Genomic DNA, 56,780 nt, shown 5'->3' on the forward strand with positions numbered 1-56,780 from the left:
CCACACAATCCACCCCCACCCGACCCTGTCGGAAACCGTCAACTTCGCGGCCGAAATGTTCGAGGGAACAATCACAGACCTCATCCCCCCGAAGAAAAAGAAGTAAACAAAACAATACCCCCGGGCCGGAAAATGGCCCGGGGGAAGACCGGGACCACGACCCCCGCCCAAGCCATGGCCCCAAGGCCAAACCAGGAGACCACCATGCAGCACCGCAGCACGCCCCCCCGTGTCGGGTTTTTCGTGACATGCATCGTCGATGCGATGCGCCCCAATATCGGCTTTGCCAGTCTCAAGCTGCTAGAGGCCGCCGGCTGCGACGTAGAGGTGCCGCAGGCGCAGACCTGCTGCGGCCAGCCCGCGTTCAACAGCGGCGATGACGCCACCACCCGCGATCTGGCCCGGCAGGTGATCGAGGTGTTCGAGGGCTATGATTACGTGGTCGCGCCGTCGGGGTCGTGCGCCAGCATGATCCGCAGCCATTACGGCGAACTGTTCGCGGATGATCCGGCCTGGGCCGAGCGTCAGCGCGCCCTGTCGGCCAAGACCTGGGAGATCCTCAGCTTTCTGCGCGACGTGATGGATTATCACCCGCAGGGGGCAAGCTATGACGGCGTCGCCACCTATCATGACAGCTGTTCGGGGCTGCGCGATCTGGGGGTGCATGATCAGCCGCGCGCGCTGTTGGGCGATGTCGCGGGGCTGCGGATGGTGCCGTTGCAGGGCAATGACGAATGCTGTGGCTTTGGCGGCACGTTCTGCGTGAAATACCCGTCGGTGTCGAATGCGATCGTCGAGGACAAGGCCGCCAAGATCGAGGCCACCGGCGCCGACACCTTGCTGGGTGGCGACATGGGTTGCCTGATGAACATGGCCGGCAAGCTCAGCCGGCGCGGGTCTGACGTCAAGGTCTATCACACTGTCGAGGTTCTGGCCGGGATGGCTGATGGCCCGGCGATCTGCAAGCCGGAGAAGATGCGATGAAACAGACCTCAGAGCATTTCAAGGCGCATGTAACGGCGGCGTTGGCCGACCCGACGCTAAAGATCGCGCTGAACCGCACCACGACTTTGTTGCGCGAACGCCGGGCGCAGGTGATTGCCGATTTCGGCGAATACGCGGCGGCGCGCGAGGCGGCGCAAAAGATCAAGGATCACACGCTGGACAACCTCGCCCATTACCTGGCGATGTTCGAGGCCAATGCCGTGGCCTCGGGCGCGCAGGTGCATTGGGCGCGCACCCCCAAAGAGGCCACCGATATCGTCACCGCCATCTGCAAGGCCGAGGGCGCGCGCAGCGCGACGCGGGTCAAGTCGATGCTGGGCGAGGAGATCGGTATCGGAGAGGCGCTGGCCGCCGCCGGGGTCGAACGGATCGAGACCGATCTGGCTGAACACATCATCCAGCTGGCCGGCGATCCGCCCAGCCACATCGTGATGCCGGCGATGCACAAGACCCATGAACAGGTGGCCGAGCTGTTTCGCGAGAAACACGCGCAGCCCTCGAACAGCGACGAGATCGCGGCGCTGGTCGAAAGCGCGCGGCGCGAGCTCAGGCCCAAGTTTCTGAATGCGGATATCGGCATTTCGGGGGCGAATTTCCTGATCGCCGATACCGGGTCAATCGTCACCGTCACCAACGAAGGCAACGCCGAGCTGACCACAACCCCGCCCAAGACGCATATCGTCACCGTGGGCATCGAAAAGATCGTGCCCAGCATGGCCCATGCCACGGTGTTTTTGCGGCTGCTGTCGCGCGCGGCGATCGGGGCCGAGATCACGCAATACACCACCTTTTATAACGGCCCTAAACGGGCGGGTGATGCCGATGGCCCCGAGACCATGCATATCGTGCTGGTCGACAATCACCGCACGGAAATGCTGGGTCAGTTTCTGCGGCCGATGCTGCGCTGCATTCGCTGCGGGGCCTGCATGAACCACTGCCCGGTCTATGCGGCGGTGGGCGGGCATGCCTATGGCGCGGTCTATCCGGGGCCGATGGGGTCGGTCCTGACGCCGGCGATGTCCGATCTCAAAAGCACCAAGGATCTGCCCAATGCCTGCACGCTGAACGGGCGCTGCAACGAGGTCTGCCCGGTCAACATTCCGCTGCCCGACATGCTGCGCAGCCTGCGGGCGCGCCAGCATCAGGCGGGGCTGACGTCCGGCATGACGCGGGGCGGGCTGGCGGTTTGGGGCTGGCTGGCGCGGCGGCCGGGGCTTTATCGCCGCGCGACCGGGCTGGCGATGTTCGCGATGCGGGTCTGGTCGATGAACCGTGGCCGCATCCGGCGTTTTCCGATGGCCGGAAACTGGACCCGCCACCGCGACCTGCCGCAGCCCGAGCTGGGCACCTTCATGCAGCAATACAACCGCAGGAGCCGCAAATGAGCACCGCCCGCGACGCTATTTTCCAGGCCATTTCCACCGCCAACGGCGCGCCTCGCGATGCGGATACCATCGCCGCCGAGGCCATGGCCTTGATCGCCACGCCCGACGTGCTGCGCCCCGGTTTCACGGGGCAGGACAATCTTGACCGGTTCATCGAAAAGGCCACGTCCGAGCGCGTGACCGCGACGGTGTCGCACGCCGCGACATTGGCCGAGGTGCCGGGGCAGGTGGCCGATTATCTGACCCGGGTGGGGCTGGGGGCGCAGATCGCCTTGCAACCACGCGCGGCCTTGCGCGATCTCGATTGGGGTTCGGTGTCGGTGCATCACACGGTCGACGCGAATGAGCCTGTCGCCGTGTCGATCGCCGATCTGGCCGTGGCCGAAACCGGATCGGTGGTGTTTTTGTCCGGGCCGGATGCGCCGGTTCTGCTGACCTTTTTACCGCTGCATCACGTCGTCGTGGTGGGGCAGGGTCAGATCCGCCGGCATCTGGAAGACGTGTTCGAATTCGTGGGTGCCGGGCAGGCCAGCCAGCCCCGCAACCTGAACATCGTCACCGGCACCAGCGGCACTGCCGATATCGAGGCCAAGAACATTCGCGGCGCGCATGGGCCGCGGTTCATGCATATCATCTGCGTGGCCGACCTTTAGGCGCGGGCCGAGGTTACCACGCGCGGTGTCACGTTCTGGGCGTCGCGCAGGGCCAGATACCACGGGTCCATCTCCAGCGCCTGGGCGACCAGGGCCTCGACGGTTTCGCGGGGCTCGGGGCTGTCGACGGCGATGGTGACGCGGGTTTGCAACGGCGCGGCGGCACCGCATCCCAGTCCGAACAGGGCCAGGTCGTCGAAATCGGTTTCGACTGTGACCTCGACGCTGTCAAAGACGTGACCGGTGCGCGCGGCCAGCATCTTGACCGCGATCGCGACGCAGCCAGCAATCGCGGTGCGGGCGTAGAAGCCGGGCGAAGGCCCGGCCGCGTCGCCGCCCATGCCCCGGCCCAGATCGGTGGTGGCGGTGAATTTGCCCTGTTGCACGTGGCAGGTCAGGCCCTCGGTCACGCGGCCGACGGTGGTGATGGTGCTGTTGGCATCCGCCGGGGTGGATTGCATCCGGGCGATGGCCTTGATCTGGGCGGCCTGAATGGCGCGGTCGCGATCCGAGGTCTGGGGGGCGAGGGTATCCATCGGGTGTCCTTTCCTATGCGGCGTGACGGTGGCGGCTGGCCACCAAGTGATCGGCCAGCGCCTGTGCATCGCGTCCGACCCCGTCGATCAGGGCCGAGTTGCGGTGCCGCAGGAACGGCAGGCCAAGAACATAAAGCCCGGGCGCGACATGGCCGTTGTCATGGGCCAGCCGCCCCTTGCGATCAAAGACCGGCATATGCAGCCACGAGAAATCGGGGCGGAAACCAGTGGCCCAGATGATGCTGCGGATGCGGCCCTCACTTAGCGGCAGGCCAAGGCGGGGCAGGGTGGCGTGGCGCGTCGGCGCAAAGCGTTCGGGCGCGGGCAGGCCGGTCATGTCGGCGGCATCGGCCCAGTCGTCGATCTCGGCCAGCAGGCGGTTCATCTTGAGGTCGGACAGGGCGCAGTGATTGGCCAGCGCGCCGGAAAACACCGCCTTGCCATCGCGGATCGTGGCCAGGCGGCCGGTGATCTCGACGCCCGCGTCCTGCAGGGCGTTCAGATCCACAAAGCGTTGCGCCGCCGATCCGATCAGTTGCAGCGAGGGCAGGTTGCGGGCGCGGGTGATGTCATCGACCTGGGCGGTGGTCATGTCCAGGATACCGGCGCGATCCATCCACCACTGGATGTCACGGCCCCGGTAATGGCGCGGCATGCGGATGTGCTGCCCGGCGGCAAGGGTGACCTCGTGCCCGGCGGCGCGGATCTCGGAGGCCAGTTGCACGCCCGTGGCCGAGGCACCGACGACCAGCACCCCGCCCTTGGGCAGCTGCCCCGGCGCGCGGTATTTCTGTGGCGTCAGTTGCACGATGTCGTCAGGCACACCGGCGGCGCAGTCAGGCACATGGGCGATGTTGCAGGCACCGGTGGCCAGCACCAGGTTGCGGCAGGTCCATTCGCCCTTGTCCGTCTGCACGCGGTAGCCGACAGCGTCAGCGGTGACCGATTGCACGCAGGTCCATTCCTGCACCGGCACGCGGCTGAGCCCGGCGTAATCCTCAAAGTAACGTATGGTTTGCGGCATGGTCATGAACCCGTCGGGGTCGGGGCCGCGATAGGCAAAGCCGGGCAGGCGGCTTTGCCAGTTGGGGGTTAGCAGGCGCAGGCCCTCCCAGCGCTCGGTGCGCCAGGAATGGGCGACCTGGCCCCGCTCGATGACGACATGCGGCACCGAGCGGTCCGAAAGGCAGCGGCTCATGGCCAGGCCGGCCTGGCCGGCGCCGATGATGATTGTGTCAATCGAAGGCATTGGGCTGCTCCTTTCGGGGGCTGGTGGGTCAGGCGACCGAAACGGTCACGTTGGTGGGGTTGGTCAGCATGTCGAACACGGCCGAACGTTTCTGCGACTGGGCAACCAGGGCGCGGATGTCGTCCTCGCTGGCATCGGCGTCGACCTCAAAGCTGACGCGGATGGCCGAGAACCCGTTGCGGATATCGGCGTCCATCCCAAGGATGCCGCGCACATCGACATCGCCTTCGACCACGGCGCGGGCCGAACGCAGCTGGATGCCGCGATGCTGGGCGACGGCGGCCAGACCGCCGGTCAGACAGCTGGCCAGCGCGGCCAGAACGATCTCGGGCGGGGTGGGGGCGGTGTCGGCGGCGTGGAACACCTCGGGGTGGTCAGCGGCGATGGTAAAGGTCTCTTTGCGGGTATGTTCCTGGCCGAGGCCGAAATAGCCGTTCAGAGTGTTGCGGTTTTGGGTGCCGGTGACCCAGTCGCAGGTGCTGCGAAAGGTGAACTGCGCGGCCTCGGGCATCTGCTCGAAGGCGGTGCGGGCGCCAATCAGGGATTCGGTGTCGACACCGTTGTCGACGGCGGCGGTGATGGTGGTATCAGAGTAGGTCATGGTCTTTGTCCTTTGTTGGGTTTGACAGGTGTCAGGCGGTTTCGGGCGCCCGTGCGGTGATCAGCCACGAAGAGCTGTCCATCCACAGGCCCTCGGGGTTGGTTTCGACCCCGGCAAAGAGATCCGCGAGTGCGGCCTCGATCTGGGGGCGGCGTTCTTCGGCAAGGGGTCCGGCCTCGCGGAAGGTTTCTCCAGCCGGGCCAAGGGCCAGCTGAAAGGCGATGGCGTCTGCGACGGTGCGGCCCACCAGGACCTTGGCGTCGATCCGCCGAAAGGCGATGTCGGTGAACCCGGCCGCGGTCATCTTGGCGCGGGTGGCGGCCTCGTCGGCCATCGAGAACGGGCCGGGGCCGCAGGTGCGGGCGTCTTCGCCCGGGGCGGGCAGGAATTGCAGCACGGTTTCGCGCGCGGCGGCCAGCCACGGATTGTCTTCGCGGTTGCGCCAGACGATATGGGCCATCTGGCCACCGGGTCTCAGCGCCCGGCACATCGCGCGCAGCCCGGCGACCGGGTTGACGAAGAACATCGTGCCAAAGCGCGAGAACACGAAATCATAGGCATGTTCGCCCAGGTCGCGTTCGGCGTCGCCATTGGCAAAGCGCACATTCGGGTTGAACATCCGTTCGGGGCAGCGCCAAGCCAGATCAAGGAAGGCCTGGCAGCAGTCGACGCCCAGGACGGTGCCTTCGGGGCCGGTGCGTTGGGCCAGCGCATAGGCGGTGTCACCAAAGCCACAGCCCACATCCAGCACGTCATCGCCGGGGGCGACGGGCAGTTGGGGCATGACCATCTGGCTGTGCAGCGACAGGCCGTCGACCATGATGTGGCGAAAGCGGATGACCTTGGGGGCCAGGATGTCGTTCCAGAATTCGACGATCGGCGATTGATCGGCGGTTAGCGGGTTGGGGGTCTGGATGGTCATTGTCGTAACTCCTTTGGGGCCGATTGCCCGGTGTTAAGGAAAGTTACGTCCGCTAAGCCCTGCTTGCTTGAGCAGGTGCTGAGTTTTGCTTGTCGGAAATATGAGTTTTTGCTTAGGCTTTGTGGGTGAAATATATTTTCGACTCTTTCGTGCTTGATCTGGACCGGGGCGAGCTGCGCGATGGCGCCGCCGCCGTGGCCGTCGAGCCGCGCGCATTCGGCACGCTGTGCTATCTTGTGTCGAACGGTGAACGGCTGGTGTCCAAGGACGAGTTGGTCGAAAAGATCTGGGATGGCCGCGCGGTGACGGATGCGGCGATCTCGACCGTGATCAAGGGTGTGCGCCGGGCGTTGGGCGACGACGGGCGCGCGCAGAAATACATTCGCACGCTGCATGGGCGGGGGTTCCGCTTTGTGGGCGCGGCTCAGGCCCGGGCCGAACCCGCCGTGGTTCAGGCCCCGGCCCCCGCGCAGGACAGCCCGGCGGACACTCTGGGCGCGCAGCCCACGATTGCCGTTCTGCCGTTTCGTTTGATCGGATCGGCGGGCGCCTATGGCGCGATCTCGGAAGCCGTTCCCAGCGAGCTGATCTCGTCGCTGTCGCGGCTGCGTTGGCTAAGGGTGATCGCGCGCGGGTCGACCTTTCGGTTTCGCGACCACGCGCCCGATATCGACACGATCCGCGACACGCTTGGGGCCAGTTACTGCCTGGCCGGCGATATCGAGCTGTTCGGCCCGCGCCTGGCGATCTCGGTCGAGCTGTCGGATACCCGCACGGGCAACGTGGTCTGGGGTGAACGGCTGACTGGCAAGATCGACGATGTGCACATGATGCGCGACGAATTCGCCAATCTGGTGGTGTCGGCGATGGAGCTGCACATTCCGTTGCACGAATCCGAACAGGCGCGGCTGCGCCCGCCAGAGGCGCTGGATGCCTGGTCGGCCTATCACCTGGGCCTGCAGCACATGTATCGGTTCAATCGCGCCGACAATGCCTATGCTGCCAGCTATTTCAAACGCGCAACCGAGCTGGACCCGAACTTTGCCCGCGCCCATGCGGCGCGATCGTTCACCAGCTTTCAGTCGGCGTTTCTGCGTTATGGGTCCGATCGCGCCGCCCATATTTCCGACGCCCGCCGTTATGCCGAGAAAAGCATCGAGCTGGACCCGATGGACCCGTTCGGGAATTTCAACTTTGGCCGCGCGCATTGGCTGGTGGGCGATACCGATGCCGGGCAGGCCTGGCTCGAGCGCGCCATGAGGCTCAGCCCCAGTTTCGCCCAGGGCTATTACGCCCACGCCTTTGCCGATGTCATGGCCGGGCAGGGGCATTCCGCGCTGGACCATGTTGACAAGGCGCTGTCGCTTAGCCCGCTTGACCCGTTCCTGTATGCGATGCAGTCGGCCAAGGGGTTGGCGAACCTGCATACCGGTGACTTGGCCCAGGCCGCGCATTGGGCCGATCAGGGCGCCCGTAAGCCGGGGGCGCATCACCTGATCGCCGCGATCGCGGCGGCGGCGAACCAGATGGCCGGGAGGGAGGATGTGGCGCGCTATTGGGTCGAGCAAACCCTCGCGCGCAGGCCAGATACCTCGATCAAGCAGTTCTTTACCGCCTTTCCGTTTCAGGACGCGACTGTCCGGCAATCGCTGTACGACGCGCTGCGGGCGCTGGGCTTTCAGGAAAGCTAGGCCCGGCCCGGCGCGGGTGGCATTGTCGAGACCGTTTTTCGGCTATATGAAAGGGCGCAATCTGGCGGGTGGCGGCATCAGGCCGTGTCATTTGCCAAGACCCCAGACACCTGCGGCCCGGCCGCATCTGCCGAATTACAGGAGGCCCCGATGCCCTATTATCGCTCTCGCACGTCCACGCATGGCCGCAACATGGCCGGCGCGCGCGGGTTGTGGCGTGCCACCGGCATGACCGACAGCGACTTTGGCAAGCCGATCATCGCGGTGGTGAACTCTTTCACCCAGTTCGTTCCGGGCCACGTGCACCTGCACGATCTGGGCCAGATGGTCGCGCGCGAGATCGAGGCCGCGGGCGGTATCGCCAAGGAATTCAACACCATCGCCGTGGATGACGGCATCGCCATGGGCCATGACGGCATGCTGTATTCGCTGCCCTCGCGCGAATTGATCGCGGATTCGGTCGAATACATGGTCAACGCCCATTGCGCCGACGCGATGGTCTGTATCTCGAACTGCGACAAGATCACCCCCGGCATGATGATGGCCGCGATGCGCCTGAACATCCCGGTGATCTTTGTGTCGGGCGGCCCGATGGAGGCCGGCAAGGTCACGATCGACGATCTGGAGAAAGCGCTGGATCTGGTCGATGCCATGGTCGTGGCGGCCGATGACAGCTATAGCGACGAAGAGGTCGACGCGATCGAAAAGGCGGCCTGTCCGACCTGCGGGTCGTGCTCGGGCATGTTCACCGCCAACTCGATGAACTGTCTGGCCGAGGCCCTGGGCCTGGCGCTGCCGGGCAATGGCTCGATGCTGGCCACGCATGCCGACCGCAAGGAGCTGTTCCTGCAGGCCGGGCGCACCATCGTCGACATCACCAAGCGCCATTACGAGGGCGAGGAAATGGGCCTGCTGCCGCGCGAGATCGCGACGTTTGAGGCGTTCGAGAACGCCATGTCGCTGGACATCGCCATGGGCGGGTCGACCAACACCGTGCTGCACCTGCTGGCCATCGCCCATGAGGGCGAGGTTGATTTCACCATGGCCGATATGGACCGCCTGTCGCGCAAGGTGCCCTGCCTGTCCAAGGTCGCACCGGCGAAATCCGACGTTCACATGGAGGACGTGCACCGCGCCGGTGGCATCATGGCCATCCTGGGCGAGCTCTATCGCGGCGGGCTGCTGCATGGCGACGTGCGCACCGTGCATTCCGACACCATGGCCGAGGCCGTGGCCAAGTGGGACATCATCACCGCCAATGACGCGTCGGTCGATCAGTTCTATCGCGCCGCGCCGGGTGGTGTGCGCACCACGCAGGCGTTCTCGACCCAGAACCGGTACAAGGAGCTGGACCGCGACCGTAAGGGTGGCGTGATCCGCAACGTCGAGAACGCGTTTTCGAAAGACGGCGGTCTGGCGGTTCTGTTCGGCAATATCGCCGAGGACGGCTGTATCGTGAAAACCGCGGGCGTGGATGAATCGATCCTCACCTTCTCGGGTCCGGCGCGCATCTTTGAAAGCCAGGACGACGCCGTGTCGGGCATTCTGACTGGCAAGGTGCAGGCGGGCGAGGTTGTGCTGATCCGCTATGAGGGGCCGCGCGGCGGGCCGGGCATGCAAGAGATGCTGTATCCGACCTCGTATCTGAAATCGAAGGGGCTGGGCGCGCAATGTGCGCTGCTGACCGACGGGCGGTTCTCGGGGGGCACCTCGGGCCTGTCGATCGGGCATGTCTCGCCCGAGGCGGCCGAAGGCGGCACGATCGGTCTGGCCGAAACCGGCGATATCATCGAGATCGACATCCCCAACCGCCGTATTCATCTGGCGGTGGACGACACCGAACTGGCCAAGCGCCGTGCGGTACGCGACGAAAAGGGCTGGCATCCCGAGGAGCCGCGCAAGCGCAAGGTGTCGACCGCGCTGAAAGCCTATGCCGCGATGACCAGCAGTGCCGCCAAGGGTGCCGTACGTATCCTGTAAGGGCCTGTAAAGGCAAAAATATCCCCGCGCAGCCTTGGGCCGCGCGGGGTTTCTTTTGGGCTGGCCTCAGGCCAGGTCGAACCGGTCGGCGTTCATGACCTTGGTCCAGGCGGCAACAAAGTCGCGCACGAATTTCTCGGCGTTGTCGTCCTGGGCATAGACCTCGGCATAGGCGCGCAGGATCGAGTTCGAGCCGAACACCAGATCGGCACGGGTGGCCGTCCATTTCACCGCGCCCGACTTGCGATCCTGGATTTCATAGGTGCCGTCGGCGACGGGCACCCATTTGTAGGACATGTCGGTCAGGTTGACGAAAAAGTCGGTGGTCAGCGCGCCCGGGCGGTCGGTAAAGACGCCGTGGCCCGTGCCGCCGTGGTTGGTGCCCATCACCCGCATGCCGCCGATCAGGCATGTCATCTCGGGCGCGCTCAGCCCCATCAGCTGGGCGCGATCCAGCATCATTTCCTCGGGCGTGACGACATAGTCTTTCTTGGACCAGTTGCGGAACCCGTCGGCCAGCGGTTCAAGCACATCAAAGCTGGCGGCGTCGGTCATGTCGTCGGTCGCGTCACCGCGGCCCGGCGCAAAGGGCACCACCACGCTGAACCCGGCCGCCTTGATGGCCTGTTCCACGCCGACATTGCCCGCCAGCACGATCACGTCCGCGACCGAGGCGCCGGTTTCCGCCGCGATCGGCTCCAGCACCGACAGGACGCGGGCCAGGCGTTCGGGTTCGTTGCCAGCCCAGTCTTTCTGCGGGGCCAGGCGGATGCGCGCGCCATTGGCGCCGCCGCGCATGTCCGAGCCGCGATAGGTGCGGGCGCTGTCCCATGCGGTGGCGACCATGTCGGCCAGCGACAGGCCGCTGGCGGCGATCTTGGCCTTCACCGCAGCGACATCGTAGCCGGTGTTGCCCGCCGGGATCGGATCTTGCCAGATCAGGTCTTCGGCGGGGGCGTCGGGGCCGACATAGCGGGTGCGAGGGCCCAGGTCGCGGTGGGTCAGCTTGAACCAGGCGCGGGCAAAGCAATCGTCGAAATAGGCCGGGTCGGCCATGAAACGCTCGCAGATCGCACGATAGGTGGGGTCGACCTTCATGGCCATGTCGGCATCGGTCATCATCGGCATGACGGGGGTGGTCAGGTCGGTGGGGTCGACGGGCATGTCCTCGGGCTTGATATCGACCGGGCGCCACTGGTTGGCCCCGGCGGGCGATTTCGTCAGTTCCCAGTCATGACCAAACAGCATGTCGAAATAGCCCATGTCCCACTTGGTGGGGTTCTTGGTCCAGGCGCCCTCGATGCCCGAGGTCACAGCGTTGTGGGCCTTGCCGCCCAGGTTGGGGTTCACCCAGCCAAAGCCCTGGTTCTCGATTGCAGAGGCTTCGGGCTCGGCGCCCAGCGTCGCGGCATCGCCATTACCATGCCCCTTGCCGACGGTGTGGCCACCACAGGTCAGCGCGGCGGTTTCCTCGTCATCCATGGCCATGCGGGCAAAGGTCTCGCGTATCTGCGCGCCGGTTTTCAGCGGATCGGGGTTGCCGTTCACGCCCTCGGGGTTCACGTAGATCAGGCCCATCTGCACGGCGGCCAGCGGGTTTTCCATCGTGTCGGGCTTGGCCACATCGTCATAGCGCGTGTCCGACGGCGCCAGCCATTCCTTTTCGGCGCCCCAATAGGTGTCGATCTCGGGGTGCCAGATATCTTGGCGGCCAAAGGAAAAGCCGAATGTTTTCAGGCCCATATCCTCATAGGCCAAGGTGCCTGCCAGCAGGATCAGGTCGGCCCAGCTCAGGCGGTTGCCGTATTTCTTTTTGACCGGCCACAGCAGGCGCCGCGCCTTATCGAGGTTGCCGTTGTCGGGCCAGCTGTTGATCGGGGCAAAGCGGATGTTGCCCGCGCCGCCGCCGCCACGGCCATCGGCCAGGCGATACGACCCGGCCGAGTGCCAGGCCAGGCGGATCATCAGCCCGCCATAATGGCCCCAGTCAGCGGGCCACCAGTCCTGGCTGTCGGTCAGCAGCGCCTTTACATCGGCCTTAACGGCCTCGAAATCCAGTTTCTGAACCTCGGCGCGATAGTCGAAACCGGCGCCCATCGGGTTGGTCTTGGTGTCGTGCTGGTGCAGGATGTCGAGGTTCAGCGCGCTGGGCCACCAATCCATCACCGAGGTATTCTGCGCGGTCATCCCGCCGTGCATCACCGGACATTTGCCGGCGCGATCCATGTCATTTCCGTCCATTTGTCTCTCCGCTCACTGTTGGGTGCCCGCGCGTGGGCTGTGTTTATGAGGTGATGGTAGAGGCTGCGCGTCATTAATCAAAATTGCATTTTCTAAATCATGTGATAGGAAATTCTTATGAGTAGGATTTCCATGAAACATCTGCGGTATTTCGATGCGTTGGCGCGTCACGGGCATTTCGGCCGGGCGGCGGAAAGCTGTGCAATTTCGCAACCGGCGCTGTCGGTGCAGATTCGCGAACTTGAGGATCTGATCGGCGCGCCCCTGGTCGAACGGGGCGCGCGCCAGACCCATCTGACCCATCTGGGCAGTCAGTTCGCCACCCGCGCCCGCGCCATTCTGGGCGCTGTCGATGAGCTGGAAGACCTGGCGCGGGCCACGCAGGCACAGCTGGCCGGGCGGTTGCGGATCGGGGTGATCCCGACCATCGCGCCCTATGTATTGCCGGGGCTGATCAAGGAGCTGACCCGGCGCTATCCGGGCCTTGATCTGCGCCCGCGCGAGGCGGTGACGCAAAAGCTGATCGAGGATCTGATCGAGGCCCGTCTGGACACGGCGATCGTGGCCCTGCCCATATCCGAACCATCGCTGCACGAGGTGCCATTGTTCGATGAGGAATTCGTGCTGGTGCGCCCGCTGGCGGATGCCGATCAGCCGGTTCCCGATGCCGCCATGTTGCAGGAAATGAAGCTGTTGCTGCTGGAAGAGGGGCATTGCTTTCGCGATCAGGCCCTTTCGTTTTGCAAGATGTCACCCTCGGTCGCGCGTGAGATGATGGAGGGCAGCTCTCTGTCGACGCTGGTGCAGATGGTCGGCGCGGGCATCGGGGTGACGCTGATCCCCGAAATGGCGGCCCCGATCGAAACGCGCTCGGCCCAGGTGTCGCTGGCGCGGATGCGCGCCCCGCGCCCCACGCGCACCATCGGCATGGTCTGGCGCAAGACCAACCCGCTGGCCGGGCAATTCACCCAGATCGCGGATATTCTGCGCGATATGGGTGGGGCTGGTTGATCAGGCGCGCGCCGCGCTGTTTTCAACGGGGTCAGTTATGGCGCGCGCAGCCTGACCCGCACTATTGCGTGTAATCTCGGATTATTGTTATCCTCTGAGGTGTGGGTAAAGGTTTTAGGATTTTGCCCGAAACCTCCACTCGCAGACGGGCCAAACGTCTCTAAAGAAAATTTCAACGTCAAAAAATGGACGAGATATGAATTTGATCAGAAACGGCGTTATGGCTGCTGCCCTGATGCTTGTCAGTGGGTGCTGGCAGGAAGATCCCGAGGCGCGCATTGTTAGGATCCTGGCCGAGAATAGTCCTAGACTTTCGGAGGGTGACATCATTCTTGAAGGATGCGAGTTGAGAGTGTCGTCAACGGGATTGAGTTCCTTGGGCATGCATAGCGGACACACCCTGCGTGCTGATTTGGCGCTGTTCACCTTGAAACGCTATAAATACAGGGCGGTAAAACCGGATCAGATCGTTCTGATATTCGAAAGAAAGCCGTTCAATGACCGGCTGGTTGACCAAGCGGTCCGTATATCAGAGCAGCTTCCTGATACTTTTGAAAGCAGCGAGTCCCGCCTGACCATGCAACAAGGTCAAACGGTTGTGCAGGAAAATCGCATGGCCGTCGAAGCCGGAGAAGGAATTGATCGCGCGCGTATCGAGGATGTGCTGAGAATGGAGAATGGAAACTTTTCCTTCCGCCTCACATCCGTTGCAGTTGATGGCGAGGAGATGAAGCCGCACAAGGATGCGCCCGGCTTCTTTGACTTTGCAAGACGGGTAGGGACGCTTTCGGCACCGCAGACGGTGGTGATCTCGTTGCTTTTCACCGCAGATGGCGTGCAGAGAGAGAACCTGTTGGCAGGGACAGTCACGGTTCCAAGGGAATTGCAGTTCAAAACTGGGTCAGAAGAACAGGCCAAAGAGTTAGCGAATGCTCTCTATAAATACAGCGCCCGTGCTTGCGACTAACGGCGGACAACACCGGCGCCCCGTTTTCATCGGGCTGTATGGAGCGGGAGGGATTGCTGGATCGGGCTTTTCCCGTTGACAGCCAAGCGATGCATTCGGATAGTGCCCTCACGTCAGGGGGGCCCCGCCTAGGGGGCTGAGAGGCTGACAGGGGGCAACCCCGGTGACGCGACCCTTTGAACCTGACCCAGTTGACACTGGCGTAGGAAGACCGAAGGGCAAATCCGTAATCCTTGTGACAAGGGGCGGTCCTTTCGGGCCGCTAGGGCCCATTCGCGCATTGCGTTCGGGCCTGTCGTGGCCCCTTTCTGCCGAACGTTTGGCTTGGGTCTCATCGCAAGAAGAGGCCAAAATGAAAGACACCATTCCCCAGATCACCACCGGCGCGCTGCCCGCATCGCGCAAGATCTACCAGACCGGCGCGATCCATGACATCCGCGTGCCCCTGCGCGAGATCGCCGTCTCGAACGAAGACGCGCTTTGCGTTTATGACAGCTCGGGGCCCTATACCGACCCGGCGGCGTCGATCGACATCGAAAAGGGCCTGCCCGAGGTGCGCGGCGGCTGGTTGCAGGCGCGCGGCGATATTGAGGAATATGACGGCCGCGCCGTGACAGATGCCGATAACGGCTTTGCCACCGGCGAACGCCTGACCCCGGCCTTTCCGGTGCAGCGTCCGCCGCTGCGCGCGGTGGGCGATCGCGCCGTGACCCAGCTGGCCTATGCCCGCGCCGGGATCGTGACACCCGAGATGGAATTCGTCGCCATCCGCGAGAACGAGGGTCGCCTGGCCGCCGCCACCCGCGACGGCGAGGCCTTTGGCGCCGAGCTGCCCGATCTGGTGACGCCCGAATTCGTGCGCGCCGAGATCGCCGCCGGCCGCGCCATCATCCCCGCCAACATCAACCACCGCGAACTGGAGCCGATGATCATCGGCCGCAATTTCAAGGTGAAGATCAACGCCAATATCGGCAACTCGGCCGTGACCTCCAGCATGGAGGAAGAGGTGGAAAAGATGGTCTGGGCGATCCGCTGGGGCGCGGATACGGTGATGGACCTGTCGACCGGGCGTAACATCCACAACATCCGCGACTGGATCATCCGCAACGCCCCGGTGCCGATCGGCACGGTGCCGCTGTATCAAGCGCTGGAAAAGGTCGGCGGCATTGCCGAAGACCTGACATGGGAGGTCTTCCGCGACACGCTGATCGAACAGGCCGAGCAGGGCGTCGACTATTTCACCATCCACGCGGGCGTGCGGCTGCACATGATCCCGATGACCGCGAAACGCGTTACTGGCATCGTGTCGCGTGGTGGCTCGATCATGGCCAAGTGGTGCCTGCATCATCACCGCGAAAGCTTCCTCTATGAGCATTTCGACGAAATCTGCGACATCTGCCGCCGCTATGATGTGTCGTTCAGCCTGGGCGACGGTTTGCGGCCCGGCAGCATCGCCGACGCCAATGACGAGGCCCAGTTCGCCGAGCTGCGCACCCTGGGCGAGCTGACCAAGATCGCCTGGGCCAAGGATTGCCAGGTGATGATCGAAGGCCCCGGCCATGTGCCGATGCACAAGATCAAGGCCAACATGGACGAGCAGTTGAAACATTGCCACGAGGCGCCGTTCTACACGCTGGGGCCGCTCACGACCGATATCGCGCCGGGCTATGATCACATCACCAGCGCCATCGGCGCGGCGATGATCGGATGGTTCGGCACGGCGATGCTGTGCTACGTGACACCCAAGGAGCATCTGGGCCTGCCCGACCGCGACGACGTGAAAACCGGGGTCATCACCTACAAGCTGGCCGCCCATGCCGCCGATCTGGCCAAGGGGCATCCCGGCGCGCAGCGGCGCGATGATGCGCTGTCGCGCGCGCGGTTCGAGTTCCGCTGGGAAGATCAGTTCAACCTCGGTCTAGACCCCGACACCGCGCGCGAAATGCATGACGAGACCATGCCCAAAGAGGCGCATAAGGTGGCGCATTTCTGTTCGATGTGCGGGCCGAAATTCTGCTCGATGCGCATCAGCCACGACATCCGCGCCGAGGCCGCAAAGCAAGAGGGCATGCAGGCCATGGCCGCGAAATTCCGCGAGGGGGGCGAGCTTTATGTGCCGGCCGAGGAACCGGCGGAATGATCTCGGTTCTGGGGTGCGGGGTGGCGGGGCTGTGCGCCGCCACCGTGCTGGCCGAGGCAGGGTTCGCGGTCGAGGTGATCGCCCCCGCTGACGCCCCGCCGCCTGTGTCACATCTGGCGGGCGGCATGCTGGCGCCCTTTTGCGAGGGCGACGGCGCGCCGGATCTGATTGTCGAAAAGGGCCGGGCGGCGGTCGACTGGTGGGCCGCGCATGTGCCGGGTGTCGAGCGCCGGGGCACGCTGGTTCTGGCGCCTGCCCGCGATACGGTCGAGCTGGACCGGTTTGCCCGCGCCACGCGGGGCCATGATTGGGCCGCGCCCGCTGATCTGGAGCCCGACCTGGCGGGCCGGTTCGCGCGCGGGCTGTTCTTTGCCGACGAGGCGCATATGGACCCGCGCGCCGCGCTGGGCGCGCTGCGGGCCGCGTTGGTCGATCAGGGCGTGGTGTTTCACGATGGCCCGCCACGCGGGCGGGTGGTCGATTGCCGCGGGCTGGGTGCCGCCGGGGCGCTAGGCGATCTGCGCGCCGTGCGGGGCGAGATGCTGGAACTTGACGCCCCCGATGTCGCGCTGACGCGGGTGGTGCGGCTGCTGCATCCGCGCTTTCCCTGCTATATCGTGCCGCGCGGGCAGGGGCGCTATATGGTCGGCGCGACGATGGTAGAAAGCGCCCGCGACGGCGCCATCACCGCCCGCGCCGTGATGGAGCTGTTATCCGCCGCCTACACCGTGCATCCCGGTTTTGCCGAGGCGCGGCTGATCGCCACCGGGGCGGGGCTGAGGCCGTCTTTCCCCGACAATATTCCCGCCATTCGCCGGTTGGGCGATGTGATCCATGTGAACGGCATGTATCGCCACGGGTTTCTGATGGCGCCGGTTCTGGCGATGGAGCTGGTGCAGATACTGACGCAGGAGATGGCCCATGCAGATTGATCTGAACGGGGCACAGGTGATCACGCAGGCCCGCACGCTGGCCGCGCTGATCGACGAACAAGGCTTTGCCGCAGAGGTGGTTGCCACGGCGGTGAGGGGTGAATTCGTGCCGCGCTCGGCCCGGGCCGACACGCCTCTGGCGCCGGGCGACCGGGTCGAGGTTCTGTCACCGATGCAGGGGGGCTGAGGGATGTTCTATGGCGTTGATCTGAACAGCCGGCTGATGCTGGGCACCGCGCAATACCCGTCACCGCAGGTGCTGCGCGACGCGATCACGGCCTCGGGGGCCGAGGTCATCACCGTGTCGCTGCGCCGCGAGGGGCCCGAGGGCGCGGGGTTTCGCGACATCCTGCGCGACAGCGGCTGCCGCATCCTGCCCAACACCGCCGGCTGCCATAGCGTGCGCGAGGCCGTCACCACCGCCCATATGGCGCGCGAGCTGTTCGGCACGACCTGGATCAAGCTTGAGGTGATCGGCCATGCCGACACGTTGCAGCCCGACCCGTTTGCGCTGGTCGAGGCGGCGCGGATTCTGTGTGTCGACGGGTTCGAGGTGTTTCCCTACACGACCGAAGACCTGATCGTGGGCGAAAAGCTGATCGAGGCGGGGTGCCGGGTGCTGATGCCCTGGGGCGCGCCGATCGGGTCGGGGCAGGGGCTGCGCCATGTCGAGGCGCTGCGCACGATGCGGGCGCATTTCGCGTCTGTGCCTTTGGTAGTCGACGCGGGGATCGGTGCGCCCAGCCAGGCCATGCTGGCGATGGAGATGGGCTTTGACGCGGTGCTGCTGAACACCGCCGTGGCCCGCGCGCTGGACCCGGTGACTATGGCGCGCGCCTTTGGTCAGGCCGTGGCGGCGGGGCAGGCGGCGTGCCAGGCCGGGCTGATGCCCCGGCGTGACATGGCGCAGGCCTCGACCCCGATCTTTGGCATGGCGGAACTGGCATGAGGGCGCTTGACCCGTTCTACCTGATCGTGGGTGATGCCGATCTTTTGGATCGGCTGGTGCCGCTGGGCGTGCGGCTGGTGCAGCTGCGGATCAAGGACCGCTCGCCGGCCGATATCCGCGCCCAGATCATGCGCGCACAGGCCACTTGTGCCGCGCATGGCGCGCAGCTGGTGGTGAATGACTATTGGGAGATCGCGCTGGAACTGGGCTGCGATTTCGTTCACCTGGGCCAAGAGGACATGGACAGCGCCGATTTCGACGCGCTGCGGCGGGCCGGTATGCGCTTTGGCCTGTCGACCCATGACGAGGCCGAGCTGGATCACGCCCTGGCGCTGAGCCCGGCCTATGTGGCCTTGGGGCCGGTTTATCCGACGCTGTTGAAACAGATGAAATGGGGGGCGCAGGGGCTGGACCGGGTGCGCCAATGGAAGGCGCGCGCCGGGAAGGTGCCGCTGGTGGGGATCGGCGGGCTGGTGCCCGAGCGCCTGCCGGGGCTGTTTGCCGCCGGGGCCGACTGTGCCGCCGTTGTCACCGATATCGCGCAGGCCACCGACCCCGAGGCGCGCTGCCGCGAGTGGATCGCCGCCACGCGGTGCGCGGCGTGACCGCGACAGTCCTTTGCATCGGCGGCATGGATTCCAGCGGCGGTGCGGGGCTGTTGCGCGATGCGGAAGCGGTGGCCAAGGCAGGGGCTGCGGTTCGCGTGGCGGTCACGGCTGTCACCGCGCAGGATGATCGCGCCGTCACGGCCCTTCACCCGGTGCCGCCCGATGTGGTTTCGGTACAGATTGCGGCTGCAGGGCGGGTTAGTGCGGTCAAGACCGGGATGCTGTGTAACGCGGGCATCGTCGAGGCCATCGCCAAGGCCCTGCCGCCCGCGCCGCTGATCATCGACCCGGTGATCGCGGCCAGTTCGGGGCGGGCGTTGCTGGATGACGAGGGTATTGACCGGATGCTGTCGCAGCTGCTGCCGCGCGCCGTGCTGCTGACGCCGAACCTGCCGGAACTGAACCTGTTGGGCCGTCATATAGGTCTGCCCGAGGGGGCCGAGGACGCCTGTGTTGCGGCGCTGATCCGGCGCGGCTGCGGGGCGGTTCTGGTCAAGGGCGGGCATGGCCCCGCGCGGCCCGTGGTCGAAGACCGGCTTTATCTGCCCGATCAGCCGCCGATTGCCTTTCCCAGCCCCCGGATCGCGGTTGCCCTGCGCGGCACGGGTTGTTTCCTCGCCAGCGCCATCGCCGCGCATCTGGCTGCCGGGCGTGATCTGACAGGCGCAGTGGATGCGGCGCGGGCACAGTCGCAGCGCCGTTTCGAGACCGCCGCCGCATAAGAAAACCGCGCCTTTCGGGCTGAAAGGCGCGGTCGATGGTTCTTTATGGGGCGTGTTTACCCCGATGCCTGACCCTTGCGGATCCAGATCTCGACCCGGCGGTTCAGCGCGCGGCCGTCATCTGTGTCATTGCAGGTCGAGGGCGCCAGCGGGCCAAACCCCATCACCTTGAAGTTCAGCCCGTTCAGGCTGCCCTCGGCGGCGGTGTTGATCTCGTTCAGCACCTGGCTGGCGCGGCTGATCGACAGCGACTGGTTCTTGTTGAACAGGCCGACCGAGTCGGTAAAGCCGACCAGCGTCACCTCGGTGCCTTCGGGAAGGTCCTTGAGATACTGAACCAGGCGCGGCAGCTCGTCGCGGGCCTTTTCATCCATCCGGGACGAACCCATGCGGAAGCGGAAGGTCGTCGACAGGCGGTCATGCTGGGCCATCTCGGCCAGCATCTCGCTGATGGCGTTCTGCTCGGCACGGGTGCCGGCCTTGGTGTTTTCCAGGCTGACGGCGCGGGCATCGGTCTCTGACTGGGTGCGGCGCGCCACGTCGAGGTTGATAAAGCCCGATTTGGCGATCATCGCGTCGGCATTTTCCGACACCGCATATTCAAGGAACTGGGCGGCTTCGGCATCCAGGTTGTCGGCGCGGTTGTAAAGATACAGACGGCGGCTGAGCAGGTATTCCTCGGTTTTGGCCGAGAAGGCATCCGGCACCGAGGGGATGCCGCAGGCATTGACCAGCGTCACCGGTTTGGTGCCGGTCTGGAAGGCATAGCCGACATAACCGATGGCATTGGGGTCGGCCTGAACCTGGGCGGCCATATCCGCGTCGCTTTCGACAACCGTCTGACGGTTGTTCTTGCCGGCGCCTTTGCCGTCAAAGATGCGCTCTTCGAAAAAGCTGCGGCTGGCGGTTTCGGGGGCCATGGTCAGCACGTTGATCGGGGCATCGCTGCCGCCAAGCTGTGACCAGTTGGTGATCAGGCCGCTATAGATGCCTTTCAGATCTTCGGTCGAGATCTGGGCGATGGCGTTATCGGGATGGGTGACGATCACCAGGTTGTCCAGCGCGATCACGCGTTCTTGGTCGGCGCCGTCGATGTCACCGGCGCCCGCGTTTTGCAGCAGCTGCACCTCGTAGGGGCGAATGCGGCGCGAGGCCATGGCGATCTGGGCTTCGCCGGCCAGCAGGGCCTGGAAGGCCTGCTCGGTCGAGGTCGAGGCCACAAGATAGGACCCCAGATTGTCGCCATTGCCGTTGTCGCCGATCAGGCTGGCAACCGCTCCGCCCTGTTCAGGCTGGTCGGTCATCTTGACGGCCGCGTTTTTCGAGGCGGCATAGCCGCTCATCAGCAGCGGCATCATGTTCTCGCCGATCAGCTCGGAACCCGAGATGGTATAGTTGATCTCGATCGGGGCGCTGTCATCGGCCTGGGCGGTTTCAAGGATCTCGCCGCCCACGGCGGGGCAGGCGGGGCCTTCGCAGCTGACGGTGCTGGCACTGACGCGCAGTTCACCCAGGTTGGTGCGAATGACGTATTTGCCGTTGGTGATATCGACCAGGTCGCCGACGAATTTCAGGTCGCCGTCAAACGAGGTCAGCGTCACGCGGATATCGTCGACGTCGCGGGGCTTGAGCTCTTCTTCCTGAGCCGGTTCAAGCGAGGCCACGTCGACCTTGGGGCAGGGCTCGCCCTCGCAGGTTACGCTGTTGGTCTGGATTTGCAGGTCGCCCAGCTGGGTGCGGACGATATAGTTGCCGTCGGTGATGGCGATCAGTTCGCCTTCGAATTTCAGCGCGCCATCGAACGATTGCAGCGTCACCGGCCCGCTGACGAATTCGGCCGGGGCGGCGGGTTGCGCGGCGGGCTGGGCCTCGGCCGCGGCCAGGTCGGGGCAGGCGTCGCCCGCACAGGTCACCCCGGCAGAGCCGATGCTGATATTCCCGAGATTGGTCTTGATGATGTAGTGGTCATCCTGGAAGTCGATGAACTCACCGACGAATTTCAGGGTGCCGTCCGTCGATTGGAGCGTGATCTCGGATGCCAGTGCGGCGGAAGGCAGGGACATTGCCCCGAGGATCGTGGTTGTCCTCAAGGCGCGTTTGACGGTGCCAATAGTGACCAATTTCACAGCGGTCTCCTCTTTTTCGATTTCTGCGCTGACACAACTCTTGGATGAACTGGTCGAGGCGCAGACCGCAGCCGGTGATGTTCGATACAAAGTCTTCAAATCCGAAGATGCGCTTGTTGATATGAATGATGTGTGGACAAAATTAGGCAATATTCAGGCATTGTTTCCGGGGCTGCGTTTTGGGCACATTTCGCTGACACAATCCGGCTTTTCAGACCTTTAGGGCGCAACCAAAGCGGGTTTTCTGTTCAAAACGGCGATCAAAACACCCCATAAGTGGTTGTTTCATGGCCAAATGCACAACAATCCGGCCTGGCGGTTCCAAACTGTCCATAATTTGTCATGAAAAATCTCATTTCTGCCATAGAACCACCGGCTTCGAACCTATTCTCGATATCCAAGCACTTCTACCGGTGCGTGTAGTCGCACTTCGTTTCACCGTGTCCTAGGACAATAAAACTGGGAGATCCCCATGCACATTGCGTCGCGTTTCGCTTTCCGTATCGTTGCCGGTCTGGGCCTGGCAGCCAGCCTTTCAATGCCTGCATCGGCCCAGGATGTCTTTATCACCCAGGAACTGCCGTTCTTTGAATTCGACAATGGCGAAGAGTTCCACGTCATCGAGCGCGATCAGAACACCGATGCGGTCATCCCCGAGGCCTTTGCCAAGACCTCGCGCCCGTGCCCGCCGTTCTGTGTGCAGCCGATGGAGGCCGCAGAAGGTGTTGAAACCATCGGCGAGCTGGAGCTGCTGCAATTCCTGGACGAGCATGTCGAGAAGGGCACCGGTGCGCTGATCGATGCGCGGGTGGAATCCTGGTATCGCGGGGGCACGATCCCCGGCTCGATCAACCTGGCCTTCAACCTGTTTGAAAACCCCGAAGAGAACCCGTTCCTGGTGCCCGTGCTGCAACTGCTGGGCGGGGTTCAGGCCGCGGACGGCACCTGGGATTTCACCGAGGCGAAAGATCTTGCCCTGTTCTGCAACGGGCCCTGGTGCGGGCAGTCGCCGCGCGCCATTCGCAACCTGATCTCGGTGGGCTATCCGCCCGAGAAGCTGCGCTATTACCGCGGCGGCATGCAGGCCTGGCTGGCCCTTGGTCTGTCGGTTCACGTGCCGGGTAACAGCTAAGGAAGTTGGGAACATGCTGGATACTTTCAGGTTCCTTGCGATTGTCGCGGCCATTGCGGTGCCAATGGCCGGCCACGCCCAGACCCGGATCCAGGTCGGTTTCGTGCCGCAAGATCAGGTCGTGCGGGTCGGCTATGACGATCTCGAGCAGAAAGATCAGCGGCGCCTCGATTTCTACGCGGAAAAGATCGTTGATGCGATCAAGGCGACTGTTGATGCCAACAAGGCCGGGGATGCCGAGGCATTCAACAAACATGGCAATGCGCTTAAATCGACAGCCGACCGGTTTCTTTCCACCGCGCAAGAGGCCGGGCTGTCCGAGGCCGAGGCCGACATGATTTTCCATCGCCATCTGGTGGATGGATATGCCGGCCCGCTGCCCAAGTTCATGGTCACCAGCACCGGTCCGGCCGGGGTGCGTGCCCTGATGTCTCTGATGGTTTTGCCGTCCGAGGCGAAAGAGGATGACTATGTCGACTCGATCCGCGATGCGGGGAATGTGCAGTTCAGCAACTGAACGCAGGTTCACGCGACGCCCGCAACGCGACAAGGCCGCCCGTGATGGGCGGCCTTCTTCGTTCCGACGGGGCGGAAGTGTCAGATGGTCTTGATGATCGCGACCGAGGTGTTGTCCTGGTCGGGCTTGTTCTCATGCATCACAGCGGTGATCAGTGACACGGCGATGGTCGCGGCATCGGCGCCGCGCTGCTGCCAGGCGATATCGCGAATGCGGTCGTCGGGCAGGGTTTGCAGCCCGTCACTGGCCAGGATGTAAAGATCGCCTGCCTCGACGGTCATCGGTTGCACGGGGCAGTCGACCAGCTTCATCGGCAGACCCGTCACCGCTGATTTCAGGCAGTTGCGGTCGGGGTGGTCGCGGCCGCTTTCGGGGCTGATCAGCCCGTTCTTGACCATGAAATCGATCTCGGCCGCCATCGAATGATCCTGGTTGAGGCGGGTCAACTCGCCCTTGCGCAGGCGGTATAGCGGCGAGTCTCCGACCGACACCCAATACAGCCGGTCCTGCGACAGGACGAGGCCCACCAGCGTCGAGCCCATACCCGAAAGCTCGGGGTTCTGGGCGACCGTCTCGCGAATGCCGTCATTGGTGCGCTCGGCGGCGGATTTCAGATAGCCGGGCAGGTGATGCTCGGCGGCCAACAGCTGTGGCGCGTCGGCCTTGAGGTTACCAAAGACGTTGCCCGCGACCAGCTTGCTGGCCACCTGGCCCGAGGTGTGGCCGCCCATCCCATCCGCCAGCACCAGAATGGCGTGGCCGGGATCGGTCGCGAATTTTACTTTCAGAACATCCTCTTGCCGCGCGCGGCGCCCGATCCACAGCTTGCCCGACACGTCGTAGCGCGGGGTCCAGCGGGCGCGCTGCGGCCTGACCTTGGTGCCTGAGAACGCGAAATTCATGGCAGATCAGTTCCCTGCGGTCGCAGCCATCTGCATGGAGACGAACCACAGGTTATCCGCCCGGTTCACCGCAAAGTTAAAGCGCGTGGCCCCGTTCTGGATTTCCCGGCGCAGGATGTCGGCGATCGCGTCGGGGCTGTCGATCGGTTCGTTCGCGGGCATGAAGGCGACGATCCGGTCACCGACCTGCAGGCCGGCAGGATCATCGCTGCCGCCGCTGGCAAGGGTGGTGACCCATTCGCCACCGATTTTCTGCGACTGAAAGCGCATGCCGTTGGGCAGGCTGGTTTCGCGGATCGCGGGCAGGGTGATGTCCTGGGTGGCCGAGCGCCCGGTGGCGCTGTCTTGCAGGGCCAACGTCACGGTCACGGCATCGCCGACGCTGTAATAGGCGGTGTCGCTGATGACTTGCGGCACGTCTTCCAGCGAGGCGATCGCGACCCCGTTCACCGAGGCGATCTTTTGGCCGGGTTTGATCTGTTCGCCCGCCGCGCCGCCGGCCATCAAAACGACGGTCGGGTCGCCAAGGTTGGGCAGGACCGCAAAGTCGACGATATTGGCGGTCGTGACGCCGGCGATGGTTTCAACCTCGTCCGAGGCGGTTTTCTGCGACGCTTGCGGGGCAGGGGTAAAGGCGGCCGCGACCAGTTGTGGCGCGGGTTCCGCAGTTGCCTTGGGCGCCGCCGGGCGGGCCTTGGGGGCCTCGGCGGCCACAGAGCGCGTGACGGGGGTGGGGGCGGGTTCGACGACCACGGGGGCCGCCGCAATGGTTTTGGGCGCGGGGGCGGCCGTGTCTTCGGGGCCCGATCCGGTCATCAGAACCGCGCCAACCCCAAGTGCCGCCGCGACGGCCGCGACAGAGATGCCGATCAGGCCACGGTTGCTGCGCGCTTCGCGCACGGGGGCCGGGGCCTCTGTCGGGCTGTTCTCTGCCCCGGCCTTTACGGCGGGCAGCTGCTTTTGCGGGGCCTTGGCGGCGGGCTGATTCTGTTGGGGCTTGGCGCCCTTGGTGATCGGCAGAACCTTCGAGGCGGCCAACATGCCGCGCCAATCGGCCGCAGACTGAATCCGGTCTTTGGGGAACACGGCCAGCGCCTTGTCGATGCAGGCCAGGAAATCGGCCGAGTAACCCTGAACCAGCCCGGCGATGGGCACATAGGGGTCGGGCTCTCCGCCGGCGATGGCCGACAGCCGTTCCTGTGCATTGGGCGGCAGGGTCTTGGTCATCACGTGATAGAGCGATGCGGCCAGCGAGTAGAGATCACTGGAGGGGAACTGATCGGCGTCGGTGACGTAGAATTCGTTGGGCGAATAGCCGTCCTTGACGGTTTGCAGCGCGCCGATGATCCGGGTGGCGCGCGTGACCGTTTCGCGGGCGGCGCCAAAGTCGATCAGGATCGGTTCGTTCTGCTGGTTCAGCAGGATGTTGTCGGGCGCGATATCGCGGTGCAACAGGCCCTGGGCGTGAATGAAATCAATGGCATCCAGGATCTTCAGAACCATGCGTTCCAGCGCCTCGGGCTGGATCTTCTTGCTGCTTTGGGCGACTTCCAGCAGGTCCTGGCCATCGACATAATCAAGCGCCATATAGGCGGTGTCGAAATCCTCGAACACCTGGTGCACGCCGACGATATTGGGGTGCGACAGGCGGGCCAGCTTGCGGGCCTCTTCGATGAACAGATCGACGATGGTGCGATAGGCCGTGGCATGGGCGCGCGAGCGCGGGTGAACTCGCGACGAGGTGCGGCGGCAGATCGTTTCGGGGTAGCATTCCTTGATCACGACCAGCCGGTCCAGGCTGTCGGTTGCCAGATAGGTGATGCCAAAGCCGCCGCTCGCCAGGAATTTCTTGATCACATACTGCCCGTGCAGCAGCTTGGTTCCTGGCTGGAGTTCGTCAGTGAACTCTTCGTCGGTAAAGTTTTGAGACATCAGTGTAGAGGTCATTCTGCTACCCATCTTGCCCAAGGGATCTACGGCTACGATTTGGAAACTATCTTTGAATAGAGGCAAGAAAGTGATCGTATTGTGTGGATTTGATGTAAATTAGGTTGATCATATCCAGCATGGCGCACGTATTGCGTGCGGGTGGCGGCGCACCTGATGCAGCCATTGGTTGCGCCGCGCAGCCGGTCTTGCCGATGCCACGCGCCACCGCTTTCGCTTCCCCAAATTTGTGTCACATCTGATTTACGTTAATGGCCTAGCCCTCGTGCATCGGGGCAAGGCATTCGGCTGCCCCGGCGATATTTGTTGAAACACACCGTGGGGGAAGTTTCATGAAACATTTCAAGATTAAAGGCGGGCTGCCGCAGGATATTGATGCCCTGGCCGCCGTGATTCAGGCTGTTGAGGCCGCGCAACCAGAGCAGGCCAAAGTGGTCGGGCCGCAAGGCAACGCCGTTCAAACCGAAGTTCTGGATAACCTGGGCGTCGAGCTGGTGACCGCATATGACAGCGGTATCGGCGAAGGCGGGTCCGAAGTGGTATCCTATTTCGAGGGCAAGCTTTACGTCACCAATGGCGAACAAGACCGCATCGACATCATTGATGCCAGCACCGGTCTGCTGCTGAACTCGGTCGATCTGTCGACCATCCCCGGCTATGACGGGCTGAATTCGGTCGCCGTCAGCGCCGCCGGCATCGCCGTCGCGGTCGAGCGCGAGAACACCGAGATCGCATCCGAGCCGATGCTGGTCGGCGAAGAGGGCTGGACCACCGCCCCCATCTTTACCGTGGGCGCGTCGCTGGACAACGGCTATACCCCTCCGGGCATTCTGGACGGGATCGGCGCGATCAAGCTGAACGACGACACCGTGCGGGTGTTCGTCAACCACGAGATGGGTTCGAACGACGGTTATGCCTATGAGGTTGACGGGATCGAGCTGACCGGCGCGCGCATTTCGTATTTCGACATCGATATCGCCACCAAGTCGATCATCGACGGCGGCCCGGCGATCCAGCAGATCGTCGATGCAGCGGGCAATGTCGCGACCGACACCTCGTTCACCTTTGAAAACAAGGCCGGGTTCGAACGTTTCTGTTCCAGCGTGCTGTTCGAGGCCGACACCTTTGGCGAAGGTCAGGGCCTGGTCGACAACATCTATTTCACCGGCGAGGAAACCGGCGGCGCCTTCTCGGGCACTGGCGGCGCCGAATGGGCGCTGGATATCGAGACCGGCACCATCTATGCGCTGCCCGCCTTTGGTCGCGGCGCCTGGGAAAACGTGACCCAGGTCGATACCGGCACCGACACTCACGTGGCCTTTGTGCTGGCCGATGACACCTCGCCCTTTGACGCCGATGGCGACGGCAACCGCGAAGGTGCGCCGGTTTACCTGTATGTCGGTGAAAAGAGCACCGATGCCGACGCCGGGTTCCTGGCTCGCAACGGTCTGGAAGGCGGTAAGCTGTATGTCTGGACGGCCGACAGCGGCGCGCTTGATCCCAGCGATTTCAACGGCACCGGCAACAGTGCTGCGGGCGCTTGGGTCGAGATCGACAACAGCCCGAACCTGGCCCTGGCCGATGAATTCGGTGCCAATGGCTATGACGAGTTCGGCTATCCGACCCAGAAAAACCTGTGGACCCAGGCCAAGGCCGTCGGTGCGTTCCAGATGTCGCGCCCCGAAGACGTGGCGACCAACCCCGCCGATGGCACGCAGATCGTGTTTGCCTCGACCGGCCGTGCCGGTGCGTTTGGCGGCGCCGATGAGGTGGGCACCACCTATATCATCGACCTGGATTTCACCGACATCAACGCGCCCACGGCGACGACCACCATCCTGTATGATGGCGACGACGATCCGGCCCAGGCCCTGCGCAGCCCCGACAACCTGGATTGGGCCGATGACGGCATGATCTATGTGCAAGAGGACCGCGCGAACGGCGATCTGTTCGACGCCGACGCCCCCAACCAGAACGATGCCAGCATCGTGCGCATCGACCCCACCACCGGCGAAGTCACCCGCGTGGCCTTTGTCGATCAGGCGGCGCATTACCCGATCGGTTCGGTGGAAGAGAACTTCTTCTACACCGGTGCCAAGGACAATGGCGATTGGGAAAGCTCGGGCATTCTGGATGTCTCGACCCTGTTCGGCGAGGCCCCCGGTACGCTGTTCCTGGCCGATGTTCAGGCGCATGGCCTGGATGACCAGGACCGGTTCGATGTCGAAGGCCCCGGCGGCCAGATCACCGACGACAACCTGCGTGAAGGCGGGCAGCTGCTGTTCCTGGCCGCGCCCGGCGTCGAGCTGACCGTCGAAAACCCGGTTGATCCGGTCTATGCCCAGAACGGCGTCGTGGCCCTGTTTGATCTGGACGGCACGCCCAAGGGTACCGTCGAGGCGGGTAACCTGCCCGACATGGTGACCTTCTCGAAAGACGGCACCATGATCTTTGTCGCCAACGAGGGCGAAAAGCAGGCCGATCAGGATCCGGCCGGGTCGATCTCGATCATCGACGTGGCGACCATGACCGCCCAGACCTTTGGGTTCGAGCAGTTCAACGCCGATATCGACGCTTTGCGCGAGGCCGGCGTGCGGATCTTCCCCGGTGAAACTCCCGCTACCGATTTCGAGCCGGAATATATCGCCGAGGCCGGTGGCAAGCTGTTCGTGACCCTGCAAGAGGCCAACGCGGTTGCGGTGTTCGACCTGACCACCATGGGCTGGGAAAAGATCGTGCCGCTGGGCACCCAGGATCATTCGGTCGTGGGGCTGGACGCATCCGACAAGGACGGCGCCATCAATATCACCACCTATGACAACCTGGTTGGTCTGCGCATGCCCGATGCCATCGCCGCCGCCGAGATCAACGGTCAGACCTATTTCCTGACCGCGAACGAAGGCGACGACCGTGGTGATTTCGACGAGGGCGGTGATGCGGCCCGCGTGGGCGACATTCTGGATGGTGACGTGGCTGGCCTGTCGATCGACCCCAGCGTCGACACCACCGGGCTGGAGCGCCTGAATGTCTCGATCATCGACGGCGACACCGACGGTGACGGCGATATCGACGTGCTGCACAGCTATGGCTCGCGCTCGTTCACGATCTACGATGCCGATGGCAACCTGGTGTTCGACAGCGGATCGGATTTCGAACAGATCATCGCCGCCACCCGCGTGCCGAACGCGTTCAACAACGACGATTACCCCTCGGGTGATCCCAGCGAGGTTGACGAAAACCGGTCGGACAACAAAGGCCCCGAGCCCGAAGCCATCGCCGTGGGCGTGGTCGAGGGCAAGACCCTGGCCTTTATCGGTCTGGAACGCGACAGCGGCATCATGATCTACGACATCTCGGACCCGGCCAATTCGCAGTTCGTCGATTACATCGAGAGCGGCGCAATGGGCCATATCAGCCCCGAGGTGATCGATTTCATCCCGGCCGAGGAAAGCACCTCGGGCATCGCCCAGATCGCCGTGTCCTACGAGGTTTCGGGCACCACGGCGGTGTTCGACCTGGAGTTCGGCAAAGAGATCACCGGCAGCCGCAAGGCTGACGTGATCAGTGGCACGATCGGCGACGATGAGATCTCGGGCGGCAATGGCCGGGACACCATCGACGGCAATGGCGGCGATGACGTGATCCTGGGCGGCAACGGCAAGGATTGCCTGTCGGGCGGTGCCGGTGACGACACCATCGACGGCGGCAATGGTCGTGACAAGATCATCGGCGGGCTGGGGGATGACCTCTTGACCGGCGGTAACGGCATGGATTGCTTTGTCTTCAACTTTGGCGACGGCAATGACACGATCACCGACCTTCAGCGCAACGACAAGATCGACCTCAGCGGCACCGGGCTGGAGTTCGCGGACCTGACCGTGACCGAGCTGTCGAACAAAGAGGTGCATGTCGCCTATGGCGATCAGGGCGACGCGCTGTCGATCGAACTGACCTTCGCCGCGCATTACTTTGGCGAGGACAGCTTCCTGTTCTGATCAAAGGCGCATCAGCAGATCAAAGACACCGCCCGGCAGATCCTGTCGGGCGGTTTCATGTCGTGGCGCGCGCGGCTGTCAGGTCTTTCAGGACTTCACGGCCGAACAGAAGACCGACGCCAGCGTCGAGACAGCCATTTCTGCGCGTTCAGATGCCGTGCGCGAATACAGGACGATCGGCAGTTTAGGCAGCTGGGGCAGGCCCAGCCGTGGCCCGACATCCAACATGCCAAGAGGAGCCATGCGGCGTGACAGGGCCGCCACCCCCAAGCCCGCCTGAACCGCGGCGGCAACAGCCAACACGCCGCCGCCGACAAAGACCTCATTCCATGCAATACCGGCCTCATCCAGCAACTGACCCGCCAGCAACCGAACGCCACAGGGTTCCGGCATTGTGGCGACAGGAAGAGGCTCGTCCGAGCGGTATTCCCATCCGGGTGCGGCGAACCAGTGGAAGCTTTCCCTGGCGATGACCTTTCCGTCGTCGCGGTCGGCCTGGAACCGGGTCAGGGCCACGTCCAGCCCGCGTTGGTCATAGGCTTGCAGCAGATCGGCGGATGATCCGATCCGCACCTCCATGATCAGATTGCTGTTCTGGGCGTTCATTCTGGCGATCATCTGCGACAATTCGGGGCCGGCGACATGATCACTGATGCCGATGGTCAGTCTCTCTTTTGACGTTCCAAGAGCAGAGAAGGCGCCATCATGCGCCGCGAGCATATTTCGGGCGTGATCCAGGAAAACGCGGCCGTCGGCGGAAAGCTCTACGCGACGAGGCGTTCGAACAACCAATTGGCATCCCAGCGATTTCTCGAGCCGCTGGAGCATCAGGCTGATCGACGCCTGTGTCGTGCCAAGCGCCTCGGCAGCGCGGGTGAAGTTGCGCAATTCGGCAATCAACACGAAGGCGCGCACGGTCGAAAGGTCTAAAGGCCGTTTGATCATTGCAATTTATTATTATTGCTATTCTTTGACATAAGTAACGAATATGAACTCTGATCGGGACGAAGGCAACCACCAGGAAGGAAAATCTATGCCACTCGTCACGATCTCGATGCGGTGCGGCAAGTCGGAAGACTATCGCAGTGCAATCATGGACGGCGTCCATGCGGCCTTGCATGAAACCTTTAGCATGCCGAACGATAACGGGTTCATGGTCATCAATGAAATCGAGGCATCCAACTTTCGCTATAGCCCCGGCTATATGGGTGTTTCCCGCAGCGACGACCTTGTCATCGTTCACATCAGCGCCATCCGGTCGCGAACGGCAGAGCAGAAGAAAGCCCTTTACAGGCGTATGGTCGAGCACCTGACGCGCGCCCCGGGGCTGAGGGCCGAGGATCTGTTCGTGAATATCACCGAAGGCGAAAAAGAGAACTGGTCGCTTGGCCGTGGGCTGGCGCAATACGCGTGAGCGGGCTGTAAAGGTAGGGGGGCTTATCGTGCTTGTCTTTGCCACGCATCGGCGGGCACACAGGCAGATAGATGGCTGGGGTGGTAGGATTCGAACCTACGGTACACGGTACCAAAAACCGCTGCCTTACCACTTGGCTACACCCCAACAGTGGCCGGTTGATTACGCCAGACTCCGGCGCGCTTCAAGACCATTTTCGCGAAAAAATGCAGTTTCTTGAGGCGCGCCCATATGCGGGTCAGACGCGGATCGGGTTTGACTTGGCCAGCGCGTCAAACGCCATCAGCGATGTCACCAGATCGGGCATTTGCGCCAGCGGAATCATGTTGGGCCCGTCAGAGGGGGCGGTGTCGGGCGCCTCGTGCGTTTCGATAAAGACGCCCGCGATGCCCAGCGACACGGCGCAGCGCGCCATGACCGGGGCGAATTCGCGTTGCCCGCCCGAGCTGCCGCCTTGGCCGCCGGGCTGCTGCACCGAATGGGTGGCGTCCATGATCACCGGATAGCCGGTGCGCATCATGGTGGGCAGCCCGCGCATGTCGGCCACCAGGGTGTTATAGCCAAAGCTGGTGCCGCGCTCGGTCAGCAGGATGCGGTTGTTGCCGGTCGATTCGACCTTGGGCACGACATTGGCCATGTCCCAGGGCGCCAGGAACTGACCCTTCTTGATATTGATCACCGCGCCGGTTTCGCCGGCGGCCAGCAACAGGTCGGTCTGGCGGCACAGAAAGGCCGGGATCTGCAGCACATCGACCACCTCGGCCACGGGCTTGCATTGTTCGGCTTCGTGGATGTCGGTCAGCACGGGCACGTTCAGGCGCGATTTGACCTCGCCCAGGATATCCAGCCCGCGTTTCATGCCGACGCCGCGCTTGCCGCCCAGCGAGGTGCGATTGGCCTTGTCGAAGCTGGCCTTGAAGATGAACTGCGCCCCGGCGGCGGCGCAGGTCTCTTGCATCTTGGTCGCGATCATCAGGGCGTGGTCCAGCGTTTCCAGCTGGCAGGGGCCCGCAATCACCGTAAGCGGGCGGTCGTTGCTGACGGTCAAGCCGCCGATCACTACGTCTTTCATTAGGCTGATACCTGTTCCCTGAGAATGGAGGCCGTCATCGACACCATCAGGTATATGCCACCGAAGATCAGGAAGGCCAGCACGGTATTCTCGAAGGCGCGCGGGTAGGTGGGCTCGTCCGGGGCGACGGGGCTGACGCCCATCGACAGGTAACGCACCTGGCGGTTGGCCTCGATCCGGGCGGTTTCCAGCTGTTGCAGCGCCTGTTGCAGCAGCAGCTGCCGGTTGGCCAGGTCGGCCTCGGCGATGCGCAGTTCGGCCGAGACGCGGGCCAGCGAATCCTCGCCCGAGGTGCTGTCGGTCATCGAGGCGCGCAGCTGCGCGACCAGGGCCTCGAGGCGCTGGATGTCGCCGCGCACGCCTTCGACACGGGCCGAGTTGGGGCGCGAGTTGTCGAGCAGCTGTTGCAGTTGCAGGCGCTTTTCCTGCAGCTGGATTTCGAAATTGTTGATCTGGCTCATCAGCGCGCTGGTTTCCGAGGCGGGATCGAGAACGCCAAGGCGTTCCTGCAGTTCCAGCACGCGGCCCTGGGCCTCGGCCACACGGGCCTCGGCGTCGTCATAGCTGGCACGGGCGCCCGACATCTGGTCTTCGCGCAGACGCTGGGTCAGTCCGTCGACCCGTTCCTCGGCATAGGAAATCAGCGCGCGGGAAAAGGCTTCGCTGCTGGCGGGGTCGGCGGCGATGACCTCCATCCGCAGCAGGCCCTCGCTGGGGTCAAAGCCGATCTTCACGTTGCGCTTGTAAAGCTTGTAGGCGGCCTCGTTCGTGGCATCGGCGGGCAGGCGTTGCAGCAGGTCGACCTCGGGGCTGCTGAAATGCGCCTTGAAGCCAAGGTCGGAATCCAGCCGCTGCATGGCCTCGCGCGATTGCAGAAAGTTCTGCACGGCGGTCGAATCCTGCTGCACGGCCAGGCCGGTGCCGGCGAACATGCTGCCGAAGCCCCCCCCGACCTGGGCGTCCGCCTGCTGGATCACAAAGTCGGATTTCGTGGCATACATCGGCGTGGCCACGGCAAAGTAGTAATAGCCCGCGATCAAACCGGGCAGGCCCACGAACATCGCAAGGCGGGTGAACAGCATGGCCAGCTTGCGCTTGCGGCGCCGCGCGATGTCGCGCTGGATCTGCATGACCTGCGACACCGGGTCGTGCTGGGCCAGGGCGGTGCCGGGCAGATTGGCGGAAACAGGCGCGGTCTGCGGCAGTTTCGGCGGTTGCTGGCCGGGTTGCGGTGCGTCGTCATTGGCGACCAGTTCCAGCATGTTGGCGCGCTGGAACGGGTCGATGCCATGTTTGCGCAGCAGGCGCACGGCGTCGAAATCGGATGTGGGGGCCAGGCCGTGTTTCTGGGCAACGCGGCGGGCCATGCGCAGCTGGCGCCCGGTCAGCCCCTCTTTGCGGATCGACACGATGTCATTTTCACCGGTGGCGGCCGGCTGAGCGGGGTGGCGCTCGAAACCTTCTTCGACCGGGTGGCTCTGCTCGGACTGATCGGTCTTGGGGCGGCCAAATCCCAACGGTCCGCTGCGGCGGATGCGGAATTTTCTAGCTCTGGGTTTCGTAGTCATAGAGCCTCTTGGCCTCTTCCAGTGTGTCAAACATATGCAACTGCCCATGAGACAGCACAGCGGCAGAGCGGCAGAACCTTTGCAATGTTTCCGCCTGATGAGAAACCACTACCACGGTGGCCTTTTCAAGTCGTTCACGCAAGATTGCGCCCGCGCGTTTGTTAAAGGCCACATCGGTGGTGGCCGGCATGCCTTCGTCGATCAGATAGATATCAAAGTCCAGCGCCAGCATCAGCGCGAAAGTGAACCGCGCCCGCATGCCCGCGCTGTAAGTGCCCAGCGGCATGTCGAAATATTCCTCGATGTCGGCCATCCAGCGGGCAAAGGCCTCGACATAATCGGGATCAAGCCCGTAGAGCCGCGCGATATAGCGGGCGTTCTCGGTGCCGGTGTGACGATTAACCACCCCGCCCATGAAGCCCAGCGGAAACGAGATACGGCTGGTGCGGGTGATCGTGCCCTCATCGGGTTTTTCCAGCCCCGCCATCATGTTGATCAGCGTCGTCTTGCCGGTGCCGTTGGGGGCCAGCACGCCCAGCGAGCGGCCAAGCTCAACGCGAAATGACACCCGGTCAAGGATCACCTTGCGCTGGGTGCCGGTCCAGAAGGACTTGCTGACATTGGTGAACTCGATCATTCACGGGGGTCCGATGCTGCTTGCCTGCTTAATCTGTGCGCGCGATCCCGATTTTCAACGGGTTATGGGGTTGCCGTAACGGGGACAATACCGGGGCATTTAGGCGGCATTATGTCCAATTCCTTGGCAAATTGACAATGCCCGGCCGCACTGACGGCGCGGCACGAAAACGCCGCCCCGGCCGGGGGCGGCGTGTTGCGCCCGTATCCGGGTCAGCTGTGCTGTTTTTCGACCCGCAACAGCTTGCCCGCCACGATCGAGATGATCGCGGCGACAAAGCTGAACAGGGCGCCCATCTTGGCGGCATCCTGCACGCGCATGCCTTCCAGCTGGACCGAGCTGTCAAAGGCCACCGCGGCAATGAACAGCGACACGGTAAAGCCGATCGCCGCCACACAGCCCACCACGAACAGGTCGATGGTGCGCATGCCAGCCGGCAGGCCCAGCTTCAGCGGATGTGCGGCGATATAGCCGAACAGCATCACGCCGACGGGTTTGCCGATGATCAGGCCCGCCAGTACCAGCCAGGTGGGCGAGCCGATCGAAGAGAACTCGACCCCCGCATTGGCCAGGCCAAAGAAGAACAGGATGATCTCGACCGGGATCTTCAGCGCGTGTTCCATCTCGTTGAGGATGTCATGCAGATACTGCTCGGCCTCGGCAAAGATGCCGAAGGCGCGGTCGGCATGGGGGATGGTGAGCACCACGGGCAGCAGGCCCAGGGCGGGGTGCAGGCCAGCCTCTTGAAAGCCATACCAGCTAAGGCAACCGGCAATCGCATAGGGCCAGAAGGACAGCTTGGTCCGCATCCAGGTCGACCGCTTGCGCAGCTGGTCGCCGCGATCCAGGTAGCGGGGCAGCCAGTTGAAGATGACAAAGGTCGCAACAGCCACCAGAACCGAGAAGCCGAACCATTCCATCGCCAGCTCGCCCGAGGGGTAGAAGATCGCCAGGATGATCAGGCCGGCCGCGTCATCGGCGATGGCCAGCAGCAGCAGAAAGCGCACCGCCGGGTGGCCCGCGCCGAACACGATGCGACCCACCAGGTAGGAAAAGGCGATGTCGGTGGCGGTGGGAATGGCCCAGCCACGGCTGACGGCATCAAAGGTGGTTGAGCCAAGGATGGCGGCGAGGCCCAGATAGACCGTAATCGGGCCCAGCATCCCGCCAAGTGTGGCAAAGAGGGGCGTTGCCGCCTTTTTCCCGCGCAGCGAGCCGTTTTGCAGGATCACCGCCTCCCACACCTCTTTGGCGGCGATGGCAAAGAACAGCGCCATAAGCACGTCGTTGATCAGGTAGTGCAGCGTCAGCGTCCGGTGGATATGCCCGTCGACCTCATGCGCGTGGCCGATGAAGAAATCGTCGATCAGAACGAACTCGACAAAGTCATGATAGGAATGCGGGTCGATATTGGCCCACAGCAGGGCCACAACCGCCCCGGCGATCAGCAGCAATGAGTAGTTTGTGACGAAATTCCAGACGCGATACATTTGCTCTCCCCCGATCTAGCATGGCCGGTATCCATTCGGCATTTGGGTGGGGATAGAATATGCGATCATATGGGGCAACTGCCCGTGGCATTGCCCAAGGCGGATTCCGCGCAAAGAATGGCTTTTCGGGGCGGATTGGCCTAGATCAGGGGCATGTCGGAACAGCTTGATCACCTCAAAGCCCGGCTGCGCGCGTGCAGCCTTTGCGCCACGCGGTTCGCGGCGACGGCCTCTGGGCATCAGCCGCGCCCGGTGGTGTGGTTCGGGCAGGGTGCGCGCATTCTGGTGGCGGGCCAGGCGCCGGGGATGCGGGTGCATGAGGCGGGAAAGCCGTTCCTTGATGCCTCGGGTGACCGGCTGCGCGACTGGATGGGCGTGACGGCCGACCAGTTCTATGACCAGTCCCGCGTGGCGGTCATTCCGATGGCGTTCTGCTTTCCGGGCTATGACGCGCGGGGCAGCGATCTGCCGCCGCCGCCGCTGTGCCGCGACACCTGGCATGACGCGATCATGCAGGCGCTGGGCGGGGTCGATCTGATGCTGGTGATCGGCGGCTATGCCCAGGCCTATCACCTGGGCGCGGCGGCCAAGGGCGGGGTGACGCGCACCGTTCAGGCCTGGCGCGATCACGCGCCGCGCGTCTTTCCCTTGCCCCATCCGTCGTGGCGCAATACGGCATGGCTAAGAAAAAACCCGTGGTTCGAGGCCGAGCTGCTGCCGGCGCTGCGGGCCCGCGTAAAAGAGGTGATCAATGACTGAACTGACCCCGCTGGACATGGCGCATCAGGCGATGGAGGCCGCGCCCGAGAACGATGCCGCGCGGCTCAAGTTCTTTGAGCGGCTGGCCGACAGCGAGATGTTCCTGCTGCTGGCGCGCGAGGCCGAGGGCGACCATGTCGAACCGCGTGTGTTTGACCTGGAGGGCGGGTCGTTCGTTCTGATCTTTGACCGCGAGGCCCGGCTGGCCGAGTTCGTCGGCGATGTCGCCCCCTTTGCGGCGCTGTCGGGCCGGATGATCGCCACGCTGTTGCAGGATCAGGGCATCGGGTTGGGCGTCAACCTGGGCGTGGCGCCCTCGTCGATCCTGATTCCGGCCGAGGCGGTCGACTGGCTGCGCCAGACGCTGGCACAGCGCCCGGCCGAGGTGGTCGCCCAGCCCGTCGAGGTCGCGCCGCCCGCCGGTGTGCCCGATTTCCTGTTGCAGGCGCTGGATACGAAACTGGCCACTGCCGCCGGGCTGGCGCCGCTGGTCTATCTGGTGGGCGTCACCTATGAGGGCGGTCAGGCGGGCCATATGCTGGCCTTTATCGACGCCGCGCCGGGGGCCGAGGATGCGCTGGCCCAGGCCGTGGGCGAGGCGCTGACCTTTAGCGGGGTCGAGGCGGGTGCGATCGACGTGGCGTTCTTCCGGGCCTCGGACGCCATCGCGGCGCGGCTGGCGCGGGTGGGGCTGCGGTTCGACATCCCAGAGCTGCCCGAGCCGGCACTGGGGCCGTCGGCCCCCGGAATGGATCCCGACGCGCCGCCGCGGCTGCGTTAATAGCCGCGGGTGCGATCGACGCGGTAGAGCATCGGCTCGCCCGTCTCGGCGCGGCGGATATTTTCCGCGATCACCCGCGCCGCGCTGTCGGGCCGGGTTTCGGCGGCGATATGCGGGGTGACGGTCACGCGGGGGTGCGCGCGGAACGGGTGGTTCTCGGGTAGGGGCTCGGTTCGGAACACATCCAGCGTGGCATGGGCCAGATGGCCACGGTCAAGCGCTGCCAGCAACGCGTCATCATCGATCAACGTGCCCCGACCGGGGTTGATCAGCGCCGCGCCCGGGCGCATCGCGGCAAGCCGGTCGGCGTTCATCAGGTTCTCGGTGCCGGGCGTGGCGGGCAGGATCAGCACCACGATCTCGGCCTCGGCCAGAAGATGTGTCAGCCCCCCCGGCCCGGTCAGGCAGGTGATGCCGGGCAGGGTCTTTTGGGTCTGGCTCCAGCCCACGACGTGAAACCCGAACCCCGCAAGTGTGCGTGCGCAGGCGCTGCCCAGGGCGCCCAGTCCCAGGATGCCGACCGTGCGGTCGCGCGCCAGCGGCGGCACCTGGCGATCCCAGCCGGGCGGGGTGGCGCAGGTATAGCGGTCCAGCCCCAGATGATAGCGCAGCACATGGCCGGTCACGTATTCGACCATGCCCGCCCGCAACCCTTCATCGACCATGCGGCACAGCGGCTGGGTGAGGGTCGGGTTGGCCACGATGCGTTCCACCCCGGCCCATAGGGACATCACCGCCTTGCAGCCGGTGTAGGGCGAGAAATCGGTCAGCGCGTCATTGGGGGCGTAGATGATGTAATCGACATCCGCCGGGCGGGCGATGGCGCGGCTGAGCACGATCTTTAGCCCGGCCTCGTCAAAGGCACGTTCCAGCGCGGCGTGATACTGGGGCCAGGCCGCCTCGGGGGCAGAGAACAGCGCCCGGATCATAGCCGCCGGGGCCTGTGGATATGCGCGCTTTGCACCAGGCCAAAGGCCGCCATCAGCACCAGCATCGCCGAGCCGCCATAAGACACCAGCGGCAGCGGCACACCCACCACCGGGGCCAGCCCCATCACCATCGACATGTTCAGCGCGAAGAACAGGAAGAAGGTGGTGGCGATGCCCAGTATCAGCAGCGACGAAAAGCGGTCTTTGTTCTTCATCGCCGAGTTGATGCAGAACAGGATGATCAGCGCGTAAAGCACCAGCAAAGAGAACCCGCCGACAAATCCGAACTCCTCGGCCAGGGTGGTAAAGATGAAATCGGTGTGCTTTTCGGGCAGAAAGTTCAGCCGCGATTGCGTGCCTTGCATAAAGCCGCGCCCGCTCCAACCGCCTGACCCCAGGGCGATCTTGGACTGGGTGATGTGATAGCCCGCGCCCAGCGGGTCAGAGGCGGGATCAAGAAAGGTGTCGATGCGGCGATACTGATAGTCCTTGAGAAACTGCCAGGGCGTGCCGCGCGACGCGAAGACCCCGGTCACCAGCCCCGCACCAATGGCCACCACCCCGCCGAAATACAGCCAGTGCACGCCCGCGGCCAGCATCACCGCCCCGCCGCCGATCATCAGCAGCAGCGCGGTGCCCAGGTCGGGCTGTTTCAGCACCATCGCCGTGGGCAAGAGGATCAGCGCCAGCGGGATCAGCACGTAAAGCGGTTTCGAGACCTTCTCGATATCCAGCCAGTCGTAATAGGCGGCCAGGATCATCACCACCGCGATCTTGGTGACCTCAGAGGGTTGCAGCATCATAAAGCCCAGGTCGATCCAGCGCTGGGCGCCCATGCCGACAGTGCCAAAGAGTTCGACCGCGACCAGCAGCAAGAGCGAGCCCAGATAGGCCACCGCCGCGACGTTGCGCCAGAACCAGATCGGCACGAAGGCCACGATGAACATCGCCACCAGCCCCAGCACAAAGCGTTTCATCTGGGGTTCGGCCCAGGGGGTGAATGACCCGCCGGCGACCGAATACAGCATCATGAACCCTACGCTGGCCACCGCCGTCAGCAGCAGCACCAGCGCCCAGTTCACATACAGCACCTTGCGCAGCCCGGTGGGCACGGTGCGGAGGTTATGCTCTAGATAGCTCATGCCCGGCTGCGCCCCGTGACGTTTTCCTCGAAACTGCGCAGGTCGAGATCTTGAAAACGTTCCTCGATCTGGTTGCGCTGATAGGCCGGATAGGCCGTCAGCGGCGGCAGGTCGTCATGCAGGGCGCGCAGGGTGATATCGCGCGCAATGGGCGCCGCCGCGGTCGAGCCGCCGCCGCCATGTTCGACGATCACCGAGACCGCGACGCGCGGCTTGTCATAGGGGGCAAAGCAGACGAACAGCGCATGGTCGCGCCGCTCCCACGGCAGGTCAGAGTTGCGGAACACGCCGCGCGCGCGCTCGGCGGCGGTGATGTTGCGCACCTGGCTGGTGCCGGTCTTGCCCGCCAGGATCAGCGCGTCGTCATCGACGCGCGAGGAATAGGCGGTGCCGCGCTTGTTGTTCGACACGTTGAACATGCCGCGCCGGACGTAATCCAGAAAGGTCGGGTTGATATCCAGATCGGGGATCTCGCCGATATCCTGTTCGATGCCGTCGATCGACTTGATCAGGCGCGGGCTGACTGCTTTGCCGCTGGCCAGCCGGGCGGTCATCACCGCCAGTTGCATCGGCGAGGTCAGCACGAAACCCTGGCCGATGGCGGCGTTCAGCGTGTCGCCGACCAGCCATTCCTCGCCCCGGTTCTCGCGTTTCCAGGCCTTGTCGGGGATCAGCCCGCCTGCGACGGCCGACATGGGCAGGTCGTGCCGTTCGCCCAAGCCCAGGCGACGGGCGACCTCGGCCATCTTCTCGATGCCGGCGCGGCGGGCGACCTCGTAGTAATAGACGTCGCAGGATTGTTGCAGGCTGTAATTCAGGTTCACATGGCCGTGGCCGCCCCGTTTCCAGCAATGGAACCGCCGCCCGGCGGTTTCAAAATGACCGGGGCACCAGACGGTTTCCTCGGGCGAGATCACGCCCGCCTCTAGCGCGGCCAGCGCCGTGACCATCTTGAAGGTCGAGCCGGGCGGGTAGGTGCCCTGCACCGTCTTGTTGGCCAGCGGGCGATAGATGTTTTCGGTCAGCTCCCGGTAATCCGAAACTGATATGCCGCGCACGAACTTGTTGGGATCGAAACTGGGGGCCGAGGCGATGCCCAGGATATCGCCGTTCTGCACATCGACGACCACGGCACCGGCGCTTTCGCCCTCCATCCGGGCCTGCATGAAATTCTGCAACCCGGCATCGACGGTCAGCTGGATATCGGTGCCTTCCTGGCCGGGGATGCGGTCCAGCTCGCGGATGACGCGGCCGACGGCGTTGACCTCGATGCGCTTGGTGCCGGCCTTGCCGCGCAGGTCGTGCTCCAGCTTGGTCTCGACGCCGTTCTTGCCGATCTGGAACCGCGGGATCTGCAACACCGGGTCGGGGTCTTCGAGCTTGGACAGGTCATAGTCGCTGACCGGGCCGACGTAGCCGACGACATGGGCGAAATCGCCCTCCATTGGGTAATGGCGCGACAGGCCGACCTCGGGGGTGACGCCGGGCAGGGCGGGGGCGTTGACGGCAATCTCGGCGACCTGCTGCCAGGTCAGCCGCTCGGCCACGGTGACGGGCACAAAGGGGCTGCGGCGCATGATCTCGGTCTTGGCGCGCGCCACCTCGTCAGGGCCAAGCGCCACCAGCCGCGCGATGGCGGCCAGGGTTTCGTCGACGTCGGTGACATCTTCGCGCACCAGCACGACGCGATAGTTCTGTTCGTTGCCGGCGATCACACGGCCGTTGCGGTCAAAGATCAGCCCGCGCGTGGGCGGGATCAGGCGCATGTTGATGCGGTTTTCCTCGGCCAGCAGGCGGAACTGGTCGGCCTGCTCGACCTGCATATAGCGCATCCGCAGCGCCAGCACCGACATCAGCGCCACCTGTGCGCCGCCCAGGAACAGGGCGCGGCGGCTGATGCGGCGGTTACTTTCCTCGATATCGCGGGGGGTCTGTTTCATCGCAGCGCCCCGCGAGGCTGAATGCCGCCGGGCGCCGTGCGGCGCAGGTTCAGCCCGTAATGTAACAGCCCCACCACCAGCGGATAGCAGGCCACGGTCAGCACCGCCTGCACCAGCATCATGCCGCGCGCGGGGGCCGGGGTGCCGGTCATGGCCAGCAGCAGAACGTTCAGCGTATAGACCGCGAAAATCGCCGCGCCGGTCAGCAGCCATTCGGCCGGGAAGGGGACCTCGCCCGAGCCGGCTTGGCGGTTGCGTAGGAACTCGGCGCCCAACAGCACCAGCGCCGTCCACAGGCCCGGCGGACGCATCAGCAGAAAGTCGGACAGCAGGAACACCAGCGTCATCAGCAGCACCGGCGCATAGTCGGGCCGGCGCTGGACATAGCCAAAGGCCAGGCACAACAGCAGGTCGGGGCCGGGAACCCGCGTGGGCGCAGTTTGCAGCGGCAGGATCTGCACGAAGGTCACCAGCCCGGCCAGGGCCACAAAGATCAACCGGTAGACCCAGCGCTGAGATGTGACCGGATCAATCATTGCGTGGGCTCCGCCTGCGACAGCTCATCGGGGATGGGCGGGCCTTCGAACACGGGCGCGATCAGGCTGCCGGGGTCGGTGATGACCTCGCTGCGATGGCTGCGCAGCACGCGCAGGAATTCCAGCCGCTCGAAATCGGCCGACAGGCGGACGCGCAACCGGCGGTCGACATCCAGCGCGACCTGGCCCACCAGCAACCCGGCGGGAAAGACGCCTCCATCGCCAGACGAGACCACCTGATCGCCCGGACGCACCAGGCCGGGATTTTCCAGAAATTCGATCACAGGGGCGTGGCTGTTATCACCCGCCAGAATGGCGTGCTGCCCCGAAGACTGAATGATCACTGGAATGCGGCTGTTGGAATCGGTCAGCAAGATCACCCGTGCAGTAGTCTTTCCCACGCCCGAAATACGGCCAACAAGGCCCAGCCCGTCCGTCGTGGCCCAGCCATCGAGGATACCGTCGCGCGCGCCCACGTTCAGCAGCACCGACTGCCGGAATGGCGATCCGCTGTCGGCCAGAACCACGCCGGTGACATAGGTCAGCTGCGGGTCAAGCCGCACCTTGTTCAGGTCAAGCAGCTTGGCGTTTTCCTGTTCCAACTGCTGTGCGGCCTCTTTCCAGGCCTTCATCTGGCGCAGCTCGCGGCGCAGTTCCTGGTTCTGTTCGTAGATGTTGGTGTAGGACTGAAAGTCCTGGATCATGCCCGACACCTTGTTGACCGGCATCAATGCCCAGCTGAACGAGGGCATCATCCGGTCGACAAGCTGGGCGCGAAACCGTTCCACACGGGGGCTGTCGACGCGCCAGAACACGAACAGCGCGGCAAGGCACAAGATCACCACACCCGTCACCAGGCGGCGAACGGGGCGCACGTAATCGGTCTGGTTATGCCTGTCTCGTGCCACGCCGACCTCTCTTTAGGTCCGGGCTTTCCCGGCTTAGCTGTCGAAATCTATGACATGCTGAAGCTGTTTTTCATACTCCAGCGCCTTGCCCGTTCCAAGGGCAACGCAATTCAGCGGTTCATTCGCGACCGAAATCGCCAGCCCGGTCTGCTCGCGCAGGGCCAGGTCCAGCTCGCCCAGCAGCGCGCCGCCGCCGGTCAGCATCACGCCGCGATCGACGATGTCGGCGGCCAGGTCGGGCGGGGTGGCTTCCAGCGCGGTCATCACGGCCTCGCAGATCTGTTGCACCGGTTCGGCCAGGGCCTCGGCCACCTGGGCCTGGTTGATCTCGATTTCCTTGGGCACCCCGTTCAGCAGGTCGCGACCGCGGATCTGCATCGACGCGCCGCGGCCGTCATCGGGCATGCGGGCGGTGCCGATCGAGGTCTTGATGCGCTCGGCGGTGCTTTCGCCCACCAGCAGGTTCTGCTGGCGGCGCAGGTAGTTGATGATGGCCTCATCCATGCGGTCGCCGCCGACGCGGACCGAACGCGCATAGACGATATCGCCCAGCGACAGAACGGCCACCTCGGTGGTGCCACCGCCGATATCGACGACCATGTTGCCGGTCGGGTCGGTGATCGGCATGCCGGCACCGATGGCGGCGGCGATGGGTTCGGCGATCAGCCCGGCGCGGCGCGCGCCCGCACCCAGAACCGACTGGCGGATTGCGCGCTTTTCAACCGGCGTCGCGCCATGGGGCACGCAGACGATGATCTTGGGCTTGGTGAATGTGGTGCGTTTGTGAACCTTGCGGATGAAATGCTTGATCATCTCTTCGGCCACGTCGAAATCGGCGATCACGCCTTCGCGCATCGGGCGGATGGCCTCGATCGAGCCGGGCGTGCGGCCCAGCATCAGCTTGGCGTCCTCGCCCACGGCCAGAACCTGCTTGCGGCCTTCCTTGACGTGAAAGGCCACGACCGAGGGTTCGTTCAGAATGACGCCCTTGCCCTTGACGTAGACCAGCGTGTTTGCCGTCCCCAGGTCGATCGCCATGTCGGACGAAAACAAACCACCAAACCCTGCCATTGCCTGACCCTTCGCTGTAACCGATGCAGATTCCGCGGATTTCGGAATCGAAACAATTTATAGAACGGCGCGCCACAAAGGGTAAGGGGCCATGCGCCGCGTGCGGCGTGTTTTTGCTGGGCTGCACGAATGCTGCAATTCGATGGGTGGCCCGCGTCGCTTACCCCAGCATTCTATCACATTTGCAACATTTCGTCGATCAGGCGCCCGAAAAGCGGGTCAATGACCGGGCCGTTGCCCGGCACGGGCGCACAGATGGGGCGGCGGATCAGGGGAAGGGTGCGGGCGGATCTGCCCCGCGCGATGGGCGGGGCAGATCGCGATTTGAGCCTTACTCGGCCGGGTCGGTATAAAGGATTTCCTTGCGGTCCGTCCCTGGTGCCGACTTGGTGCGCCGCACCAGCAGGCGGTTCAGCGCGTTGATATAGGCCTTGGCGCTGGCGACCACGGTGTCGGTGTTGGCCGACTGGCCGGTGGCGATGATGCCCTCTTCTTCCAGGCGGACAGACACGGTGGCCTGGGCGTCGGTGCCTTCGGTCACGGCGTGCACCTGATAGAGCTGCAGATGCGCCTTGTTGGGGTGCAGCTCGCGGATCGCCTTGAAGGCGGCATCGACCGGGCCGTCGCCATTGGCGGTGGCGGTCACGTCCTTGCCGTCGATCTCCATCTCGACGGTGGCCTCGGCCGGGCCGCCGGTGCCGCAGACGACCTTCATCGAGACCAGCTGCAGGTGGTCGTTCTCGGCATCCTCGCCCACGCGCATCAGGGCGATGATGTCGTCATCGAACACCTCTTTCTTGCGGTCGGCCAGTTCCTTGAAGCGGACAAAGATATCCTTGAGCTGGTTGTCGCCAACCTCAAAGCCCAGGTGCTCCAGCTTGTCGCGCAGCGCGGCGCGGCCCGAGTGTTTGCCCAGCGGCAGCGAGGTGCCGGACAGGCCGATATCCTCGGGGCGCATGATTTCAAAGTTCTCGCGGTTCTTCAGCATGCCGTCCTGGTGGATGCCGCTTTCATGGGCAAAGGCGTTCTTGCCGACGATGGCCTTGTTGAACTGCACGTTAAAGCCCGACACGGTGGCCACCCGGCGCGAGATCGCCATGATCTTGGTGGTGTCGATGCCGGTGCGCCAGGGCATGATGTCGTTGCGGGTCTTCATCGCCATCACCACCTCTTCGAGGGCGGTGTTGCCGGCGCGTTCGCCCAGGCCGTTGATGGTGCATTCGATCTGGCGCGCACCACCGGCGACGGCGGCCAGCGCGTTGGCCGTGGCCATGCCCAGGTCGTTGTGACAGTGGGTGGCGAACACCACCTCGTCGGCGCCCGGAACGGCTTCGATCAGGCGGCGGATCAGGGTCGCGCTTTCCTCGGGGGCGGTATAGCCCACGGTGTCGGGGATGTTGATCGTGGTGGCGCCGGCCTTGATCGCGATCTCGATCACCCGGCACAGATAGTCCCATTCGGTGCGGGTGGCATCCATGGGCGACCATTGCACGTTTTCGCACAGGTTGCGGGCGTGGCTGACCGTTTCGTGAATCTTGTCGGCCATTTCGTCCATGGTCAGGTTCGGAATGGCGCGGTGCAGCGGCGAGGTGCCGATGAAAGTGTGGATGCGGTTCAGCTTGGCGTGTTTGACGGCCTCCCAGCAGCGATCGATATCGGCGTAGTTGGCGCGGGCCAGGCCGCAGATGCGCGCGTTCTTGGACCGTTTGGCGATGTCGCTGACCGCCTTGAAGTCGCCCTCGGACGCGATCGGGAAACCGGCCTCGATGATGTCGACGCCCATGTCGTCCAGCATCTCGGCGATTTCCAGCTTTTCGTCATGGCTCATGGTTGCGCCGGGGCTTTGCTCGCCGTCACGCAGGGTGGTGTCGAAAATCAGGACGCGGTCCTGTTGGGATTTATCGGTCATGTCATGGTCTTTCGTTCTGGTCTTAGCTGTGATCATACCGGCGCTGGTCACCCCTGAGCGGTCGCGCCGAAGGCACGCTCAGAGGCAGCTAAGAAGAAGCAGGGCACGGGGGCAGAGGGCGCTGAGAGCGGCCCTGGTGCGGTCGGTGATATGGGTATCCCGTGTCATGGGCAGGACTATACGCGTTATGAAACCGAGGAAAAGGCTTTTTTCACGCGGGGGGCGGGCCTATTCGGCGCCGCCCGTGGTTTTCACGTTGTTTTCCCAGATGCCGGTCTCTTGGGTGCCGTCGGCATAGCGCACCGTGCCTTCGCCCTGGCGTTTGCCATTGGCGAACATGCCCTCATAGACATCGCCATTGGCATAGGTCGCCACGCCCTTGCCGTGGAACTCGCCCGACATCCAGCCACCTTCATAGGTAAAGCCGTCGGCCATGGTCATCTTGCCGGTGCCGTCGCGCTGGCCGCCAATAAAGCCGCCCTCGTAGACGGTGCCGTCGGCATAGGTGGCCTTGCCCTGGCCGTCACGCAGGCCGTTTTTCCATTCGCCGGTATAGGCGTAGCCGTCGGTGTAGGTCATCGAGCCCTGGCCGTGGAACAGGGCGTCTTTCCATTCGCCCTCGTAAACCAGGCCGCTGGCATAGCGGGCGGTGCCGGTGCCGTCGATGATGCCGGCTTTCCATTCGCCTACATAGGTCGATCCGTCAGGATAGGTGATCGTGCCGGTGCCGTTCGCCAGGTCGTCGGCGAACTGGCCCTCGTAGATTGACCCGTCGGGATAGACCACGCGGCCCGTGCCCTCGATCCGGCCGGCTTTCCAGTCGCCCTCGTAGAGGTATCCGTCGGCGCCGCGGAATGTGCCCTTGCCCTGACGCTGGTCGTGCTCGAACGCGCCGTCATAGATGTCGCCATTGGCAAATGTCACCGTGCCCGCGCCGTGGCGTTCGCCGTTGACCAGCAGGCCCTCGTAGACATCGCCGTTCAACTGGGTCAGTTTGCCCAGCCCGTTGATCTGATCGCCCTTCCAGGCGCCGGTATAGGTCAGCCCGTCGGCCATGGTCAGCGTGCCCTGACCCGCGCGCAGGCCGTTCGCCATGTCGCCCTGATAGACCGCGCCATCGGGATAGGTGATCGTGCCCTTGCCCTGCTTGATGCCCTGCACCCAGTCGCCGTCATAGGCATAGCCGTTGGCGCTGGTCATCCGGCCCGAGCCGTGATGCAGCGAGTTCTCGAACCCGCCCTCGTAGCGCGACCCGTTGGGGTAGGTGGCCACGCCTTGGCCGGTGATCTTGCCGTCGACCCATTCGCCCTCGTAGGTACCGCCATTGGCGAAGGTGATCTTGCCAAAGCCCGAGGCCATGCCGTTGACGAAATTGCCCTCGTAGACCGACCCGTCGGGATAGCGGGCGATGCCGGTGCCCTGGATCTTGCCGTCTTCCCACTGGCCCGCATATTCATAGCCGTTCGGCAGGCGATAGGTGCCACGGCCGTGCTGCTTGCCGTCCTTGAACGTGCCCTCGTAGATGGCGCCGTTTTCATATTGCTTGGTCGAGACCTTACCCGAATCCTGCGCCAGACCCATGCCGGGCAGGGCGGCCAGAACGCCCGCAAACACCATTCCTGACAGCAACTTGCCTGTCATATGCACCAAAGCCCCCTGTTACGCTGCCCGCTTATACCCTGGAAATGCCGCGAGAGCGTAATGGACCCTCGGGGCGCTTACAATGGTTTTCGCGTCAATCGGCTTTCACTTGCCGGTAACTCTGGTATGAGGGCATTTCGACAAGGGGGTGCATATGGCCGATACCTTTCGCCTGACACTGGCTCAGCTGAACCCAACCGTTGGCGCGCTGGATGCGAATGCCGACAAGGTACGTGCGGCCTGGGCCGAGGGGCGCGACGCCGGGGCGCAGATGGTCGCGCTGCCCGAGATGTTCATCACCGGCTACCAGACGCAAGACCTGGTGATGAAGCCCGCCTTTTACCGCGCCGCCATGGCCGCGATCGACGCGCTGGCGGCCGATTGTGCCGACGGCCCGGCGCTGGGCATTGGCGGCCCCTATTTCGACGGTACCCATCTGTTCAACGCCTATTACGTGTTGCAGGGCGGACAGGTCGTGGCGCGGGTGCTCAAGCAAAAGCTGCCCAACGAGACCGTGTTCGACGAAGAACGCCTGTTCGTGCCCGGCCCCGAGCAGGGGCCTTATTCAATCGGCCCGCTGCGCATTGGCACGCCGATCTGCGAAGACGCCTGGCACCCCGACAGCGTGTGTGAGACCCTGGCCGAAACCGGGGCCGAGATCCTGCTGGTGCCCAACGGGTCACCCTATTACCGCAACAAGCTGGATGTGCGCCTGTCGCATATGGTGGCGCGCACGGTCGAAACCGGGCTGCCGCTGATCTATCTCAACATGGTCGGCGGGCAGGATGACCAGGTGTTTGATGGCGGCACGTTTGTTCTGAACCCCGGCGGCAAGCTGGCGGTGCAGATGCCGGTGTTCGACGAATGTGTCACCCATGTCGATTTCACCCATACCGCTGACGGTTGGCGCGCGGTCGAGGGCGACAAGGCCCCGCAGCCCAATGAGTGGGAACAGGATTACCGCGTCATGGTCGAAAGCCTGCGCGACTATCTGGGCAAGAGCGGGTTCAAGAAGGTGCTGCTGGGCCTGTCGGGCGGGATCGACAGTGCGATCGTGGCCGCCATCGCGGTTGATGCGATCGGGGCCGGGAATGTGCGCTGCGTGATGCTGCCGTCGGAATACACCTCGCAGCATTCGCTTGACGATGCCGAGGCCGTGGCACGGGCGCTGGGCTGTCGCTATGACTATGTGCCGATCAGCGCGGGGCGGGCGGCAATCACCGAAACGCTGGCGCCGTTCTTTGCCGGCACCGCGCCCGACGTGACCGAGGAAAACATCCAGTCGCGTTTGCGCGGGCTGCTGCTGATGGCGCTGTCGAACAAATTCGGCGAGATGCTGTTGACCACCGGCAACAAGTCCGAGGTGGCCGTGGGCTATGCCACGATCTATGGCGACATGGCGGGGGGCTATAACCCGATCAAGGATCTTTACAAGACCCGCGTGTTCGAAACCTGCCGCTGGCGCAATGCCAATCACCGGCCTGACTGGATGATGGGTCCGGCGGGCGAGGTGATCCCGCCGCGTGTGATCGACAAGCCGCCTTCGGCCGAACTGCGCCCCGACCAGAAAGATCAAGACAGCCTGCCGCCCTACGAGGTGCTGGATGCCATTCTGACAGGGCTGGTGGATGACGAGGCCTCGGTCGCTGATCTGGTGGCCGCGGGGTTTGATCGGGATACCGTCAAGCGGGTCGAGCATCTGCTTTACATCAGCGAATACAAGCGCTTCCAGTCCGCTCCTGGTGCGCGGCTGACCCGTCGGTCGTTCTGGCTGGATCGCCGCTATCCGATCGTCAGCCGCTGGCGCGATCCAAGCTGATCTTTAAATATTCTATTTTCATCAGTGTCTTGCACGGTGTTTCTAAAGAATTCTCTAAACGGCTGCGCCTAAAGCTCTGATACCGGGCTGCGAGGCAGCAGGCGTTTCACGTCCGCCAGGTGGCACAGCTCGGTCGCCTCGGTCATCACCGCCGCGCTGGCCGCGGCCGAGCCCCATTGCAGCGCCTCGGCCCAGTCGGCCCCGCGCGCCAATGCCAGCGTCAGCGCGCCCATGAAACTGTCGCCCGCGCCGACCTTGCTAAGCACCGGCACCTGGGCGGCGGCGACATGTAACTGCGTGTCCGCCGTGGCCAGAACCGCGCCATCGGCGCCGCGCGCGATGATCACCGCCCGCGCCGCGCCATGGGCGACCAGATCGGCGGCAAAGCCGGCGCTGTGGGATCGCTCGGGCAAGGGAAGGCCGACCAGCTCTTCGGCCTCGTGCTGATCCATGCGCAGCACCCACAGCCCGGTGCCCTCTGCCAGATGGGTCAGGGCGGCGCCCGACGTGTCGGCCAGCAGCTTGCCGCCGGCCCCGGTGACGGTGGCGATCAGCCGGTCCTGATAGTCGGGCGTCAGACCGGGCGGCAGGCTGCCGCTAAGCACGACCAGCGCGCCGGGCGTGACGGCCTGGGCCAGGGTGGCCAGCGCGCCCTCGGCCTCGGCCACGTCCCATTGCGGGCCGGGCAGCACGAACCGGTATTGCCCGCCGGTGGCCTCATCGGTGACCGAGAGGCTTTCGCGCGTGTCGCCGTCAACGGGGATGGTGATCGTGTCGATCCCGGCATGGGCCAGCAGATGCCCCAGCCGCGCGCCCGTCGGCCCGCCAAGCGCGACCAGCGCGCGCGAGCTGCCGCCCAGTTCGGTGATCACGCGCGACACGTTGATGCCGCCCCCGCCCGGATCGGTGCGCGGCGCGGTGCAGCGCAGCTTGGGGCCGGGCGTCACGGCAGGGGCGCTGGCCGAAAGGTCCAGCGCGGGGTTCAGGGTCACGGTCAGGATCGGGCTATGGGTCATGCCGCCACACTGCCCTCAGGCGCGGCAAAACCCAAGCCCCGATCCGCGCCTCAGCCGCTGGCCATCATCATCTGATACTGACCGGGCAGATAGCGAAACCCATCGCCCTCGGCCTGAACGAAACCGACGGCGGGGAAGGGCATGTGATAGCCGATGAAGGGCACCCCGTCGGCGGCCATCATGCCCAGCATCTTGCGCCGGGTCGCGGCGGCGGCGGGTTTGTCCATGTCGAACTTGACCTCCCAATCGGGATAGCCCAGCGACCAGACATAATGGTTGGCGAAATCGGCGCCCAGCACCAACTGCTTGCCGTCACTTTCCAGCATGTAGGCCATGTGGCCCGGCGTGTGGCCAAAGGCGGCCATGGCGGTGATACCCGAGGCGACGCTGCCGCCATCACCCAGAAAGGCGGTTTTCTCGGCCAGCGGGCGCATCTTGGCGTCGAATGTTTCGTTGCCCATGGCGGCCCAGGCGTCGAATTCGACCTGGCCCGTCAGATAGCGCGCATTGGCGAAAGTCGCGCCGGCCTCGCCGATCAGCCCGCCAACATGGTCGCCATGCATATGGGTGATGACCACCGTGTCCACCTGATCGGGGCTGTATCCTGCCGCCGCAAGGGCTGCGGTGATTCCGGCCGGGTTCAGCCCGGTGTCGAACAGGATCAGCTCGGCCCCGGTGTTGACCAGCGTGGGGGTAAAATAGAACTGGGCCATGTCGGTCGGAATGTGGAACGGGGCCGAGGCCTCGGCAAAGGTCTGATCATCGACATCGAGGCCAAAGATCGTGTGCGGGTCGGGCACCGTGCGGGTGCCGGCCAGCAGGGTTGTTACCTCGAATCCGCCCAGCTTGAACCGGAAATAGGGGGGTATCGACATGCCCGCCATGGGCGCGGCCGCCTGTGCGGCGCGGATCGGCATCGCGGCAAGCGGGGCCGCCGCCCCGGCCAGCAGCAGGCCGCGGCGTGTCAGGGTGGTATGGGTCATGGGTGTCCTCCCGTTGGAATCTCTCCCGCAAAGGTAGCATATCCGCGCCGTTTGCAGCCTCACATAGGCGCGACCGGCCCCTTCCGCCGAGGCGCGGATATGGACAAATGCCGCATCATGTGAAACAGCGTGCCCCGACCCAGGAGACCGCAATGACCGTTACCCGTTTCGCCCCGTCGCCCACCGGCTATATCCATGTTGGCAACCTGCGCACCGCGCTGTTCAACTATCTGATCACCCGCAAGGCCGGCGGCACCTTCATCCTGCGCCTCGACGATACCGATCCCGAGCGATCGAAGCAGGAATATGCCGACGCGATCCAGGAAGATCTGGAATGGCTGGGCCTGACCTGGGACCGTGTGGAAAAACAGTCCGACCGGCTGGACCGCTATGAGCAAGCCGCGCAGGATCTGCGCGACAAGGGCCGGTTCTACGAATGCTTTGAGACCCCGACCGAGCTGGACCTCAAGCGCAAGAAACAGCTGAACATGGGCAAGCCGCCGGTCTATGACCGCGCCGCGCTGGCGCTGTCGGATGTCGACAAGGACAAGCTGCGCGCCGAGCGCGGCGATGGCCACTGGCGCTTCATGCTCGACCAGGAACGGATCGAATGGACCGACGGCATCCTGGGCGACCTGTCTATTGACGCCGCCAGCGTGTCCGACCCGGTGCTGATCCGCGGCGACGGGCAGTTCCTTTATACGCTGGCCTCGGTCTGCGATGACATCGACTTTGGCATCACCCATGTGGTGCGCGGGTCGGATCACGTGACCAATACCGCAACCCAGATCCAGATCATCCAGGCGCTGGGCGGCACGGTGCCCAGCTTTGCCCACCATTCGCTGCTGACCGGCCCCCAGGGCGAGGCGCTGTCGAAACGCCTGGGCACGCTCAGCCTGCGCGACCTGCGCGCCCAGGGTGTCGAACCGATGGCGCTGCTCAGCCTGATGGCGCGGCTTGGCTCCAGCCAACCGGTCGAGCTGTGCTCCAGCATCGACGAGCTGGTCGAAGGGTTCGATATCGCCAATTTCGGCGCCGCGCCGACCAAGTTCGACATGAACGACCTCTTCCCGCTGACCGCGCGTGTGCTCAGCAATCTGCCGTTCGAGGCCGTCGCCGATGACGTGGCCGCGCTGGGCGTGCCCTCTGACCGGGCCCAGGCCTTTTGGGACGTCGTGCGCGAAAACATCACCGTCAAGGCGGACATGGCCGAGTGGTGGTCGTTGTTCCTCAACGGCGCGACCCCGATGATCGACGACGAAGACCGCGATTTCGTGGCCCAGGCCCTGTCGATGCTGCCCGAGCCGCCCTATAGCGCCCAAAGCTGGGCCGATTGGACCGCCGCCGTGAAAGAGGCCACGGGCCGCAAGGGCAAGGGCCTGTTCATGCCGCTGCGCAAGGCGGTGACCGGCCGCGCCCGCGGTCCGGAAATGGCCGACGTTCTGCCGCTGTTGCAGAAAAAACCGGGCTGATTTCTTCTTCGTGAAAATATCCCCGCCGGAGGCATAAAGTTGTCCCCGGCGGCCTCAGGCGCGCCGCAGGATGGTCGCGCCCAGCCGCGCCAGCTGCGCGTCGACATAATCGCGCTCGTCGCCAGTCAGGCGCTGATGGCGCGGATAGATCGGCTCGGCCCGGTCATCCAGAACGGGCGCGTCCCAGCCGTCTGTCGTGGCGATGAACCTGTCGGCGCCCGCAACCCCGTATTCGCGCAGATAGCCCTGCATCACCACGTCGATATAGCTTAGCAAGATCGGGTGGCGAATGTCGGGCGGCTCGGAATGTTCGGGGGCGATGGCATAGATCTGCACTTCGCGCGCCTCGGCATGAACGGGGCCGGCAACCGGGTGGCGCAGATAGGCCCGTTCACGCGCGTCGAGCGCAGCCCAGTCATGGCCCGGCACCGCCGCGATCAGCCCGTCGATCTCGCCCGCCGCATCGGGCACGGCGCTGAGATAGGCCAGCTTGCGCAGCCGGGTGTGCCGCCAGGCCCGCCGCCAGCCGCGCACGGTTGCCGGATAGGCGCGCGCATAATCATGCGTGGCGCGGTTCACCAGCGAACCATATCCAAAGAAGAACGGGTCAGACATGGCCGCAGGATCACCGCGCGCGGATATGATTGCAAGCTCTTGCCCCCGGCCTTGGGCTTGGCTACTGTCCCTTGTGTCTGCTGCGGGAGAATCTGGCCCGCGCCAGTGCCGAAGGAGCAACCGCCCCGGTAAACTCTCAGGCCAAAGGACGGCAGCGGACCAACAAACTCTGGAGAGTGGCGCTTGCGCCCGCCGAAGGGATAACGATCTCAGGCGAAAGGACAGAGGGGGCATCTTTCGGGCGGCTAAAGCCGTCGGTTCACTGGGCCAATGGCCATAACAGGGGGATGCCGCATGACCGCGTTGCAACGCACGGGGCTATTTGATCTGCATGTCGAACTGGGCGCCAAGATGGTGCCTTTCGCGGGCTATGAGATGCCCGTGCAATACAAGCCCGGCGTGATGAAGGAACATCTGCACACCCGCGCCGCCGCCGGGCTGTTCGATGTCAGCCATATGGGGCAGGTCATCTTGCGGCCCAGATCCGGCGATCTGGCCGATGCGGCGCTTGCGCTGGAAACGCTGGTGCCGGTCGACATTCTGGCACTGAAAGAGGGCCGCCAGCGCTATGCGATGTTCACCAATGACGCGGGCGGTATTCTGGATGACCTGATGGTGGCGTCGCGGGGCGATCACCTGTTCCTGGTGGTCAACGCGGCCTGCAAGGCGGATGACATCGCCCATCTGCGCGCCCATCTGTCGGATGCCTGCGAGATCGAGGAAATCTCTGATCGCGCGCTGTTGGCGCTGCAAGGCCCGGCCGCCGAGACGGCGCTGGCGGCCCATGTGCCCGGTGTTGCCGACATGAAATTCATGGATGTTCGCACATTCGACACCGCGTTCGGTGCGCTTTGGGTGTCGCGTTCGGGCTATACGGGCGAGGACGGGTTTGAAATCTCGGTGCCGGCCGATCAGGTCGTTGCGCTGGCCCGCGCCTTGCTGGCGGATGAGGCGGTTGAGCCCATCGGCCTTGGCGCCCGCGATAGCCTGCGGCTGGAGGCCGGGCTGTGCCTTTACGGCCATGACATCGACACTACCACCACGCCGGTCGAGGCCGCGCTGACCTGGGCGATCCAGAAATCACGCCGCACGGGTGGCGCGCGGGCTGGGGGCTTTCCGGGGGCGGCGCAGATTCTGGGCCAGTTCGACACTGGCGCGCCCCGCACACGCGTGGGTCTGCGCCCCGAAGGCCGCGCGCCGATGCGCGAAGGCACGCTGCTGTTTGACGATGCGAATGCCGCCGATCCCATCGGCGCGGTGACCTCGGGCGGGTTCGGCCCGTCGGTCGAGGCGCCGATTTCCATGGGCTATGTCGCGTCCGGGCAAGCATCGGACGGCACCATCATTTATGGCGAGGTCAGGGGCAAACGCCTGCCCGCTGTCATCACGGCGCTGCCGTTCCGGCCCGCCACCTATAAACGTTGAGGGATACACATATGAAATACACCGAAGAACATGAATGGCTGCTGGTCGATGGGGACGTGGTTGTCGTGGGCATCACCGCCCATGCCGCCGAACAGCTGGGCGATATCGTTTTCATCGAACTGCCCGAAGAGGGCGCGACCGTGTCGAAGGATGACGAGATCGTGGTGATCGAAAGCGTCAAGGCCGCGTCTGACATTCTGGCCCCGCTGGACGGCGAGATCGTCGAGGTCAACGAGGCCATCGTCGAGAACCCCGCCATGGTGAATGAAGATGCCGAAGGCGAGGCCTGGTTCTTCAAGATGAAGGTCGAGGATCTGTCAGCCCTGGATGAGCTGATGGACGAGGCCGAATACAAAGACTTTATCGGATAAGCCGGAGCGCACGATGCCCTTTACCCTCACCGATTACGAACCTTACGATTTCGCCAACCGGCGCCATATCGGCCCCTCGCCCGAGGAAATGGCCGAGATGTTCAAGGTGGTGGGGGTGTCGGGGCTGGACGAGCTGATCGACCAGACCGTGCCGCGCAGCATCCGCCAGGCAGCGCCCTTGGCCTATGGCAAGCCCAAGTCCGAGCGCGAGCTGATCTGGCATCTGCGCAACGTGGCGAAAAAGAACCGGGTGTTCACCACCATGATCGGGCAGGGGTTCTTCGGCACCGTCACGCCGCCCGCGATCCAGCGTAACATCCTGGAAAACCCGGCCTGGTATACCGCCTATACGCCCTATCAGCCCGAGATCAGCCAGGGCCGGCTAGAGGCATTGCTGAACTATCAGACCATGGTCAGCGACCTGACCGGGCTGGAGGTGGCGAACGCGTCCTTGCTGGACGAGGCCACCGCCTGTGCCGAGGCGATGACCATGGCGCAGCGCGTGGCGAAATCAAAGGCGCAGGCGTTCTTTGTCGATGAAAACTGCCACCCGCAGAACATCGCCGTGATCCAGACGCGGGCCGAGCCGCTGGATATCGAGGTGATCGTCGGCGCGCCCGAGGATCTGAACCCCGAACAGGTGTTCGGCGCGATCTTCCAGTATCCCGGCACGCATGGCCATGTGCGCGATTTCACCGATCAGATCGCGGCCCTGCACGCGGCCAATGCGCTGGGCATCGTTGTGGCCGATCCGATGGCGCTGACCCTGCTGAAAGAGCCGGGCGCGATGGGCGCCGATATCGCCGTGGGCAGCACCCAGCGGTTCGGCGTGCCGATGGGCTATGGTGGCCCGCACGCGGCCTATATGGCCTGCCGCGACGCCTATAAACGCGCGATGCCGGGCCGGATTGTCGGGGTCAGCATCGACGCGCGCGGCAACAAGGCCTATCGCCTGGCGCTGCAAACCCGCGAGCAGCATATCCGCCGCGAAAAGGCCACCAGCAACGTCTGCACCGCGCAGGCCCTGCTGGCGGTGATGGCCGGGTTTTACGCGGTGTTCCACGGGCCCAA

Annotated in this window: 49 protein-coding genes, 1 tRNA gene and 2 riboswitches (1 of these 52 running past the window's edge); of the genes, 25 read left to right on the plus strand and 25 right to left on the minus strand. The window is 64.3% G+C overall.

Going from position 1 to position 56,780, the window contains the following annotated elements; genetic code table 11:
- Window positions 1-204: 204 nt before the first annotated feature.
- The 3 genes from OE856_RS00010 to OE856_RS00020 are packed head-to-tail and all read left to right on the plus strand — an operon-like array spanning window position 205 to window position 3,043.
- A complete protein-coding gene (locus OE856_RS00010) occupies window positions 205-984 on the plus strand; it encodes a (Fe-S)-binding protein (protein ID WP_263713991.1) in 780 nt (259 codons plus the stop codon).
- Window positions 981-2,390 carry a lactate utilization protein B gene (locus OE856_RS00015; RefSeq protein ID WP_263713992.1) on the plus strand — a complete coding sequence of 470 codons (1,410 nt, stop codon included), beginning with the start codon at window positions 981-983 and terminating at the stop codon, window positions 2,388-2,390. Before OE856_RS00010 ends, OE856_RS00015 begins: the two co-directional genes overlap by 4 nt.
- Window positions 2,387-3,043, plus strand: a complete 657-nt coding sequence (locus OE856_RS00020) for a LutC/YkgG family protein (protein WP_263713993.1) — start codon at window positions 2,387-2,389, stop codon at window positions 3,041-3,043. Before OE856_RS00015 ends, OE856_RS00020 begins: the two co-directional genes overlap by 4 nt.
- Here the strand turns inward: OE856_RS00020 and OE856_RS00025 are convergent.
- The 4 genes from OE856_RS00025 to OE856_RS00040 are packed head-to-tail and all read right to left on the minus strand — an operon-like array spanning window position 3,040 to window position 6,351.
- Window positions 3,040-3,579, minus strand: coding sequence for an OsmC family protein (locus OE856_RS00025; RefSeq protein WP_263713994.1), 540 nt, complete (start codon window positions 3,577-3,579; stop codon window positions 3,040-3,042). The genes OE856_RS00020 and OE856_RS00025 overlap by 4 nt on opposite strands.
- 13 nt (window positions 3,580-3,592) lie before the next feature.
- Window positions 3,593-4,828 carry an NAD(P)-binding domain-containing protein gene (locus OE856_RS00030; protein WP_263713995.1) on the minus strand — a complete coding sequence of 412 codons (1,236 nt, stop codon included), beginning with the start codon at window positions 4,826-4,828 and terminating at the stop codon, window positions 3,593-3,595.
- Between the two features lie 28 nt (window positions 4,829-4,856).
- Window positions 4,857-5,429 (minus strand): OsmC family protein, encoded by a 573-nt coding sequence (locus tag OE856_RS00035; RefSeq protein WP_263713996.1) that lies wholly within the window; start codon window positions 5,427-5,429, stop codon window positions 4,857-4,859.
- A 31-nt stretch (window positions 5,430-5,460) separates the two neighbouring features.
- Window positions 5,461-6,351, minus strand: coding sequence for a class I SAM-dependent methyltransferase (locus OE856_RS00040; protein ID WP_263713997.1), 891 nt, complete (start codon window positions 6,349-6,351; stop codon window positions 5,461-5,463).
- 125 nt (window positions 6,352-6,476) lie between these two features.
- Between OE856_RS00040 and OE856_RS00045 the strand changes: the two genes are divergently transcribed.
- Both OE856_RS00045 and ilvD read left to right on the plus strand, forming a co-directional pair.
- On the plus strand, window positions 6,477-8,042 hold the full coding sequence (locus OE856_RS00045) for a winged helix-turn-helix domain-containing tetratricopeptide repeat protein (RefSeq protein ID WP_263713998.1): 1,566 nt from the start codon (window positions 6,477-6,479) through the stop codon (window positions 8,040-8,042).
- A gap of 150 nt (window positions 8,043-8,192) precedes the next feature.
- A complete protein-coding gene (ilvD, locus tag OE856_RS00050) occupies window positions 8,193-10,022 on the plus strand; it encodes a dihydroxy-acid dehydratase (RefSeq protein WP_263713999.1) in 1,830 nt (609 codons plus the stop codon).
- A 66-nt stretch (window positions 10,023-10,088) separates the two neighbouring features.
- Here ilvD and katG read toward each other — a convergent pair whose 3' ends face one another.
- The gene (gene katG / locus OE856_RS00055) at window positions 10,089-12,263 is read right to left on the minus strand and encodes a catalase/peroxidase HPI (RefSeq protein ID WP_263714000.1); all 2,175 of its coding nucleotides are present in this window, start codon (window positions 12,261-12,263) and stop codon (window positions 10,089-10,091) included.
- A gap of 117 nt (window positions 12,264-12,380) precedes the next feature.
- Here katG and OE856_RS00060 point away from each other — a divergent pair, with 117 nt between their 5' ends.
- The 8 genes from OE856_RS00060 (at window position 12,381) to OE856_RS00095 (ending at window position 19,592) form a co-directional block, all read left to right on the plus strand.
- Window positions 12,381-13,274, plus strand: a complete 894-nt coding sequence (locus tag OE856_RS00060) for a hydrogen peroxide-inducible genes activator (protein WP_263714001.1) — start codon at window positions 12,381-12,383, stop codon at window positions 13,272-13,274.
- 220 nt (window positions 13,275-13,494) lie between these two features.
- Window positions 13,495-14,241, plus strand: coding sequence for a hypothetical protein (locus tag OE856_RS00065; protein ID WP_263714002.1), 747 nt, complete (start codon window positions 13,495-13,497; stop codon window positions 14,239-14,241).
- 105 nt (window positions 14,242-14,346) lie between these two features.
- Window positions 14,347-14,467: riboswitch (TPP riboswitch) on the plus strand.
- 126 nt (window positions 14,468-14,593) lie between these two features.
- Window positions 14,594-16,381 (plus strand): phosphomethylpyrimidine synthase ThiC, encoded by a 1,788-nt coding sequence (thiC, locus tag OE856_RS00070; RefSeq protein ID WP_263714003.1) that lies wholly within the window; start codon window positions 14,594-14,596, stop codon window positions 16,379-16,381.
- Window positions 16,378-17,313 (plus strand): FAD-dependent oxidoreductase, encoded by a 936-nt coding sequence (locus OE856_RS00075; protein ID WP_263714004.1) that lies wholly within the window; start codon window positions 16,378-16,380, stop codon window positions 17,311-17,313. Before thiC ends, OE856_RS00075 begins: the two co-directional genes overlap by 4 nt.
- Complete coding sequence (gene thiS / locus OE856_RS00080) at window positions 17,303-17,500, plus strand: sulfur carrier protein ThiS (RefSeq protein WP_263714005.1); 198 nt, start codon at window positions 17,303-17,305, stop codon at window positions 17,498-17,500. The genes OE856_RS00075 and thiS overlap by 11 nt, the downstream gene beginning before the upstream one ends.
- A 3-nt stretch (window positions 17,501-17,503) precedes the next feature.
- A complete protein-coding gene (locus tag OE856_RS00085; RefSeq protein ID WP_263714006.1) occupies window positions 17,504-18,262 on the plus strand; it encodes a thiazole synthase in 759 nt (252 codons plus the stop codon).
- Entirely contained in the window at window positions 18,259-18,867 is a 609-nt protein-coding gene (locus OE856_RS00090) for a thiamine phosphate synthase (RefSeq protein ID WP_263714007.1), read from the plus strand. Before OE856_RS00085 ends, OE856_RS00090 begins: the two co-directional genes overlap by 4 nt.
- Window positions 18,864-19,592 carry a hydroxymethylpyrimidine/phosphomethylpyrimidine kinase gene (locus tag OE856_RS00095; RefSeq protein WP_263714008.1) on the plus strand — a complete coding sequence of 243 codons (729 nt, stop codon included), beginning with the start codon at window positions 18,864-18,866 and terminating at the stop codon, window positions 19,590-19,592. Before OE856_RS00090 ends, OE856_RS00095 begins: the two co-directional genes overlap by 4 nt.
- 56 nt (window positions 19,593-19,648) lie before the next feature.
- Here OE856_RS00095 and OE856_RS00100 read toward each other — a convergent pair whose 3' ends face one another.
- The gene (locus OE856_RS00100) at window positions 19,649-21,655 is read right to left on the minus strand and encodes a phosphate ABC transporter substrate-binding/OmpA family protein (protein WP_263714009.1); all 2,007 of its coding nucleotides are present in this window, start codon (window positions 21,653-21,655) and stop codon (window positions 19,649-19,651) included.
- Window positions 21,656-21,704: 49 nt separating this feature from the next.
- On the opposite strand from OE856_RS00100, the gene OE856_RS00105 reads away from it, so the two are divergent.
- From OE856_RS00105 to OE856_RS00115, 3 genes are all read left to right on the plus strand, one after another.
- Complete coding sequence (locus OE856_RS00105) at window positions 21,705-21,941, plus strand: hypothetical protein (protein ID WP_263714010.1); 237 nt, start codon at window positions 21,705-21,707, stop codon at window positions 21,939-21,941.
- A gap of 249 nt (window positions 21,942-22,190) precedes the next feature.
- On the plus strand, window positions 22,191-22,850 hold the full coding sequence (locus tag OE856_RS00110; protein WP_263714011.1) for a rhodanese-like domain-containing protein: 660 nt from the start codon (window positions 22,191-22,193) through the stop codon (window positions 22,848-22,850).
- A gap of 13 nt (window positions 22,851-22,863) precedes the next feature.
- Window positions 22,864-23,367: a hypothetical protein gene (locus OE856_RS00115; RefSeq protein ID WP_263714012.1), complete on the plus strand. Its 504-nt coding sequence runs from the start codon at window positions 22,864-22,866 to the stop codon at window positions 23,365-23,367.
- Between the two features lie 80 nt (window positions 23,368-23,447).
- Here OE856_RS00115 and OE856_RS00120 read toward each other — a convergent pair whose 3' ends face one another.
- Both OE856_RS00120 and OE856_RS00125 read right to left on the minus strand, forming a co-directional pair.
- Window positions 23,448-24,269, minus strand: coding sequence for a PP2C family protein-serine/threonine phosphatase (locus OE856_RS00120; RefSeq protein WP_263714013.1), 822 nt, complete (start codon window positions 24,267-24,269; stop codon window positions 23,448-23,450).
- A 6-nt stretch (window positions 24,270-24,275) separates the two neighbouring features.
- The gene (locus tag OE856_RS00125) at window positions 24,276-26,216 is read right to left on the minus strand and encodes a protein kinase domain-containing protein (RefSeq protein ID WP_263714014.1); all 1,941 of its coding nucleotides are present in this window, start codon (window positions 26,214-26,216) and stop codon (window positions 24,276-24,278) included.
- A gap of 332 nt (window positions 26,217-26,548) precedes the next feature.
- Here OE856_RS00125 and OE856_RS00130 point away from each other — a divergent pair, with 332 nt between their 5' ends.
- The gene (locus OE856_RS00130) at window positions 26,549-30,211 is read left to right on the plus strand and encodes a choice-of-anchor I family protein (RefSeq protein WP_263714015.1); all 3,663 of its coding nucleotides are present in this window, start codon (window positions 26,549-26,551) and stop codon (window positions 30,209-30,211) included.
- A gap of 87 nt (window positions 30,212-30,298) precedes the next feature.
- On the opposite strand, the gene OE856_RS00135 is transcribed toward OE856_RS00130, so the two are convergent.
- Window positions 30,299-31,156 (minus strand): LysR family transcriptional regulator, encoded by an 858-nt coding sequence (locus OE856_RS00135; RefSeq protein WP_263714016.1) that lies wholly within the window; start codon window positions 31,154-31,156, stop codon window positions 30,299-30,301.
- A gap of 88 nt (window positions 31,157-31,244) precedes the next feature.
- Between OE856_RS00135 and OE856_RS00140 the strand changes: the two genes are divergently transcribed.
- Window positions 31,245-31,625, plus strand: coding sequence for a tautomerase family protein (locus OE856_RS00140; RefSeq protein ID WP_263714017.1), 381 nt, complete (start codon window positions 31,245-31,247; stop codon window positions 31,623-31,625).
- A 72-nt stretch (window positions 31,626-31,697) separates the two neighbouring features.
- On the opposite strand, the gene OE856_RS00145 is transcribed toward OE856_RS00140, so the two are convergent.
- From OE856_RS00145 to OE856_RS00165, 5 genes are all read right to left on the minus strand, one after another.
- Window positions 31,698-31,772: transfer RNA gene (locus OE856_RS00145), tRNA-Gln, on the minus strand.
- A 91-nt stretch (window positions 31,773-31,863) separates the two neighbouring features.
- Window positions 31,864-32,697 carry a 3-deoxy-8-phosphooctulonate synthase gene (gene kdsA, locus OE856_RS00150; RefSeq protein ID WP_263714018.1) on the minus strand — a complete coding sequence of 278 codons (834 nt, stop codon included), beginning with the start codon at window positions 32,695-32,697 and terminating at the stop codon, window positions 31,864-31,866.
- The gene (locus OE856_RS00155; protein ID WP_263714019.1) at window positions 32,697-34,265 is read right to left on the minus strand and encodes a capsule biosynthesis protein; all 1,569 of its coding nucleotides are present in this window, start codon (window positions 34,263-34,265) and stop codon (window positions 32,697-32,699) included. The genes kdsA and OE856_RS00155 overlap by 1 nt, the downstream gene beginning before the upstream one ends.
- Entirely contained in the window at window positions 34,243-34,902 is a 660-nt protein-coding gene (locus OE856_RS00160; RefSeq protein ID WP_263714020.1) for an ABC transporter ATP-binding protein, read from the minus strand. The genes OE856_RS00155 and OE856_RS00160 overlap by 23 nt, the downstream gene beginning before the upstream one ends.
- 212 nt (window positions 34,903-35,114) lie before the next feature.
- Window positions 35,115-36,392: a Na+/H+ antiporter NhaA gene (locus OE856_RS00165; protein WP_263714021.1), complete on the minus strand. Its 1,278-nt coding sequence runs from the start codon at window positions 36,390-36,392 to the stop codon at window positions 35,115-35,117.
- A gap of 153 nt (window positions 36,393-36,545) precedes the next feature.
- Between OE856_RS00165 and OE856_RS00170 the strand changes: the two genes are divergently transcribed.
- Together OE856_RS00170 and OE856_RS00175 are read left to right on the plus strand one after the other, a co-directional pair.
- Window positions 36,546-37,151, plus strand: coding sequence for a uracil-DNA glycosylase family protein (locus OE856_RS00170; protein WP_263714022.1), 606 nt, complete (start codon window positions 36,546-36,548; stop codon window positions 37,149-37,151).
- Entirely contained in the window at window positions 37,144-37,932 is a 789-nt protein-coding gene (locus tag OE856_RS00175) for an SseB family protein (protein ID WP_263714023.1), read from the plus strand. Before OE856_RS00170 ends, OE856_RS00175 begins: the two co-directional genes overlap by 8 nt.
- Here OE856_RS00175 and OE856_RS00180 read toward each other — a convergent pair.
- From OE856_RS00180 to OE856_RS00215, 8 genes are all read right to left on the minus strand, one after another.
- Complete coding sequence (locus tag OE856_RS00180; RefSeq protein ID WP_263714025.1) at window positions 37,929-38,861, minus strand: 2-hydroxyacid dehydrogenase; 933 nt, start codon at window positions 38,859-38,861, stop codon at window positions 37,929-37,931. The two genes, OE856_RS00175 and OE856_RS00180, sit on opposite strands and share 4 nt — an antisense overlap.
- A complete protein-coding gene (rodA, locus tag OE856_RS00185; RefSeq protein ID WP_263714026.1) occupies window positions 38,858-40,003 on the minus strand; it encodes a rod shape-determining protein RodA in 1,146 nt (381 codons plus the stop codon). The genes OE856_RS00180 and rodA overlap by 4 nt, the downstream gene beginning before the upstream one ends.
- Window positions 40,000-41,943 (minus strand): penicillin-binding protein 2, encoded by a 1,944-nt coding sequence (gene mrdA / locus OE856_RS00190; protein WP_263714027.1) that lies wholly within the window; start codon window positions 41,941-41,943, stop codon window positions 40,000-40,002. The genes rodA and mrdA overlap by 4 nt, the downstream gene beginning before the upstream one ends.
- Window positions 41,940-42,479, minus strand: coding sequence for a rod shape-determining protein MreD (locus OE856_RS00195; RefSeq protein ID WP_263714028.1), 540 nt, complete (start codon window positions 42,477-42,479; stop codon window positions 41,940-41,942). The genes mrdA and OE856_RS00195 overlap by 4 nt, the downstream gene beginning before the upstream one ends.
- Window positions 42,476-43,387, minus strand: a complete 912-nt coding sequence (gene mreC / locus OE856_RS00200) for a rod shape-determining protein MreC (RefSeq protein WP_263714029.1) — start codon at window positions 43,385-43,387, stop codon at window positions 42,476-42,478. Before mreC ends, OE856_RS00195 begins: the two co-directional genes overlap by 4 nt.
- A 33-nt stretch (window positions 43,388-43,420) precedes the next feature.
- Entirely contained in the window at window positions 43,421-44,458 is a 1,038-nt protein-coding gene (locus tag OE856_RS00205; protein WP_263714030.1) for a rod shape-determining protein, read from the minus strand.
- A gap of 331 nt (window positions 44,459-44,789) precedes the next feature.
- A complete protein-coding gene (locus OE856_RS00210; protein WP_263714031.1) occupies window positions 44,790-46,367 on the minus strand; it encodes a 2-isopropylmalate synthase in 1,578 nt (525 codons plus the stop codon).
- Window positions 46,368-46,595: 228 nt separating this feature from the next.
- Window positions 46,596-48,008 carry a 2-isopropylmalate synthase gene (locus tag OE856_RS00215; RefSeq protein ID WP_412174841.1) on the minus strand — a complete coding sequence of 471 codons (1,413 nt, stop codon included), beginning with the start codon at window positions 48,006-48,008 and terminating at the stop codon, window positions 46,596-46,598.
- 154 nt (window positions 48,009-48,162) lie between these two features.
- On the opposite strand from OE856_RS00215, the gene OE856_RS00220 reads away from it, so the two are divergent.
- Window positions 48,163-49,827 carry an NAD+ synthase gene (locus OE856_RS00220; RefSeq protein WP_263714032.1) on the plus strand — a complete coding sequence of 555 codons (1,665 nt, stop codon included), beginning with the start codon at window positions 48,163-48,165 and terminating at the stop codon, window positions 49,825-49,827.
- A 68-nt stretch (window positions 49,828-49,895) separates the two neighbouring features.
- Here OE856_RS00220 and OE856_RS00225 read toward each other — a convergent pair whose 3' ends face one another.
- Together OE856_RS00225 and OE856_RS00230 are read right to left on the minus strand one after the other, a co-directional pair.
- The gene (locus OE856_RS00225) at window positions 49,896-50,843 is read right to left on the minus strand and encodes a 1-phosphofructokinase family hexose kinase (RefSeq protein ID WP_263714033.1); all 948 of its coding nucleotides are present in this window, start codon (window positions 50,841-50,843) and stop codon (window positions 49,896-49,898) included.
- 50 nt (window positions 50,844-50,893) lie between these two features.
- Window positions 50,894-51,826, minus strand: coding sequence for an MBL fold metallo-hydrolase (locus OE856_RS00230; protein WP_263714034.1), 933 nt, complete (start codon window positions 51,824-51,826; stop codon window positions 50,894-50,896).
- 152 nt (window positions 51,827-51,978) lie between these two features.
- Here OE856_RS00230 and gltX point away from each other — a divergent pair, with 152 nt between their 5' ends.
- Window positions 51,979-53,298 carry a glutamate--tRNA ligase gene (gene gltX, locus OE856_RS00235; protein WP_263714035.1) on the plus strand — a complete coding sequence of 440 codons (1,320 nt, stop codon included), beginning with the start codon at window positions 51,979-51,981 and terminating at the stop codon, window positions 53,296-53,298.
- Window positions 53,299-53,352: 54 nt separating this feature from the next.
- On the opposite strand, the gene OE856_RS00240 is transcribed toward gltX, so the two are convergent.
- Window positions 53,353-53,913, minus strand: coding sequence for a gamma-glutamylcyclotransferase family protein (locus tag OE856_RS00240; protein ID WP_263714036.1), 561 nt, complete (start codon window positions 53,911-53,913; stop codon window positions 53,353-53,355).
- A gap of 73 nt (window positions 53,914-53,986) precedes the next feature.
- A riboswitch (glycine riboswitch) is annotated at window positions 53,987-54,075 on the plus strand.
- Between the two features lie 132 nt (window positions 54,076-54,207).
- Between OE856_RS00240 and gcvT the strand changes: the two genes are divergently transcribed.
- The 3 genes in view from gcvT to gcvP are tightly spaced (at most 13 nt apart) and all read left to right on the plus strand, a layout consistent with a single transcriptional unit that may run on beyond the window.
- Window positions 54,208-55,338 (plus strand): glycine cleavage system aminomethyltransferase GcvT, encoded by a 1,131-nt coding sequence (gcvT, locus tag OE856_RS00245; protein ID WP_263714037.1) that lies wholly within the window; start codon window positions 54,208-54,210, stop codon window positions 55,336-55,338.
- A gap of 11 nt (window positions 55,339-55,349) precedes the next feature.
- A complete protein-coding gene (gene gcvH, locus OE856_RS00250; protein ID WP_263714038.1) occupies window positions 55,350-55,709 on the plus strand; it encodes a glycine cleavage system protein GcvH in 360 nt (119 codons plus the stop codon).
- Between the two features lie 13 nt (window positions 55,710-55,722).
- On the plus strand, window positions 55,723-56,780 hold the start of the coding sequence (gcvP, locus tag OE856_RS00255; RefSeq protein WP_263714039.1) for an aminomethyl-transferring glycine dehydrogenase. 1,792 nt of this gene lie beyond the right edge of the window; 1,058 of the gene's 2,850 nt are visible here — the first part of the coding sequence; its start codon is at window positions 55,723-55,725; the stop codon falls past the right edge of the window.

It is taken from the genome of Actibacterium sp. XHP0104 (assembly GCF_025751515.1).
In the GTDB taxonomy this organism is placed as follows: domain Bacteria; phylum Pseudomonadota; class Alphaproteobacteria; order Rhodobacterales; family Rhodobacteraceae; genus Actibacterium_D.

What these genes read in the sequence shown, in the direction of transcription:
- OE856_RS00010 (WP_263713991.1), top strand. Translation starts at nt 205, where the DNA reads ATGCAGCACCGCAGCACGCCCCCCCGTGTCGGGTTTTTCGTGACATGC.
- OE856_RS00015 (WP_263713992.1), top strand. Translation starts at nt 981, where the DNA reads ATGAAACAGACCTCAGAGCATTTCAAGGCGCATGTAACGGCGGCGTTG.
- OE856_RS00020 (WP_263713993.1), top strand. Translation starts at nt 2,387, where the DNA reads ATGAGCACCGCCCGCGACGCTATTTTCCAGGCCATTTCCACCGCCAAC.
- OE856_RS00025 (WP_263713994.1), bottom strand. Translation starts at nt 3,579, where the DNA reads ATGGATACCCTCGCCCCCCAGACCTCGGATCGCGACCGCGCCATTCAG.
- OE856_RS00030 (WP_263713995.1), bottom strand. Translation starts at nt 4,828, where the DNA reads ATGCCTTCGATTGACACAATCATCATCGGCGCCGGCCAGGCCGGCCTG.
- OE856_RS00035 (WP_263713996.1), bottom strand. Translation starts at nt 5,429, where the DNA reads ATGACCTACTCTGATACCACCATCACCGCCGCCGTCGACAACGGTGTC.
- OE856_RS00040 (WP_263713997.1), bottom strand. Translation starts at nt 6,351, where the DNA reads ATGACCATCCAGACCCCCAACCCGCTAACCGCCGATCAATCGCCGATC.
- ilvD (WP_263713999.1), top strand. Translation starts at nt 8,193, where the DNA reads ATGCCCTATTATCGCTCTCGCACGTCCACGCATGGCCGCAACATGGCC.
- katG (WP_263714000.1), bottom strand. Translation starts at nt 12,263, where the DNA reads ATGGACGGAAATGACATGGATCGCGCCGGCAAATGTCCGGTGATGCAC.
- OE856_RS00060 (WP_263714001.1), top strand. Translation starts at nt 12,381, where the DNA reads ATGAGTAGGATTTCCATGAAACATCTGCGGTATTTCGATGCGTTGGCG.
- OE856_RS00065 (WP_263714002.1), top strand. Translation starts at nt 13,495, where the DNA reads ATGGCTGCTGCCCTGATGCTTGTCAGTGGGTGCTGGCAGGAAGATCCC.
- thiC (WP_263714003.1), top strand. Translation starts at nt 14,594, where the DNA reads ATGAAAGACACCATTCCCCAGATCACCACCGGCGCGCTGCCCGCATCG.
- OE856_RS00075 (WP_263714004.1), top strand. Translation starts at nt 16,378, where the DNA reads ATGATCTCGGTTCTGGGGTGCGGGGTGGCGGGGCTGTGCGCCGCCACC.
- thiS (WP_263714005.1), top strand. Translation starts at nt 17,303, where the DNA reads ATGCAGATTGATCTGAACGGGGCACAGGTGATCACGCAGGCCCGCACG.
- OE856_RS00085 (WP_263714006.1), top strand. Translation starts at nt 17,504, where the DNA reads ATGTTCTATGGCGTTGATCTGAACAGCCGGCTGATGCTGGGCACCGCG.
- OE856_RS00090 (WP_263714007.1), top strand. Translation starts at nt 18,259, where the DNA reads ATGAGGGCGCTTGACCCGTTCTACCTGATCGTGGGTGATGCCGATCTT.
- OE856_RS00100 (WP_263714009.1), bottom strand. Translation starts at nt 21,655, where the DNA reads ATGTCCCTGCCTTCCGCCGCACTGGCATCCGAGATCACGCTCCAATCG.
- OE856_RS00110 (WP_263714011.1), top strand. Translation starts at nt 22,191, where the DNA reads ATGCACATTGCGTCGCGTTTCGCTTTCCGTATCGTTGCCGGTCTGGGC.
- OE856_RS00115 (WP_263714012.1), top strand. Translation starts at nt 22,864, where the DNA reads ATGCTGGATACTTTCAGGTTCCTTGCGATTGTCGCGGCCATTGCGGTG.
- OE856_RS00120 (WP_263714013.1), bottom strand. Translation starts at nt 24,269, where the DNA reads ATGAATTTCGCGTTCTCAGGCACCAAGGTCAGGCCGCAGCGCGCCCGC.
- OE856_RS00125 (WP_263714014.1), bottom strand. Translation starts at nt 26,216, where the DNA reads ATGACCTCTACACTGATGTCTCAAAACTTTACCGACGAAGAGTTCACT.
- OE856_RS00130 (WP_263714015.1), top strand. Translation starts at nt 26,549, where the DNA reads ATGAAACATTTCAAGATTAAAGGCGGGCTGCCGCAGGATATTGATGCC.
- OE856_RS00135 (WP_263714016.1), bottom strand. Translation starts at nt 31,156, where the DNA reads ATGATCAAACGGCCTTTAGACCTTTCGACCGTGCGCGCCTTCGTGTTG.
- OE856_RS00140 (WP_263714017.1), top strand. Translation starts at nt 31,245, where the DNA reads ATGCCACTCGTCACGATCTCGATGCGGTGCGGCAAGTCGGAAGACTAT.
- kdsA (WP_263714018.1), bottom strand. Translation starts at nt 32,697, where the DNA reads ATGAAAGACGTAGTGATCGGCGGCTTGACCGTCAGCAACGACCGCCCG.
- OE856_RS00155 (WP_263714019.1), bottom strand. Translation starts at nt 34,265, where the DNA reads ATGACTACGAAACCCAGAGCTAGAAAATTCCGCATCCGCCGCAGCGGA.
- OE856_RS00160 (WP_263714020.1), bottom strand. Translation starts at nt 34,902, where the DNA reads ATGATCGAGTTCACCAATGTCAGCAAGTCCTTCTGGACCGGCACCCAG.
- OE856_RS00165 (WP_263714021.1), bottom strand. Translation starts at nt 36,392, where the DNA reads ATGTATCGCGTCTGGAATTTCGTCACAAACTACTCATTGCTGCTGATC.
- OE856_RS00170 (WP_263714022.1), top strand. Translation starts at nt 36,546, where the DNA reads ATGTCGGAACAGCTTGATCACCTCAAAGCCCGGCTGCGCGCGTGCAGC.
- OE856_RS00175 (WP_263714023.1), top strand. Translation starts at nt 37,144, where the DNA reads ATGACTGAACTGACCCCGCTGGACATGGCGCATCAGGCGATGGAGGCC.
- OE856_RS00180 (WP_263714025.1), bottom strand. Translation starts at nt 38,861, where the DNA reads ATGATCCGGGCGCTGTTCTCTGCCCCCGAGGCGGCCTGGCCCCAGTAT.
- rodA (WP_263714026.1), bottom strand. Translation starts at nt 40,003, where the DNA reads ATGAGCTATCTAGAGCATAACCTCCGCACCGTGCCCACCGGGCTGCGC.
- mrdA (WP_263714027.1), bottom strand. Translation starts at nt 41,943, where the DNA reads ATGAAACAGACCCCCCGCGATATCGAGGAAAGTAACCGCCGCATCAGC.
- OE856_RS00195 (WP_263714028.1), bottom strand. Translation starts at nt 42,479, where the DNA reads ATGATTGATCCGGTCACATCTCAGCGCTGGGTCTACCGGTTGATCTTT.
- OE856_RS00205 (WP_263714030.1), bottom strand. Translation starts at nt 44,458, where the DNA reads ATGGCAGGGTTTGGTGGTTTGTTTTCGTCCGACATGGCGATCGACCTG.
- OE856_RS00210 (WP_263714031.1), bottom strand. Translation starts at nt 46,367, where the DNA reads ATGACCGATAAATCCCAACAGGACCGCGTCCTGATTTTCGACACCACC.
- OE856_RS00215 (WP_412174841.1), bottom strand. Translation starts at nt 48,008, where the DNA reads ATGACAGGCAAGTTGCTGTCAGGAATGGTGTTTGCGGGCGTTCTGGCC.
- OE856_RS00220 (WP_263714032.1), top strand. Translation starts at nt 48,163, where the DNA reads ATGGCCGATACCTTTCGCCTGACACTGGCTCAGCTGAACCCAACCGTT.
- OE856_RS00225 (WP_263714033.1), bottom strand. Translation starts at nt 50,843, where the DNA reads ATGACCCATAGCCCGATCCTGACCGTGACCCTGAACCCCGCGCTGGAC.
- OE856_RS00230 (WP_263714034.1), bottom strand. Translation starts at nt 51,826, where the DNA reads ATGACCCATACCACCCTGACACGCCGCGGCCTGCTGCTGGCCGGGGCG.
- gltX (WP_263714035.1), top strand. Translation starts at nt 51,979, where the DNA reads ATGACCGTTACCCGTTTCGCCCCGTCGCCCACCGGCTATATCCATGTT.
- OE856_RS00240 (WP_263714036.1), bottom strand. Translation starts at nt 53,913, where the DNA reads ATGTCTGACCCGTTCTTCTTTGGATATGGTTCGCTGGTGAACCGCGCC.
- gcvT (WP_263714037.1), top strand. Translation starts at nt 54,208, where the DNA reads ATGACCGCGTTGCAACGCACGGGGCTATTTGATCTGCATGTCGAACTG.
- gcvH (WP_263714038.1), top strand. Translation starts at nt 55,350, where the DNA reads ATGAAATACACCGAAGAACATGAATGGCTGCTGGTCGATGGGGACGTG.